The 46487-nt window shown below is 64.2% G+C and carries 44 protein-coding genes, 3 pseudogenes and 1 riboswitch (1 of these 48 cut by a window edge); of the genes and pseudogenes, 22 read left to right on the top strand and 25 right to left on the bottom strand.

Features of this window, described 5'->3' with window-relative positions; all coding sequences use genetic code 11:
- A partial coding sequence (locus D002_RS13910) for a helix-turn-helix domain-containing protein (RefSeq protein ID WP_155996081.1) occupies window positions 1–184 on the bottom strand: 184 nt, incomplete at its 3' end.
- Between the two features lie 84 nt (window positions 185–268).
- On the opposite strand from D002_RS13910, the pseudogene D002_RS12990 reads away from it, so the two are divergent.
- Together D002_RS12990 and D002_RS0100930 are read left to right on the top strand one after the other, a co-directional pair.
- Window positions 269–2155 (top strand): annotated as a pseudogene (locus tag D002_RS12990) (S9 family peptidase); the annotation flags it as partial.
- Window positions 2156–2279: 124 nt separating this feature from the next.
- Window positions 2280–2534 carry a DUF6868 family protein gene (locus D002_RS0100930; RefSeq protein ID WP_018140041.1) on the top strand — a complete coding sequence of 85 codons (255 nt, stop codon included), beginning with the start codon at window positions 2280–2282 and terminating at the stop codon, window positions 2532–2534.
- A 60-nt stretch (window positions 2535–2594) separates the two neighbouring features.
- Here the strand turns inward: D002_RS0100930 and D002_RS0100925 are convergent, their stop codons facing one another.
- Window positions 2595–4064 (bottom strand): amidohydrolase family protein, encoded by a 1470-nt coding sequence (locus D002_RS0100925; protein WP_018140040.1) that lies wholly within the window; start codon window positions 4062–4064, stop codon window positions 2595–2597.
- A 518-nt stretch (window positions 4065–4582) separates the two neighbouring features.
- Between D002_RS0100925 and D002_RS0100920 the strand changes: the two genes are divergently transcribed.
- A complete protein-coding gene (locus tag D002_RS0100920) occupies window positions 4583–5245 on the top strand; it encodes a hypothetical protein (protein WP_018140039.1) in 663 nt (220 codons plus the stop codon).
- A gap of 138 nt (window positions 5246–5383) precedes the next feature.
- Here the strand turns inward: D002_RS0100920 and D002_RS13675 are convergent, their stop codons facing one another.
- Window positions 5384–5617, bottom strand: a complete 234-nt coding sequence (locus D002_RS13675) for a hypothetical protein (RefSeq protein WP_155996078.1) — start codon at window positions 5615–5617, stop codon at window positions 5384–5386.
- 351 nt (window positions 5618–5968) lie between these two features.
- Between D002_RS13675 and D002_RS13230 the strand changes: the two are divergent.
- Window positions 5969–6088 (top strand): annotated as a pseudogene (locus tag D002_RS13230) (topoisomerase DNA-binding C4 zinc finger domain-containing protein); the annotation flags it as partial.
- Window positions 6089–6123: 35 nt separating this feature from the next.
- Here D002_RS13230 and D002_RS0100915 read toward each other — a convergent pair.
- Complete coding sequence (locus D002_RS0100915; RefSeq protein WP_018140038.1) at window positions 6124–7242, bottom strand: S9 family peptidase; 1119 nt, start codon at window positions 7240–7242, stop codon at window positions 6124–6126.
- 376 nt (window positions 7243–7618) lie between these two features.
- Here D002_RS0100915 and D002_RS0100905 point away from each other — a divergent pair, with 376 nt between their 5' ends.
- The gene (locus D002_RS0100905; protein WP_231362904.1) at window positions 7619–8917 is read left to right on the top strand and encodes a sialidase family protein; all 1299 of its coding nucleotides are present in this window, start codon (window positions 7619–7621) and stop codon (window positions 8915–8917) included.
- A 76-nt stretch (window positions 8918–8993) separates the two neighbouring features.
- A pseudogene (locus tag D002_RS0100900) lies at window positions 8994–9334 on the top strand (PAS domain S-box protein); the annotation flags it as partial.
- Between the two features lie 156 nt (window positions 9335–9490).
- On the opposite strand, the gene D002_RS0100895 reads toward D002_RS0100900, so the two are convergent.
- The 5 genes from D002_RS0100895 to D002_RS0100875 all read right to left on the bottom strand — a co-directional run bounded on the left by D002_RS0100895 (window position 9491) and on the right by D002_RS0100875 (window position 14398).
- Window positions 9491–10486: an HDOD domain-containing protein gene (locus D002_RS0100895; RefSeq protein WP_231362901.1), complete on the bottom strand. Its 996-nt coding sequence runs from the start codon at window positions 10484–10486 to the stop codon at window positions 9491–9493.
- Window positions 10487–10880: 394 nt separating this feature from the next.
- Complete coding sequence (locus D002_RS0100890) at window positions 10881–12011, bottom strand: GGDEF domain-containing protein (RefSeq protein WP_231362900.1); 1131 nt, start codon at window positions 12009–12011, stop codon at window positions 10881–10883.
- A 192-nt stretch (window positions 12012–12203) separates the two neighbouring features.
- Window positions 12204–12704 (bottom strand): HIT family protein, encoded by a 501-nt coding sequence (locus tag D002_RS0100885; RefSeq protein WP_018140034.1) that lies wholly within the window; start codon window positions 12702–12704, stop codon window positions 12204–12206.
- 304 nt (window positions 12705–13008) lie between these two features.
- Entirely contained in the window at window positions 13009–13401 is a 393-nt protein-coding gene (locus tag D002_RS0100880; RefSeq protein WP_018140033.1) for a sulfur globule family protein, read from the bottom strand.
- A gap of 301 nt (window positions 13402–13702) precedes the next feature.
- Window positions 13703–14398, bottom strand: a complete 696-nt coding sequence (locus D002_RS0100875; protein WP_018140032.1) for an MOSC domain-containing protein — start codon at window positions 14396–14398, stop codon at window positions 13703–13705.
- A gap of 294 nt (window positions 14399–14692) precedes the next feature.
- On the opposite strand from D002_RS0100875, the gene D002_RS0100870 reads away from it, so the two are divergent.
- From D002_RS0100870 to D002_RS0100860, 3 genes are all read left to right on the top strand, one after another.
- Complete coding sequence (locus D002_RS0100870; RefSeq protein ID WP_018140031.1) at window positions 14693–15418, top strand: DUF3012 domain-containing protein; 726 nt, start codon at window positions 14693–14695, stop codon at window positions 15416–15418.
- A gap of 87 nt (window positions 15419–15505) precedes the next feature.
- Entirely contained in the window at window positions 15506–15985 is a 480-nt protein-coding gene (locus D002_RS0100865) for a VOC family protein (protein WP_018140030.1), read from the top strand.
- Between the two features lie 23 nt (window positions 15986–16008).
- Window positions 16009–16407, top strand: a complete 399-nt coding sequence (locus D002_RS0100860; protein WP_018140029.1) for an SRPBCC family protein — start codon at window positions 16009–16011, stop codon at window positions 16405–16407.
- A 55-nt stretch (window positions 16408–16462) separates the two neighbouring features.
- Here D002_RS0100860 and D002_RS12985 read toward each other — a convergent pair whose 3' ends face one another.
- The 13 genes from D002_RS12985 to metG all read right to left on the bottom strand — a co-directional run bounded on the left by D002_RS12985 (window position 16463) and on the right by metG (window position 27606).
- Window positions 16463–16645 carry a hypothetical protein gene (locus D002_RS12985; protein ID WP_018140028.1) on the bottom strand — a complete coding sequence of 61 codons (183 nt, stop codon included), beginning with the start codon at window positions 16643–16645 and terminating at the stop codon, window positions 16463–16465.
- Window positions 16646–16725: 80 nt separating this feature from the next.
- Window positions 16726–17151, bottom strand: a complete 426-nt coding sequence (locus tag D002_RS0100850) for a DUF1841 family protein (RefSeq protein ID WP_018140027.1) — start codon at window positions 17149–17151, stop codon at window positions 16726–16728.
- A gap of 25 nt (window positions 17152–17176) precedes the next feature.
- The gene (nth, locus tag D002_RS0100845; RefSeq protein WP_018140026.1) at window positions 17177–17824 is read right to left on the bottom strand and encodes an endonuclease III; all 648 of its coding nucleotides are present in this window, start codon (window positions 17822–17824) and stop codon (window positions 17177–17179) included.
- Between the two features lie 66 nt (window positions 17825–17890).
- The gene (locus D002_RS0100840) at window positions 17891–18328 is read right to left on the bottom strand and encodes a hypothetical protein (protein ID WP_018140025.1); all 438 of its coding nucleotides are present in this window, start codon (window positions 18326–18328) and stop codon (window positions 17891–17893) included.
- Between the two features lie 123 nt (window positions 18329–18451).
- Entirely contained in the window at window positions 18452–19147 is a 696-nt protein-coding gene (locus D002_RS0100835; protein WP_018140024.1) for an electron transport complex subunit E, read from the bottom strand.
- Complete coding sequence (gene rsxG / locus D002_RS0100830; protein ID WP_018140023.1) at window positions 19144–19839, bottom strand: electron transport complex subunit RsxG; 696 nt, start codon at window positions 19837–19839, stop codon at window positions 19144–19146. The genes D002_RS0100835 and rsxG overlap by 4 nt, the downstream gene beginning before the upstream one ends.
- A complete protein-coding gene (gene rsxD / locus D002_RS0100825; protein ID WP_018140022.1) occupies window positions 19832–20893 on the bottom strand; it encodes an electron transport complex subunit RsxD in 1062 nt (353 codons plus the stop codon). The genes rsxG and rsxD overlap by 8 nt, the downstream gene beginning before the upstream one ends.
- Window positions 20893–22539, bottom strand: coding sequence for an electron transport complex subunit RsxC (gene rsxC / locus D002_RS0100820; RefSeq protein WP_018140021.1), 1647 nt, complete (start codon window positions 22537–22539; stop codon window positions 20893–20895). The genes rsxD and rsxC overlap by 1 nt, the downstream gene beginning before the upstream one ends.
- Window positions 22540–22571: 32 nt before the next feature.
- The gene (rsxB, locus tag D002_RS0100815) at window positions 22572–23156 is read right to left on the bottom strand and encodes an electron transport complex subunit RsxB (RefSeq protein ID WP_018140020.1); all 585 of its coding nucleotides are present in this window, start codon (window positions 23154–23156) and stop codon (window positions 22572–22574) included.
- Window positions 23153–23731: an electron transport complex subunit RsxA gene (gene rsxA, locus D002_RS0100810; protein WP_018140019.1), complete on the bottom strand. Its 579-nt coding sequence runs from the start codon at window positions 23729–23731 to the stop codon at window positions 23153–23155. Before rsxA ends, rsxB begins: the two co-directional genes overlap by 4 nt.
- A 418-nt stretch (window positions 23732–24149) precedes the next feature.
- Window positions 24150–24848, bottom strand: a complete 699-nt coding sequence (locus tag D002_RS0100805) for a hypothetical protein (RefSeq protein WP_018140018.1) — start codon at window positions 24846–24848, stop codon at window positions 24150–24152.
- The gene (gene mtnB / locus D002_RS0100800; RefSeq protein WP_018140017.1) at window positions 24845–25465 is read right to left on the bottom strand and encodes a methylthioribulose 1-phosphate dehydratase; all 621 of its coding nucleotides are present in this window, start codon (window positions 25463–25465) and stop codon (window positions 24845–24847) included. Before mtnB ends, D002_RS0100805 begins: the two co-directional genes overlap by 4 nt.
- A gap of 101 nt (window positions 25466–25566) precedes the next feature.
- Window positions 25567–27606 (bottom strand): methionine--tRNA ligase, encoded by a 2040-nt coding sequence (metG, locus tag D002_RS0100795; RefSeq protein WP_018140016.1) that lies wholly within the window; start codon window positions 27604–27606, stop codon window positions 25567–25569.
- A gap of 459 nt (window positions 27607–28065) precedes the next feature.
- Between metG and apbC the strand changes: the two genes are divergently transcribed.
- The 4 genes from apbC (at window position 28066) to D002_RS0100775 (ending at window position 30986) form a co-directional block, all read left to right on the top strand.
- The gene (gene apbC / locus D002_RS0100790) at window positions 28066–29157 is read left to right on the top strand and encodes an iron-sulfur cluster carrier protein ApbC (RefSeq protein WP_018140015.1); all 1092 of its coding nucleotides are present in this window, start codon (window positions 28066–28068) and stop codon (window positions 29155–29157) included.
- A 23-nt stretch (window positions 29158–29180) separates the two neighbouring features.
- Window positions 29181–29747, top strand: coding sequence for a dCTP deaminase (gene dcd, locus D002_RS0100785; protein ID WP_018140014.1), 567 nt, complete (start codon window positions 29181–29183; stop codon window positions 29745–29747).
- Between the two features lie 28 nt (window positions 29748–29775).
- Window positions 29776–30681 (top strand): carbamate kinase, encoded by a 906-nt coding sequence (locus D002_RS0100780; protein WP_018140013.1) that lies wholly within the window; start codon window positions 29776–29778, stop codon window positions 30679–30681.
- A gap of 83 nt (window positions 30682–30764) precedes the next feature.
- Window positions 30765–30986: a hypothetical protein gene (locus D002_RS0100775; RefSeq protein ID WP_018140012.1), complete on the top strand. Its 222-nt coding sequence runs from the start codon at window positions 30765–30767 to the stop codon at window positions 30984–30986.
- Between the two features lie 48 nt (window positions 30987–31034).
- Here the strand turns inward: D002_RS0100775 and D002_RS0100770 are convergent, their stop codons facing one another.
- From D002_RS0100770 to fnr, 3 genes are all read right to left on the bottom strand, one after another.
- Window positions 31035–31604: a DUF2058 domain-containing protein gene (locus tag D002_RS0100770; RefSeq protein ID WP_018140011.1), complete on the bottom strand. Its 570-nt coding sequence runs from the start codon at window positions 31602–31604 to the stop codon at window positions 31035–31037.
- A gap of 73 nt (window positions 31605–31677) precedes the next feature.
- Complete coding sequence (locus D002_RS0100765) at window positions 31678–32184, bottom strand: DUF2390 domain-containing protein (RefSeq protein WP_018140010.1); 507 nt, start codon at window positions 32182–32184, stop codon at window positions 31678–31680.
- Window positions 32177–32908 (bottom strand): fumarate/nitrate reduction transcriptional regulator Fnr, encoded by a 732-nt coding sequence (gene fnr / locus D002_RS0100760; protein ID WP_026181420.1) that lies wholly within the window; start codon window positions 32906–32908, stop codon window positions 32177–32179. The genes D002_RS0100765 and fnr overlap by 8 nt, the downstream gene beginning before the upstream one ends.
- Before the next feature lie 576 nt (window positions 32909–33484).
- On the opposite strand from fnr, the gene D002_RS0100755 reads away from it, so the two are divergent.
- The 9 genes from D002_RS0100755 to cobO form a co-directional block, all read left to right on the top strand.
- Window positions 33485–34723, top strand: a complete 1239-nt coding sequence (locus D002_RS0100755; protein ID WP_026181419.1) for a cyclopropane-fatty-acyl-phospholipid synthase family protein — start codon at window positions 33485–33487, stop codon at window positions 34721–34723.
- 110 nt (window positions 34724–34833) lie between these two features.
- A complete protein-coding gene (locus D002_RS0100750) occupies window positions 34834–36738 on the top strand; it encodes a hypothetical protein (RefSeq protein ID WP_018140007.1) in 1905 nt (634 codons plus the stop codon).
- A gap of 60 nt (window positions 36739–36798) precedes the next feature.
- Window positions 36799–37039, top strand: a riboswitch (cobalamin riboswitch).
- A 139-nt stretch (window positions 37040–37178) separates the two neighbouring features.
- Complete coding sequence (locus tag D002_RS0100745; RefSeq protein ID WP_018140006.1) at window positions 37179–38999, top strand: TonB-dependent receptor domain-containing protein; 1821 nt, start codon at window positions 37179–37181, stop codon at window positions 38997–38999.
- 4 nt (window positions 39000–39003) lie between these two features.
- Window positions 39004–39558 (top strand): cob(I)yrinic acid a,c-diamide adenosyltransferase, encoded by a 555-nt coding sequence (locus D002_RS0100740; RefSeq protein WP_026181418.1) that lies wholly within the window; start codon window positions 39004–39006, stop codon window positions 39556–39558.
- A gap of 123 nt (window positions 39559–39681) precedes the next feature.
- On the top strand, window positions 39682–44316 hold the full coding sequence (locus D002_RS0100735; protein WP_018140004.1) for a cobaltochelatase subunit CobN: 4635 nt from the start codon (window positions 39682–39684) through the stop codon (window positions 44314–44316).
- Between the two features lie 144 nt (window positions 44317–44460).
- Window positions 44461–44904 carry a MotA/TolQ/ExbB proton channel family protein gene (locus D002_RS0100730; protein WP_018140003.1) on the top strand — a complete coding sequence of 148 codons (444 nt, stop codon included), beginning with the start codon at window positions 44461–44463 and terminating at the stop codon, window positions 44902–44904.
- Complete coding sequence (locus D002_RS0100725; protein ID WP_018140002.1) at window positions 44901–45191, top strand: DUF2149 domain-containing protein; 291 nt, start codon at window positions 44901–44903, stop codon at window positions 45189–45191. Before D002_RS0100730 ends, D002_RS0100725 begins: the two co-directional genes overlap by 4 nt.
- Window positions 45192–45244: 53 nt before the next feature.
- Window positions 45245–46117 (top strand): ABC transporter substrate-binding protein, encoded by an 873-nt coding sequence (locus D002_RS0100720; protein WP_018140001.1) that lies wholly within the window; start codon window positions 45245–45247, stop codon window positions 46115–46117.
- A 57-nt stretch (window positions 46118–46174) separates the two neighbouring features.
- Window positions 46175–46487: the 5' portion of a cob(I)yrinic acid a,c-diamide adenosyltransferase gene (cobO, locus tag D002_RS0100715; RefSeq protein ID WP_018140000.1), read on the top strand. It continues 302 nt past the right edge of the window; 313 of the gene's 615 nt are visible here — the first part of the coding sequence; it begins with the start codon at window positions 46175–46177; the stop codon falls past the right edge of the window.

Genomic DNA, 46487 nt, shown 5'->3' with positions numbered 1-46487 from the left:
ACGAACGGTCCACAAGACCTGAACGGCCCGCCTCCTGGAACCGCTGGACCCAGCGCTGCACGGTCTTCGGATCCACGCCAACGGCGCGGGCCGTGGCCCGAAGGCTCTGGCCGTGATCCACGACCAGACGAGCCATCCGCTCTCGACCGCGGGGGCCCATTAAGGCATTTTGGTGAAGGTTCACGGGGCGTCCTCCTTGGGAATGGCTCAGTCCGCAAACTCAGCATCCTTCGGAGTCGTCCCGTGGACAACCTATTGAGAGATCACACCTAGGCTTTCGCCGGATGCGGGCCATGTCGCCTTCGTGCGCAGTCGCGTGGACGATGAACGCCGCAATCGGGAATCGAGCATCTGGATGGTGCCGGCCGATGGCTCGGGATCGGCGAGGCCGTTCACCCAGGGGGAGTCCGATCGTCATCCCCGTTTTTCTCCCGATGGGCGGCAAGTGGCCTTCTTGAGGACCGTCGATAAGGACGCCCAGATCCATCTGATGCCTGTTGACGGTGGTGAAGCCCATGCCATCACCGAGATTCAACAGGGCAGTATCGCGGACTTTGCATGGCTGCCTGATGGTCAACACCTGATCGTTACCCTGACCATCGACCCGGCCGTCGAGGATCCCGCGCAGGAGGAGCGGGGGGATGACGCACCGCAGGCGGATGTGAAGATCTATTCGCGGCCGCTCAGCCGTCGAGAGTCGCAGGGTTGGCTGGATGAGAGCCGGCGCACCTTGTGGTTGCTGGATTCGGCAAGCGGGGAACTCGAGCGTTTGGCAGGGGACGCCGAGTGGAACTACAACAACCCGACGGTTTCACCGGATGGTCGCTTCCTGGCGTTCAATGCCGATCGCAGCGGCGGCGAGTACGACGGCAGCTTCAATCAGGACGTCTACCTGCTCGACCTTGAAAGCCGTGAGGAACGCAAGCTGGCCGCGCCCGACGGGCGTGCCACCGACCCACTGTTCTCGCCCGACGGGCGTCAGGTCGCCTTCCACTATCAGTCCGACCGCTTTCGTCCCGTGGAGCTGCACCGCATCGGGATCGGCAACGACGACCACAAGGTACTGCACGATGGCATGGAGTTCTCCGTCACGCAGGCCTGGTGGCCCGAGGGGTTCGATCGTCCCCTGGTATGGGCGGACTTCCGCGGCAGCCGTCCACTGATGCGCTTGGATGCCGATGGAGACAGCGAGGTGGTCCTCGGTGACAAAGCCGCTCTCAGCGATATCGACTTTGCCGCCGACGGCGGGTTCCTGGCCTTGCTGGTCGAAGACGAAACCCGGATGCCGGAGGTGCACGTCGCCGACAGTGACGGGTTCGAGTCGCGACGCCTGACGGGCTTCAACGACGCCCTGCTGGAATCCCGGTACCGGACCGAGCTCGAACGCTTCAGCTACGAGGTCGAGGACGGCCGGACGGTCGATGCGTTCCTGCTGCGGCCCAAAGGATTTGACGCCGGCGATGACTGGCCACTGGTACTCAACATTCGTGGCGGCCCGGCGCATATGTGGGGCCATCGCTGGTTCCACGAGTTCCAGATGATCGCGGGCGCGGGCTACGCGATGCTGTTCACCAACTATCGGGGTTCGACCGGCTACGGCCACGAGTTCCAGGCCTCGGTGCACCAGGACTACGGTGGGGTCGACTATCGCGACAACATGCAGGCCCTGGACGCGGCGCTGGAGCGCTTCGACTGGATCGACGAGGAGCGCCTGTTTCTGACCGGCGGCAGCCATGGCGGCTTCCTGACCAACTGGATCACCACGCAGACCGACCGCTTCCGCGCGGCGGTGACCCAGCGCAGTGTCTCCAACTGGATCTCCGAGGCCGGCACCCAGGACTACGTGCCGGCACGGATGAATGCCGAGTTCGGCGGCACGATCTGGGCGAACTACGACTATTACTGGGGACGTTCACCGCTCAAGTACGCCGACCAGGTGAGTACGCCGACGCTGATCATCCATTCTACCGATGACCGGATCACGCCGATCGGACAGGGCCAGGAGTGGTTCTACGCGCTGCTCAACAACGACGTGGAGACCGAGCTGGCGGTATTTGATGGCGAAGGCCACAACCTGTCCCGGGACGGCACTCCGGTGAACCTGGTCAAACGCCTGGAGCTCATCCTCGAGTGGTTTGAACGCCATGAACCGTGAGCCGCAGTGCGAGGCATTGATTGCGAGGCGGGTGGCCAGTCGGGGAGAAGGGATAAGAGGACACCCATAATTCCTTCTACAAAGCCGCGCGTCTTGGAAGCGTTAACTGCCACAGGAGAGACCCATGCACGATGCATTCCTCTGGAATTTCCTGCTGTACTCACTGGCGATCAACTACGGGATTCTGGTTTTCTGGTTCATTGCCTTTCTGGTTGCGCGGGACTCAATTCATAGGCTTCATAGCAAGTGGTTTCGGCTGAAGCCGGAGCAGTTTGACGCGATTCACTATGGCCTCATGGGCGCTTACAAGCTCGGAATCATCCTGTTCAATGCCGTCCCGCTACTGGCTCTCTGGCTAGTGGGGCGCGGTGTCAGCTAAGAGAAGAACGAAGCAAATGACACCGATGATTCCTTGTCAGGAAGTCCAGAGGATATTGATCTACAGAGTACGTTCCAGTTCGTTCCGAACGATGCTGCCGCCCTTCATGATTAGGTGCAGGTGGTCTGCGGGTGCATCCAGCCAGTCCAGGCCGGCGACCGGGTCGGCATCGACCACGAGGAGGTCGGCCAGGGCCCCTTCGGCGATGACGCCGAGCCGGCCGGGGTAGGGGGCGCGGTCGCCGGATAGGGCGAGCAGTTGGCCGGCCGCTCCGGTGGCCATGTGCAGGGCCTCCAGCGGGGACATGAAGCGGGTCAGCTTGGCCAGTTGGCGTCCCTGGCTGGCGGCGCCCTCGGGGCTGAACAGGATGTCGGTGCCGAAGGCCATGGGCACGCCGTACTGGCGGCCCAGTTCGAAGGCGCGCTCGGTGCCCGCGCTCACCTGGAGCTGCTTGGCCCGGGAGACGGGGTCCGTCTTCGGGTTGGCGTCCTCGTCGTCCAGGAAGGGCTGGATGCTCCACCACACGTTGGCGTCCGCCATCATGCGCACCGTCTCCTCGTCGGCAAGCTGGCCGTGCTCGATGGAACGCACCCCGGCACGGATCGCGCGCTGGATGCCCTGCGGCGTGTAGACATGGGCGCATGCGTAGGTGCCCCAGTCGGCGGCGGCGCGTACGGCGGCTCGCATCTCCTCTTCCAGGTACTGGGCAGTGTCCAGCGGGTCGTACAGGCTGGAGACGCCGCCCCCAGCCATGATCTTGATCTGGCTGGCGCCTTGCATCAGCTGTTCCCGGGTGCGGCGCAGCACCTCGTCCACGCCATCGGCGATCGCAGCGACACCGCTGCTCTCAATGTAATTCGGCGGGGTGCTCGGCATGCGCGGCAACTCGTGGCGCTGGCGAAAATCGCCGTGCCCGGAGGTCTGGGAGATCATCGCGCCGCAGGGGAAGATGCGCGGGCCGGCCACCGCGCCGCGGTCGATGGCCATCTTCAGGCCGAAGGCCGGTCCGCCAAGATCGCGCACGGTGGTGAAGCCGCGCATCAGGGTCGCGCCTGCCTCGCGCCCGGCCATCAGGTGCAGGAAGCCGATGTCCGCGGTCATGGCGGTCATCTGGCTAACCCCGACCAGCGTGCTGTGCCAGTGGGCGTCGATCAGGCCGGGGATGACGGCGCGCCCGCCGCAGTCGATTGTGCGTGCGGCGGTCGGGCCCTCGCCGCGCCGGGGCAGCGCGGCGATGCGGCCGTCCTCGATCAGGATGTCCACGTCCTCGCGCAACGCGAGGGTCTCGCCGTCGAACAGTCGCAGGTGGGTGAGCAGCAGCGGTTGCCCGGGTTCACCGGCCTTGACCTCGCGCGGGGTGAGGCCGAAGCCCGCGAACATGCCCAGCACGGCGGCGGCACCGCCGAGGAACTGGCGCCGGTTCAGGTCGGCCTCGATGCGCCGGAGGGCCGCCTGGGTATGGGCCGCGCCACAGTGGCAGGGGTTGATGTCGGCGTTCGCGCCGTGCGGTGCACAACAGGCCATGCCCATGACGGTGAGGCTCCTGGTTAACGCGCGCGGCATCGGGCTGCGGCACCGAGCGGATCGCGGCGCGCCCCGACGCCCGCACGGATGCCGGAATCCCGGCCGCTGCCGATCGCGAGCGATAGCCGGGGCATACCTGCAGCATACCCAAGTTCGGGCGCGCGTCTACTGGCCGGACCGGGGCGGACCGGGTCGGGGCGCGGTGCCGCGTTCTCCGGCCGGACTGTCGGGCCAGGTCGAAGATGGGAAGAAGAGGACACCTATGATTTCTTCCCATGATTTCGCGTTGGCCATAGAAACTGAAAGGGGACGCAGGAAACGTTTTGCGCGATGATGCGGTGCAGTGACATGCGGGGAGCGATGCGTTGAAGTTGATTAGCCCAAAGGCTGTGGGTGGGTTGGTTGTAGGGGCTCTCTGTTGGCTGGCAGCGCCAGTCTCGTCGGCCGATCCGTGTGAGGATGTACTGGAGATTGCCTCAGGGGAAGCAGATGCTGATAGGGCTTCTTCGATTTTGGGAGCCTGCTTGGCGGCGCCCGCGCCATTCGGGACGCATTTACAGGTTGCCCATGCTTTACTTCAGCGGTCGTTCGACGAGGATATGGCTTGCCGATACACCGATGTATTGCTCCAGATGCTCGAGGGGGTTGCGCTAGAGGCTGAACGGTCGGTCGTCGGTATGATCGCGGCTGACGCCGAGGCGCAAGCCTGTCGTTGTGACAGGGCATGGAATCGCAGACTGCGTCTTGAAGGTAGAGACCCAGGAGATGTGACGCGTTCCTGGTTCGGTGTGGACACCCAGCAGGTGGAGGTGTTTTCGCTACGCGAGCCTGTCCATGACGGGGTGGTAGAGATATTCGCCCATTATCGACGGGGCATGGACCATGTATGCGCTTTCCGGGATGAGGCTTTGCGGTACGCGGAGTCGCGCGGCGCGATTACATCGGGCATCGATCGTGCCCGGGTTTTCGAGTATGGCGAGCATCGGGAACTACGGGCCGTTCTGGTTTGGCGGCGCGGCGTACATGGTGAGGCCTTGCAGCTTCTCGATATCGAAAAGGGCCTACCGATTTTCGAGAGGCAGAGCGCCTGGCCGGTGGGGTTTTCGATTGAGGACAATCTACTGCGCTACAGGGTCGTGAAAGAGAGCGATTCCGGGGATCCAGAGGTGGTTGAAGGGACGTACTAAAAAGGTAGCGACCACGGGGCCAAGCCATGTCTTTTGTCTTTCAGGCTGTTGTTGAAGGGCAAAACGTATGGTCTGGCCCCGAAGCTCTATGCGATGGCATCGATGATGGATGCGACCCAGAACAATCGGCAACTCCGTCTAGTCGTAGGCGCGGTTACGCTGCCATTGGCCATCACGACCTCGGGTGTAGGCTTCGCCGCGAGAGTTCCAGCGCATGATGCTCGAGTTGCCAGTGTTCGGGTCAAGGCCCGGTATGGTGTTGTAACGGTCACAGCCAGCGAGCTGGCGATCGTAGGCAGAGGCCGTATAGCTCGTGCAGCGCCAGTCCGCACTGGGCGCGCTGGTGGACCAAGAGCTTGATGGGTTTGGCATAGGAGCGGCCGGCGCATTGTAGCCACCCCACTGGGAAGACGGGTTATTCCACTGCGCGGATACGGGGGTAGCAAGAAGGCCGGCAGACAGAACTGCAATAAGAGCAACGGTTTTCATGTATGTATCCCTCTAGTTTTACGAAGAAGAACAGCGATAGAGATTTAACCTGCGCCATTATTGCCGGGGGTTCCGCCAAGATCGCCGCCATGGTCTCCGACAACAATGGCCAAAGTCCGGACATAACCGCAATCTTATAAAGCTTTACAAGCACAAAAGGCAAGGTTTAGGTCTGAACTAGAACGCGAAAGATAAGCAAAGATAAGGACACCCATGATCTTCCCAGGCCAAGCCTGCCCGAAGTGCGGCAGCGCCATGGTAAAGCGCAAGGCCCGTCGGGGCTCCAATATGGGGGAGGAGTTCTGGGGGTGCACGCAGTATCCCGGCTGCCGCGGGACGAAGGCAGTCCAGTAGGCGGTGACCGGGCGAGAAGGTGCCCCTGTCGCAGGTCAGTTGTCCCGCCAAGCCAACAGGTTGGTTACGGCACGGATGAGCTGCCACTGGCCCACCAGGCCCACGCCTCGCGCATCGATGTGGGAGAAACCATCGATCAGATGCAGGTCGGTCTCGCCGACTGCATTGGCGAGGCGCTCGCTTTCGGTGTGGGGAATCATATTGTCGTCGCGGCCGTGGATCAGGAGCGCCCCGCCAGAAAGGTGCGAGAGGTCCCGATGGGCCAGGGATAGCTTCTCGATGGCCTCCTGTGCGCTTGCAGGTAGGTCTTCGAGGAGCTCTGGCACGCGTTCCTGGTGATCGTTCCGAATTAACGCCAATAGACTTCGCCCCTCTTCGCCGAGACCGGCGGCCAGTTCGTCGATCGGGGCCTCGGGATCGTGCATGCGCCGCCAGGCAATTTCGTCGAGGATCTCGCGGTCTGCGGGGTCATTGAGAATGTGCAGATTGCCGCGCAGGAATAGCCACTTCGCCAGTGGATCGGGCGTCCTGGTCATCCAGCGGTCTGACCCAGGTTCCTGGAAGGCCCCGGTAGTGGCGAAGGTGATGACGTTCTTCGTGTCGTAGTAGCCGCCGATCCCGACCAGGAAGTCGATGCTCGCTTCTCCCTGTGGCGTTAGCGTCGCGAGCGCGGCCAGGCCCACGGCGTAAGAGATTGCCGCGACCCCGACGTCCTGGTCATCCGGGGCGCGCTCTGCCTCCAGGCGGGACAACAGGGCAGCGGCATCCGCGATGGCGGCGGCATCCTGGGTGCGGATCCTCAGGGCTTTCGTGCCCTCCAGATCGGGGACCAGCACCAGGAAGCGTGCCCGGGCCAGTGTATTGGCGAGTTGTACCAGGCGGGGGTCGTCCTTGCCCTCTGGCGTAAAGCCCGGCACAAGGACAATACGGGCGCCGACATCCTGCCGGGGATGGTAGAGGTCGGCTTCGATGCCCCCTTCGTTCGTCGTGACCGTAAGCGTTTCGCGCGCGGGTTCCGGGGTGCGGTCCTTCAGCGCGCTCGGTCCGTCACCGGCCTCGATGTCCTGGAGCACCCGCATGGCCTCCCAGTTTTGCACTCCGATGTAGCTGGCAAGCATCACAAGGCCCAGCAACACGGCAGCGATGCGAAGCACTAGTCCTGACCTTCTTGAGATTCGGGTTCACTCATTTGTAGTCGGACGCGCGGGCGCTGAGTCTCGCGAGGGAGACGACGAGCGCGACGAGTAGCAGGTGTATGCGTTGAGTCATGGGGTGGGGATCCTGTGTAGCGAGAGGAGAGTCTACAAGAAGGAGGCCGATATCCTTTCCAGTTTCGGACCGGTTGGATGTACTGACGGAGGTGCCCCGTGTTCGTCCTCTGAATGGCCGGTGAGGCGACCGGAACCCCTTATTCAGAAGATTTAACCCGGTTTGAATATGCGCAAAGGCCCATAATGGAAGGCTGGAGGTCGTATGCGTAGCGATAACCGAACGCTTGTCTTGCCCGCCCTGTTTGCCCTATGCCTTTGGATGGCACCGGTCCTGGCCGATACCGACACGCAGGCGCAGGTGGTGTGGGAAGCGCCAATCGAAGTGGCTCGCGGTGAGGCCTACCGTGGACCTTGGCGGATGAACGCATCGGATTTCCGCTACGTGGATGATGCCTCGGTGGCCATCAGCGAGCGCGGCGAGGTGGTGGTTGTATGGGCCGACCAGGTGGAGCAGGCGATCTTCCTGCAGCGGTATGACCGAGAGGGCCACGCGGTATTTGATGAGCCCACCCGGATCGGTGGTGAGGTGGATACCTTCTCCTGGCTGCCACGTGTGGTGATCGACGAGGCGTCCGAGGAGGGCAAGGCGTTCACCGTCCACCTGCTTTGGCAGGAGATTCTGTTTACAGGGGGCGACCACGGGGGCGAGATCTTGTACGCACGCTCCCAGGATGGTGGCGAGACGTTCGAGGCCCACCAAAACCTGTCCAATGTGCGCGACGGCGCGGGCAAGGGGCGTATCACTGCGCATCGCTGGGACAACGGTAGCCTGGACCTGCTCGGCACATCCGAGGGTCATGTCGTGGCGGCCTGGACCGAGTACCAGGGGCCTTTGCGCGTGGTCTACTCGAGGGATGGTGGCGATTCGTTTTCGGAGCCGGTCACGGTGAATGCCGGAGCCGAGGTGCCGGCTCGTGCCCCGACGCTGGCCCAGGCGCCCTCCGGGCGGGTCCTGTTGGCCTGGTCGGAGGGCGACAGTCCGTATGCCGATATCCGTATGGCCTGGTCGGATGACCTCGACCAGGGCTTTTCCGCACCCGAGACGGCACTGGAACACCCGGGGCATGCCGACGCGCCCTCGTGGGTGGTGGACGACAACGGCACGGTGCATCTCGCGTTTGGCGCGATCCCGGCGAACGATGTGGAAGACTATCGGCAGCCGTACCACCGCCGGTTGCACATTAGCCAGGCGAATGCCGAAGATCTGGATTTTGGGCCCGCGCGAAAGCTGGATACCGATGATTGGCCCGGCGGGTTCCCGACCCTTGCGCACGACCACCAGCGCCTGTACCTGGTATGGCAGCGCTATCCCCACCCGACCGACCGCCCGTTCGGCCTGGCATTTACGCACGCCCCTTTGGATTTCACCGCATTCAGCTCGATCGAGGCGGTTCCGGGTGCGACCGAGACCCCTTACAGCGGAGGTCTGCAGGGCCAGCTAAAACGTCGCATGGCGGTGAACGCCAGTGGCGAGATCGCGATTGCCCAGAGCCGCTTCGTGCCGGGCAGCCATAGCGACATCCTGTTGATTCGAGGTCAGGTGCAGTCGGGTGAGTGAGCGCCTTGACCGGCGGTTTTGGGCTGGGCGTATGGGCGTGCGCCGAAGGCGGTTCTCCGTATGGGTGGGCTGATCCATGCCAGTGGACCTGAAAGCAGCTTCCTCCAGGCTGATCAATCTGATCCACGACACCGTCTTCGTGAGCGTCGCCCGTGAGGACCTGCTCGGTTATTGGGCCAAGGGGCTGATCGACACCACGATCACCGACTACATGCATCCGGACGACCTGGCCGCCTCACTGGCCTCGATTGTGTCCGGGTCATGGGGGGCAAGCCACAAGTCGATTTCCGGAACCGTTAGATCCGCAAGAGCGGCGGCGTCGTGCATATCCTGTAGTCGGCACACTGGGTCGAGGAGGAAGGGGTTCGGATTGGCGTCGCGCGCGACGTGACAGCGCTCTGGCAGGCGGAGGAGGACTGCGTGCGGGAGGCGGGCGCAGTGGCGCGGATGGCGAAATCTACCGGGTGAAGCGAAAAAGGGGTAAAGGGTCGTGATGATCTTGTACGGCGACTCGCGGGTACCCGGTTCGCGCAGTTGCCTTTGATCGGGTGCCACTGCGTCCGGTGGGAGAATTTAGTCTGAGGGTGAAGGTGAGGATGAGGGCAGGTCGGTCCATTCCTGTGCATATCGGGGCAGTGTTTCGCGAAAGGCAAGCAAGGACGTGCTCTCCAGGTCGCCGCGTTGGCAGAGGCTGTTGAGTCGGGTGAACGCGATGGCATCGGCTAACAGCGCGGTCTCCAGGGTCGACCGGTCGGCGTCGGCCCAATCCTGCAGCAGCTGAACACTGGAATGGTCGAACTCCCAACTGCGGGCGATAGCGACCGACGCGGTGCGCGCAAGCGCTTCGAGTTGACCGACAAATCCCGAGGACACGGTGGTCGCCTTGAGCGTTTCCAGCCCACGCAACAAGACAATGAGCCCGCTGCTATGAGTGAGGGCCGCAAGATAGAGCGCAAATCCCTCGGTTCCACCTCCCAGGTGTCGCGCGCCAATCTTTACGTTCATCGCGGTTTGCAGGGTCTCGGGCCAGATCTGTTTCAGGCTTTCTTCGTTCACGCGGGCATCTTTGTCGAACGTGGCCAGGGGGCTGATCAGGGCGGCGAAGATGATCTCGCGTAGGCGTTGGTTCCCCATGAGTGTAACGGCGTACTCGAGGCTCACGATCTGGCGGCGGTGTAGGCGCATGGCGGGGCTGTTGACCACCTTGAGCACGTTTCCGGCCAGGACCGGGTCGGTCTCGATTAGGGAGACGATCTTCCGCGTGCTGGTACTGTCGGGCTCGCGAAGCGCGGACATGAGTCTTGGCACGACCCGTGGCAGCCGTGGCACCTCGGCGGAGAACGCATCCGGGTTGGTCGCGAGAAGCTCCCTGTAGTGGTGGATCCAGGCGCGTTCCGCCGTGCTTGAGCGACCCTTCTGGTAACGCCTGGCGTCAAAAAGGCCCGAGCAGTACGACAACGCGAGTTCAGGATCCTCAACGGGATGCACCTCGCCGCCAGGCACTTTCAGCGGGTGGGTGACGGCTGCGCGCCCGGATTGGGCAGGATCGCTGGCGGAGGCGGTGGGCAAACGATTTTGGTTGCGGGTAAACCACCGCAGAAGCGTTGATAACGACACTTGAGAGTGTCCCTGTTCGCGTTCTGTGCAAACGTCCGCCCGGAATCCGGTGGGCGTACGTAAGCCGTGCTGTAGCGGCCCCCTCCATGGTGGTCGCGGATTAGGGGCAGGGTACGTGCTCACGACAGGTCAGTGGGGCAGACCGCGTGACTTACGTGAAGGGGACGTTAAGGTCCACTTTGTCAGCATCAAACCAACGGGGCCCGCGGCCAACACATCAAGCGTTTCGGATGGGCGTAACGCCTGGCGAATCTTTGATAAACGACGAGCCAAGGGTCGACTGCATCGGTGTATTCATGAGGGGAGTGTGTGCCCGGACCGCTGCTCGTTCCTGTTTGAAGGGTGCTCAGATGTGCGCCGAGTCGTCTTTGGATGATACCTGGTCTCGGCCCTCGTGCTTGGCGTTATACATAGCCTTGTCGGCCCGGCTGATGGCCTGTTCCGGGGATTCGCCGGTCTGAACCTCGGCCACGCCAAAGCTGGACGTGAGCTGGATGTCGTAGCCCTCGATGGGGGTGGACTTGACGGTCTTGCGCAGACGTTCGGCCAGGTTCCGTGCGGCGTCCAGATCCGAGGCGGGTAGTAGAACGATGAACTCTTCTCCGCCGTAGCGAGCCAGGAAGTCCGAGGAGCGCAGACCTCCCTGGAGGGTCTTGGCAAAGGCCTTGAGCACTTCGTCCCCCACAGCATGGCCATAGCGGTCGTTGATCGTCTTGAAGAAGTCCACGTCGGTCATCAGCACCGAGAGGGGTTCGCCGTAGCGCTGTTTGCGGTCCAGTTCCTCGTTGAAACGTTGTTCCAGGTGGCGGCGGTTGGGCATACCGGTTAGGGGGTCGGTCATCATCATGTGATGAATATGTTCCTGGGTCTGTTCGAGCTCCCGGTAGGCCTTGTTGCGGTCCTTGACGAAGTAATAGAGCACTAGCGAGATCAGGATGAAGCCCATGCCCATGTTCATCAGGAAGTAGAGGGTGTTGAGTGTGGTGGGCATGGGCCGCGCAAGGCCCTGCAGCCAGCTATCCAGGATTGCGGAAACAATCAACAGCGCGATGAAGGCAATGAACCAGCGCCGGGCCGCTTCCAGGTCCAGGAAGAACAGGGCGGCCAGCGGGGCGAAGAAGGCCCAGATCATCACGGCGCTGCCATTGGCAAAGCCGCCCAGGCTCCACATCAGCGCGAAGGGCAGGATCAGAATCAGCAGTTGCTGGCTGAAGCAGAACAGGTCGAACTGCTTGCTGCGGAAGAAGTGCAGGATGCTGGCGAAGGAGACAACGGAGTAGCCGAGCGGGATGGCGCCGGAGAGCGGGTAGCCGGTTGCGATGTACAGGATGCCCCAGAAGATCGCGAGGGTGGCGATCCCCGTGGATACGAGGGTCATGACCACCTTCTTGAGACGCAGATCGGGCGGGTCCTGGGGTGAAACGCCCAGGTTCAACCACCAGTCCAGGGGGTTGCTGTGTCCTCCGGTCCATCTCATCGGACGGCTCGCATGGTGGTCCTTTGCACGCCCTTACCCCTGAGTCTGGACAGGAATTCCGGGTCCATCCTCGTCAGGGATTCTTCCGGAGTCAATGAAAAAACGCAGTTCCAGTCGCGGTTCTGCGGTGGCGCTCGCGGTGGAGACCTCTGGGGCGATGTTAGGTGTTGCTTCGTCGCTTCGCGGCCGAGGCTAGTGGTACTTGGCGCGATCCGGGATGACGTTTCGGATGCCGCCCCGGGGGTCCTGTACATCGCCTTGGTAGCGTGGGAGCAGGATCACGTGGAGGTGGTCGATGCTCCGGCCGGCGGCGCGGCCGTCGTTGTTGCCGACGGTGTAGGCATCCGGCTTCTGGTTCAGGAAGGGGAGTTTCAGGACGGCCTCGATATGATCCTTCGGGCGGTCGCGCAAGTAGTCGCGGTGCAGCATGTTCTGGTACAGGTCAGTCATGTCGGTGGACTCGATGGCCTCGCGGACACCGTGGATCGTGTCGAAGTAGTCCGCCTGCTCGGTTTCGTTGAGTTCGAACAGGGATACCACGTGCCTCCGGGGAATGATGAGGGCGTGCCCGGGATTGACCGGGTTGGTGTCGAACAGCCCGACGAATGAGCGGTTTTCGTAGATGAACGGATCCGCGAGGCCGGCGGACACGCGACAGAAGTAGCAGTCCTTTTTGGGGGCGGGGCTGGTCATCACGTGGCCTGGGTTTGATTGGCTTGGCTAACGATGTAAGTGGCCGATTCTACTGCATTCTGTGGCCTAGCGGGTGGCGCCCCGGAGGGGGTTCGGAATTCCGGTAGAAACGGGAAAGCCGGTGTTCTCGGAAGGCGAGGGTCGGGTCGGCGTTTCCCCCGATACAGGAGGACTGGGTGGATGCGTGGCCGCGCATCCTTCGGAGTCGTCCCGTGGACAACCTATTGAGAGATCACACCTAGAAGGTAACTGGCCCGACCTGCGTGGGCAGGCCGGGCCAGCGGGTCGAGGTTGGAGAAAAGGATCAATTGTCCTGTTCTTCTGCCTCCTGCTGAGGCGCCTGGGGCGCACCATGGTAAGGGCCGGGATGGTAGTAGGGGCCGTACCCATAATACGGACGGTACCCGTAATGGCGGCCGTAGTAGTCGCTGTATCCATGCCCGCTGCCATACCCATGCCCACGACCCCGCATGCTGAAGTCGAAGTCGCCGAACATATCGCCGAGGCCGAACCAGTCGCCCATGCCGCGACCCCAGCCGGGACCGTACCCGTAACGAGGCCCATAGTAGGGCGCGTGGTAGGGGCCGTGATACGGAGCCTGGTAGCCCGGGCCCCACCATTGGGCCGAGGCCTGCAGCGGGACGGCGAAGGCGCCGATCAGCGCCGCGGAAGAAAGTGCTATGGCCCATTTTTTCATGGCATTACCTCCTAAAAATCGAGACCATTTAACAAGATCAGACGCTTCGGGACATGGATGATGTCCCTTTGCCGGGGCGCGGGGCTTCCGGGCCCACCAGCACCTTGGGAGGTGCTGACGTTGGATCAGTGCCTCTCAAGTGATCTGCAGGTTAAAATAAGTACGTACCGATATGCTGATGTAGATCAAATTTTCGGCGGAAAGAAGTCGAGCGAGAACAGGGACCTAACTTGCATTCTCCTGAAACCGTCCCGTTTCGGCACTTTATGAACGACCCAGCTCCGACCAGGTTGGAAGCGGCTTAGGTCGGGGGCGGTTCGCCGCTGAGTCGCCGATCACTACTGGAGTCGGGCGCGCCGCGTAGCTTTCTACGGGCCTTTTCGCGCCAGTTCAGGGCCAGGGGTGCGCAGTCGGCGAGCTGTTGCAGGTGTTCTCGGTTCGCTTGCTGATACACCGCGGCCATGGCGGTGGCAATGCTGAGGCTTCCGGGGGGACGCTTGAGGAGTTCGATTGCATCGCCGCCGGCAAGCGTGCCCGGTTGCAGTACGCGGTAGAACCAGCCGCAACGGCTGGTTTCCTGGACCTGGCGTGCCAGGCCCGGGATGTCGAAGCGCACGTCCAGCTTCCAGCATGGGGTGCGGGGCTGGCTGACCTCCACGCAGGCGGTCCCGATACGGTAGATGTCGCCGATATGGACGCTGTGCTCGTCCATGCCGTGGCTGGCAAGGTTCTCACCGAAACCGGGGCCCGCGAACCGGACGGCACGCGCCGGGTACTCCGATTGCCACCCAGGGTAATGGTCGAGGCTGTAGTGAAGCAGTGCGCGCTCTGGACCGCCGTGGTTGTCCGGGTCGGCCTGCTCGTCACCGGTCAGTCCGAGGTGGCCCACCGTAATGTTGCCGGGAACCGGCTGCTTGTCGATGGCACTGGCGCGGCCCTTGGCGTAATTCGGGGCTATGCGGCCGGTGTAGATGCCGTGGATCGTGACGGTCGTCATTGGGGCCATCCGGGGTGTAATGCGCAGGGTTGAAGACGTCGACGATACAACAGTCGGGGTGGTTGGATGCGTCCCCGATATGGCGCCGAGTCACGCGTGGTTTTTGCGGATCTATACTCATTGAGTGCGGAGTGTTTTGGGCGGGTCAGGCGAGCACCTGGGATGACAGGGGCCGCCCTCGCAGGATTCTCATTTCCCCCGGTCCTCAGGCCAGGGTCCGAGGACGGCCCGCCGGACGGCGGATACGCACTCCCATCCGTCGTCCGACAGCCCCATAGACGGAGGGCTGCAGACATGAATATCCCAAAGTGGTGGGCCCTGTTGGGCCTGATGATTTTGTTGCCATTGGGCTGCGGAAGTGAACAGGCAGCAGACACGCAAACCGATCCGGCGCCGGTCGCCTCGGCGCCCGCCGCAGTGGAGGCAAACATGATCGCCGACCGCATTGTGCGGAACATCCACGACCAGGCGGCGCTATTCGAGGAGATTGGCGATCAGATTGACGCGATTGATGATCAGCGGGCGGCCGATGCACTCGGGAGTCGCCTGGCGGGTGAGTACACAGCCCGCACGATTGCGCAGATCGAAGACATGGTCATCTGGGCGGAGGCCCATCTGGTTCCGGTCGACGCCGCGGATCGGGTGTTGCTCGACCAGGAGCTTGACGGGCTCTTCGCGGAGTCTGCGAACCTCGAGGAAGCTGGAATGCGGTTCGATCGCGCTACAGATCGGGCGGGCCAGCAGCTTGAGCTCCTGATGATGCGCAACCCCCAGCAGGGGCAGGCGGTACTCGAAGGGATGCTCGCCCTAGGCGACAAGGTGGAGGCCTTCATGCAGGACGAGCGTGTGCTGGCACTGGATCATTTGCTTTCGCCAGAAACGGGCGCGAGGCCTGTCGAGGCCACGCCGGCGGAATCGGTAGGCTCGCCGGCCTGGTGCCAGCGAATGGCGAACACACCGCAAGCCCAATGGACCATGAACGATGCCTTCGCCTTTGCGAACCACTGCACGGGCGGTTGATAGCCGATGCACCGAAGCCGACTGGCACATCGGGTCACGCCCTGGGTCATGTGCACTCAATCAGCGTCTCCCTAAGGGAGTACAACGATGGCAACCATTGGACAGAAACTCGTTCCCCATCTGTGGTTCGACCAGGAGGCCCGGCAGGCGGCGGAGTTCTACACCTCCATATTCGACGACGCCTGGATCGAACACACGGTGACCCTGGAAGACACGCCTTCGGGCGCGGTGGAAGTCGTGACCTTCTTTCTCTTGGGGCAGCCGTTCCAGGCCATCAGTGCCGGTCCGCTATTTTCGTTCAACGAATCGATCTCCTTCATGGTGAAGTGCGATACGCAGGAGGAGATCGATCACTACTGGCACGGTCTGACGGCTGGAGGCGGGCAGGAAGTGGAGTGTGGTTGGTTGAAGGACCAATTCGGCCTGTCCTGGCAGGTGGTCCCCTCCGTTCTGGACTTGATGCTGCAATCCAGCGACCCACAGGCGGTGGCCCGTGTGACTCAGGCATTTCTAAGGATGGGCAAGTTCGATCTGGTCGCTCTGGAGCGCGCCTATGCCGGCCCTTGAGCAACGGGAGGCTTGGATACGTCGTGGCTGAGGTCGTGCATATCAGTGTCTACATTGCTCGTCCGCCGGAGGATGTCTACGCATTTGCCTCGAACCCGCGAAACCTGCCCTTGTGGGCCGAAGGTCTTGCCCAGGGCAAAGTGACGGAGGCGGGCCCGTGGTGGCGGATCGAGACCCCTTCGGGAGCGGCGCGGGTACGGTTTGTGGAACCCAATGCGTTTGGGGTGATGGATCACGATGTCGAGCTGGCCACGGGCACGGTGTTTCACAACCCCATGCGCGTGTTACCCAACGAGGCGGGTAGCGAGTTTGTGTTCAGCCTGATGCGCCCGCCGGGCATGACCGATGAGCAGTACGCGGTGGACCGGCGGGCCGTGGAGCACGACTTGCAACGGCTCAAGGAATACCTGGAAAGCGGCTAATCGCTCCTCGGTACGGATGGCGAGTCGTGGACATGGGCGTGGGCCGCCCCTGTGTTCACGTTTTTTGGGTGAGATAGAGGAGGCGGCCGATGAAGGCTACGCCGAGGATGATCCATCCGATCGGGTAGGGCAGGACGCCGGAGAAGAAGGCGGTCAGGCTGGCGACCAGCAGGGCGCCGAGGATGAGCAGGGGCATGTCCATGCCGGTTGGATCGCCCTGATAGGCCGGATGTTCCATGCGCCGGCCACACGAACGGGTTGGCTAGACGGTAGTGGTGCGTGGGCGGTCCCGCTGCGGGTCGTTGGAGCGACGTCGCGTTAGCGACTGGCCAGGCGTTTGAGGCACTCGAGGTAGGCGGTCTCGTCCGGGGCCTTGTTGCTGCGCTGGGCCTCCCACAGGGTCTGGCCCAGGCATTCCATCATCCGGTGTTCGGCGTCCATTACACCGAAGCGGGCGCACAGACTCTGGTGGATCTCGCGTGTGCCGGCCGGGCGGTCGGTGCGGGCCTGGTCGCGCAGACTCAGGTGCATCGCCATGTGCAGGAACGGGTTGGAGGTGCCGAGCTCGGGCGGGAATTCACCGGTCAGGGCCGTCTCGCGGTCCTTGAGGTATTCGTGGTACTCGGGGTGCTCCGAGATCACGTCCACCAGCTGTTGTTCCAGATCGGTCAGGGGCTCGCCGGCCTGGGCCTTCAGCCAGGCATCGACGAACTGGGTGCGGATCTGGTCGCGGTTGCCGTACATAGGGGTGTCCTCGGGGTTGGGAGCGTCAGGCGCCCGCGGGTGGCGGTATTTTGGCCTTGTACTCGCAAAGATCTTGGATGGGACAGCGCCAGCACTCGGGCTTGCGCGCCTTGCAGACGTAGCGACCGTGCAGGATCAGCCAGTGATGGGCGTCCTGCAAGTAGGCCTTGGGTGTCAGGCGCATCAGGCGCTTTTCGACCTCCAGCACGGTCTTGCCGGGGGCCAGGCCGGTGCGGTTGGCGACCCGGAAGATGTGTGTGTCGACTGCGATCGTCGGAACGCCAAAGGCGGTGTTGAGGATGACGTTCGCGGTCTTGCGGCCGACGCCCGGCAGGGCCTCCAGCGACTCGCGGTCGCAGGGGACTGCGCCCCCATGACGTTCGACCAGCATGCGGCAAGTCTTGATCACGTTTTCGGCCTTGGCGTTGTACAGGCCGATGGTCTTGATGTGTTCCTTGAGGCCGTCCAGGCCCAGCGCGAGGATCGCCTCGGGGGTGTTGGCGACCGGATAGAGGCGGCGCGTGGCCTTGTTGACGCCGACATCCGTGGCCTGGGCCGACAGGATGACCGCGATGAGCAGTTCAAACGGGGTGTCGTACTCGAGCTCGGTGGTCGGCTCGGGATTCGCCGCCTTGAGGCGCTCGAAGATGGCTTCTCGCTTTGCGGCGTTCATACCGTGGTTCCAACGCAAACCGGCCCCGCGAGGAGCGGGGCCGGAACGGTCTTCGTCAGGCCAAGATTAGACGTGGCGGAAGAGGCCGACATCCGGCGCGGCATCGCGCGGATTGGACTCGGCTTCCTTCTCCAGGTCCTTGATCAGCTTGGCGTGCTTCTTTTCCAGGTCTTCCATCGCCTTCTCGTCCATCTTCGGGAAGATCACGTCGCGGATGAACGAACCCAGCTCGTCCAGGCAGCTCGGCCAGTACTTGTCGTTCAGATGGAACGCGTGATGGGCATGGGTCCCCATCGGATAGCTCGTGAACTTGGTGCTCATGGTGAATGACAGGTCGCTATCCTTCTCGACGAAGTCCTTGGCGAAGTCGTACCACCACTTGTAGTACTTCTCCTGCAACTCGTCATTGAACCCGTGGTTCTCGAAAAAGGCGGCGATGGTGCCGCGCGGGGCGAGGCCGTAGCGCGTGCCGCGCTTGCCAGCAAACGGGAAATGTCCAGCCATGCCTATCTCCTGGAATGTTTGAGTGTCCGGGGCTTGCCCCGGTAGAACGGATTCGTGGCGCCGGAAGTTTACCGGCTGACGGCCAGGAATCAAGGCCGCCCGGAATGAACCGGGGTGTGAGAATCAGATATTGCCGGCCTCGGGCTCGGCTGCGGTGTCCTCGGCGCTGGGCGCGGGTTCGGCTTCGAACTGGCTGTCGATCCAGTTCTTGGCGGCGATCAGCAGGCCCATGGCCATGAAGGCGCCCGGGGGTAGCAGGGCCAGCAGGAAGCCATGTTCGGACGGATACAGCTGCAGGGTCATGCCATGGCCCCATTCGCCGAACAGCAGGTGGGCATTGTCCATCAGCGTGCCCTGACCGAGGACCTCGCGCAGGGCCCCCAGCGCGATCAGAACGCCGGTGAAGCCAAGCCCCATCATCAGGCCGTCCAGTGCCGCGCGGGGCACAGAGTTGCGTGAGGCGAAGGCCTCGGCACGCCCGATGATGGCGCAGTTGGTCACGATCAGCGGAATGAAGATCCCAAGGATCAGGAATAGCCCGTGGAACCAGGCGTTCATCGCCAGCTCGATCGCGGTGACGATGGAGGCGATGATCAGTACGTACACCGGGATGCGGATTTCCGGACGGGCATGGTTGCGGATCAGCGAGACCAGCACATTGGACAGCAGCAGGGTCAGGGTCGTGGCAATGCCCAGGCCGATCGCGTTGACCATGGTGCCGGAGATGGCCAGCAGCGGGCACAGGCCCAGCAGCTGCACCAGCCCCGGGTTGTTGTGCCAAAGTCCGTCGCGAATGATCTCGGTGAGGGTCGGGTTCATCGAGTGGCCTCGTCCTCTGCGTTGGCGTCTGCCTGCGGGACCGGCTCGGTGGGCGAGGTGCCTTCTTCCGGGCGGGTAGCCAGCAGGTCGTCGCGGTGTTCGTCGAAGTATTCCAGCGTGCGGCGCACGGCGCGAACCACCGCACGTGGGGTGATGGTGGCGCCGGTGAACTGGTCGAACACACCGCCATCCTTGCGGACGGTCCAGTCATCCGCCGGGGGATTGCCCAGGGAGCGGCCGTCGAAGTCGCGGATCCAATTGGAGCGTTCGGCCTCGATGGCGTCGCCCAGCCCAGGCGTCTCGCGGTGTGCGGACACCCGCACGCCCTGCAACTCACCGTCGCGGTCGACACCGATCAACAGGTGAATGTCTCCGCTGTAGCCATCCGGGGCTACAGCGGAAAACACGATGCCGACGACCTCGTCGTCCACGTCGCGGGCGAACCAGGCGGGAAGGTTATTACCCCCCAGTAGCTCGTGGCCGAGCGTAGTGGTGTCGTGCACCGGGTCGTTGCGATAGTCGAGTTCGCCGGTCAGTTCCGCGATGCGGTTGCGGTTGACCTCCATGCGGTTTTCCTCGATGCGCGCCTGGGTCGAGTCCTGTACCAGCGCGACAATCCCGGCGCCCGCGGCGGCGAAGCCGGCGAGCAGCACGGTCGCCAGTGCAATGTCACGGGCCTTCAGGTTACGCATGCCCGTCCCCCGGAGGCGGCCCCCGGCGCGAACGGCCGAAGATGCGCGGGCGCGTCAGGTGGTCCAGGGTCGGCGCCACCATGTTCATCAGCAGCACGGCGAAGGCCACTGCGTCCGGGTAGCCGCCCCAGGTGCGAATAACGAAGATCAACAGGCCGATGCCGGCGCCATACAGGATGCGTCCCAGCGGCGTGGTGGAGGCGGAGACCGGGTCGGTGGCGATGAAGAAGGCTCCGATGATGACCGCGCCGGAGAACACGTGGAAAGCGGGCGAGGCGAAGGAGTCCGGGTCCAGCATCCAGAAGAAGCCGGCGGGGATGGCCACACCCAGGATCACGGCCACCGGGATATGCCAGTGAATAATCCGCCGGAACAGCAGGTACAGCCCGCCCAGCAGGAAGAAGTTGCCGATCCATTCCCACTGGGTTTCGCTGAAGCTGCCGAACAGCGGGCTGGCGGTGACCTCGCCGACGGTGCGCCCCGAGCCTAGCCCTTCACGCATCGCATCGAGGGGTGTCGCCCGCGAGAGGGTGTCCCATTCCAGGGCGGCGGGGAGGCTGCCGGTGAGGACGGTCTGCAGCGTCTGGCCGAGACCGAGCGACAGATCCGATAGGGCTTCGGGGGCGGGCCATAGGGCCATCTCGCGCGGGAACGAGACCAGTACCACCACGTAACCAACCATCGCCGGGTTGAAGGGGTTGTAACCCAGCCCGCCGTACAGGTGCTTGGCCACGATGATCGCAAAGGCGATGCCGATCAGGGTGACCCAGACGGGCGTGAGCGGGGGTATCGCGAGGGCGAACAGCCAGCCAGTCACAATGGCCGAGTTGTCGCCCAGGGTGGCCATCACCGGGCGCTTGCGGGCGGCCACGATGGCGGCTTCGAAGGCCACGGCGAACAGTACCGCCAGGGCCACGTTGACCAGTACGCCCCAGCCGAAGAACCAGACCATGGCCAGAGTGCCGGGCACCAGGGCCATCAGTACCTGTTGCATCACGCCGCCCACCGAGTGGGCCGGGATCATGTGCGGGGAGGATTCCGTGCGAAAGCGCATCAGCGGCTGTCCCCGTCCGTGGGTGAGGTGTCGGAGGTGGTGTTAGATGTCTCGTCCGGCCGTTCACCAGAGGCCCCTTCGGACCCCGGCTCGCCCTTCTTCTCGGCGGCTCGTGCTGCCTTCTTCGCGCGGGCGCGTTCCAGTGCGGCCTGGATCGCCGCCTGTTTCTCGTCGTCGCCGCCTTCCCCCCCTTCCTTTTTCTTGACCGCGGCCCGCTTCTTGGCCATGCGCTCGGCCTTTTCCTTCTCCTCGCGCTCGATGCGTTCCTGACGGAACTCGTAGCGTTCACGCGCAAGATCGGATTTCTGCCGCTCTTTCTCGCGCGCCCAGATCTCGTTCTTGGCGTAGCGGTAGTACTGCACCAGTGGGATGTTGCTGGGGCAGACATGCGCGCAGCAGCCGCATTCGATGCAGTCGAACAGACCGTAGTCCTGAATTGCGTCGAAGTCCTTGGCCTTGGCCTGCCAGTACAGTTGCTGTGGCAGCAGTTGGGCCGGGCAGGCCGCCGCGCATTCACCGCAGCGGATGCAGGGCATCAACGGGCCGGGTGGGGGCGTGTCCTGGGGGCGGGTGGCCAACAGGCAGTTGGTGCCCTTGATGACGGGGATGGCGTCGTCGTGGACGGCGAAGCCCATCATCGGGCCGCCCATTATCAGGCGGTCGACGCCTTCGGCATAGCCGCCAGCGGCTTCGATGACATCGGCGAAGGGTGTACCCAGCAGGGCCTCGACATTACGCGGATGCTGTACCCCCGGACCGGTGACAGTCACGATGCGTGAAAGCAGCGGACGCCCCTGGATGACCGCATCGCAGACGGCCTTGAAGGTGCCCGGGTTATTGCAGACCATCCCGATGTCCGCGGGCAGGCCGCCGCTGGGGACCTCCTGGCCGGTGAGGACCTTGATCAGCTGGCGTTCGCCCCCGGTCGGGTAGATCGACGGGACCGACACCAGCCGGATGAGGGAGCGCAGCTCGTCCGGCAGGGTTTCGGTCAGTGCCCGCATGGCCTCGGGCATGTTGTCTTCTACCGCGAACAGTACGCGTTCCACATTCAGCAGATGCGCAACGATGCGGATGCCTTCGAAGACCGCATCGGGGGCGGTGCGCAGCAGCATATCGTCGGCGCTGATGTAGGGCTCGCACTCGGCGCCGTTCACGATCAGCGTGTGGATGCGCTGGCCGGCGCGCGGGTTCATCTTGACCGCAGTGGGGAAGGCGGCGCCTCCCAGCCCGACGATCCCGGCATCGCGTATGCGCTGGCGCAGGCGGCGGGGGTCGCGGGTGTCCCAGTCGAGCCAGGGCTCCATGCGGCTATCGCCCCAGTCGTCGTGGCCATCGCTATGCAGGATCACACAGGGCGCGCTGAGGCCCGATGGGTGGGGCACCGCGTGGTCGGTGATCTCCACCACCTCGCCCGAAGTGGGGGCGTGCACGTGGGCCGCGATGTAGCCCTTGGACTGCCCGATGCGCTGGCCCTTGGAGACGTGGTCCCCGACGACTACACAGGGTTCGGCCGCCTCGCCGATATGCTGGCCCATGGGGACCACCAGGCGTGACGGCACGCCCATCACCAGCACCGGATCGCGGGTGCTGGTGTCGGTTGCGTCGGCCAGTTTCAGGCCCCCGTGGAAACGATGCAGCTGCATAAGGACATTCTAACGGTTTGCGGCGATCCGGCTTAGCCAGACTGCCGCGAACCGTCCACGATCGTATGTATGGGCCGCTCGATCGGCGAGGGTTCCGGTTCCGACCAGCGCCATTCGGTGATGTCGGTGTGGACCGGGACCATGGTGATGCAGTCCACCGGGCAGGGTTCGATGCACAGCTCGCAGCCGGTGCACTCTTCCTCGATGACGGTGTGCATCTGCTTGGCGGCGCCGAGGATGGCATCGACCGGGCAGGCCTGGATGCACAGGGTGCAGCCGATACAGATGTTCTCGTCGATGACCGCGACGGCTTTCTCCTGCTCTTCCTCTTCAAGCGGTGTCGGTTCGCGGTCGAGCAGGTCGGCCAGGGCCTGGACGGTGGCCTGGCCGCCAGGTGGGCAGCGGTTGATGTCCGCCTCACCGGCGGCGATGGCCTCGGCATACGGGCGGCAGCCCGGGTAGGAACACTGGCCGCACTGGGTCTGCGGGAGCAGGGCGTCGATTTGGTCCACGACGGGATCGGATTCGACTCGGAAGCGCTGGGCGGCAAAGCCCAGGATGACCCCGAACAGGGCCGCCAGGCCGCCGATCGCGAGGATGGCGTAGAGCACGCTCACAGCCGCACCAGCCCGGAGAAGCCCATAAAGCCCAGCGACATCAGCCCGGCGGTGATCATGGCGATGGCACTGCCGCGGAACATCACCGGCACATCGGCTACCGCGATGCGTTCGCGGATCGCGGAGAACAGGATCAGGACCAACGAGAAGCCGACCGCCGCGCCGAAGCCGTAGAGCGCGGATTCGACGAAATTGTGCGCTTCCTGGACGTTCAGCAGCGCCACGCCCAGCACTGCACAGTTGGTGGTGATCAGCGGGAGGAAGATGCCCAGCACGTTGTACAGAAGCGGCGAGGTCTTGCGCACGACGAGCTCGGTGAACTGCACCACAGCGGCGATCACCAGGATGAAGGCGATGGTGCGCAGGTACTCGAGCCCGAGCGGGATCAGCAGGTATTCGTTGATCACGTAGGAGCTGACGGCGGACAACGTCAGTACGAAGGTCGTGGCCAGGCCCATGCCGGTGGCCGTCTCGACCTTGCGCGAGACCCCCATGAACGGGCACAGGCCCAGAAACTTCACCAGTACGAAGTTGTTCACGAGGATCGTACTGATGAGGATCAGGACGTATTCCAAGTTCGTTCCGCGGGTTCGGGTTAATTCCGAGGCGTCAGGTCAACAACACAGTATCGGGGACCGCCACCACCGACTCAACCCTTCGGGATGCGCGGGGATCCCGATGATCCCGCCGTCTCCTAGGGAGACGCTGATTTAATTGCACGTCCGCGCTCGAGTCGCTTTTGCGTGCGAACAAGGCGCGGTGACTGCCGTGCAGTCATTCTGCACAAGGGAGCCGCAACGCCGTTCCCACGCCCGTTTTTGATAACAACGGGCGGCCGAGCCCCTGCTTTCCATGGCTTGTGGGGTTGGTGCCCCCTGTTCCCCGATCCTGCGTTGCGCCGCTTGCGGGTAGAACCACTACCCGCTGCACGACGCGCCTTGTCTCGGAAAACAGGGGGCGCCAACGCGGACGTGCAATTAAATCAGCGTCTCCCTAGCCGTTTTTCGGGACGAGCGAGTCCAGGCTGCGCAGCGGGTGGTGGTCCGTGGCGTCCGGGTCGGGGGTGGGCCGGCCCGTCAGCAACCAGGCCTGGTGGGCCGCGTCCAGCTCGTCACGGCGGGTCGACAGCACCAGGACCGTTTCCGGCGTGAGGCCAATCTCGTCCGCCAGACGGCGGTAGCTGCCAGCGTCACGACGCCCGCCGATGCGGGTGTCGAACCAGCCGCTCAGGAGCTGTTCGGTCTCCGGGTGCGGGCCATGCCGCAGCCAGTCGCGCTGGACCGGTGCCGGGGTCGCGCCGAAGCTGTACAGGGCGACACCGGACTGATGCAGTCGTGCCAGCGCCTCGGCAGTGGCGTCGGAGAGGTCGGGCTGCAGCGCGCCGGCCTCCAGCGCGTCGGCCCAGACCAGGCCCTGTAGCTGACGAACGGGCGTGATGTCCTGCCCGCCCCGAATCCAGGCACGGATCTGGGACAGCATGCCGTCCACGTCCAGTTCACGTCCGGAGTAGGCAAGGATGTCCGACAGCGTGCGCTGGACGGCCGTGGATTCGGCATGGCGGTCGAGGAAGTCCGGTAACGCCTCCAGCGCGTGCGGTTCCAGGGTGTCACGCAGTACGCCGGACGGGGCCAGGATGCCCTCGAAGGCCAGGATCACGGCCTGAGGGGTCGGCAGGGGTGTGGTATCGGTCATTGGGGTAGCTGGCGCGCCAGCGTCTCGCATTCGAACATGAACTCGAAGGCCTCGGTGCGCTGCATGGCCAACTCCACCGTCTGGCCCCAGGTGTAGAGGCCGTGCCCGCTGATCAGGTAGCCGGCGAGCGCCGGGTCGCGGTCCATCGCGGCATCCACCTGGGCGGCCAACTGGCGCATCTCCGGGTGGTTGGCAAATACGGGGACCCGGATGCCCTGGGTCGGGTGCTTGCAGCCGGGCAGCTCGCGCAGGGCCTCGTAGTCGCGCAGCATCAGCGTTCCACTGACCTGACGCGACAGCACTGTGCCATGAATGCTGTGGGTATGCAGCACGGCCCCGAGCTTGGGGTCGCGGCGATACATAATGATGTGCAGGAAGGTCTCGGGGCTGGGCTCGCCGCTGCCGGCGATCAGGTGCCCTTCCAGGTCGACGACCATGAAGTCGTGCGCATCCAGCAGGTCCTTGCTGCGACCGGGTGCGGTAATCACGATGTGCTGATCATCAAGGCGCGCGGAGAAGTGCCCGGTGCGCGCGGGGAGCCAGCCACGGTCCGCGAGTTCGCGTCCGGCTTCGGCCAGCAGGCGGACCTGCGCTTTGAATTCTGGGCTTTGTTCCATGCGTCCGGGGGTCGAGAAAAGAGCGGCAGCTTACGCGAGCCGTGAGTGCAAATCCATGCCCGCGGTGGTCAGTGACCCAATCTCGCGGGATGCGCCGGGCACTACTTGACGCGCATGCCGGGGCGGGCGCCCTCGTCCGGGTTCAGGATGTAGAGCTCCGAGCCGCCCGGGCCGGCGGCCAGCACCATGCCCTCGGAGACGCCGAAACGCATCTTGCGCGGCGCAAGGTTGGCGACCATCACGGTGTGGCGACCGATCAGATCGTCCGGCGCGTAGGCCGACTTGATGCCGGCGAACACCTGGCGGGTCCCGGAGCCGATATCCAGCGTCAGTTTCAGCAGCTTGTCGGCGCCTTCCACGCGCTCGGCATTGGCGATACGCGCGATACGCAGATCCACTTGGGCGAAGGTGTCGAAGTCGATGGTCTCGGCGATCGGGTCCACGTGGGTCTCCGGCGCGGCGGGAGCGGGAGTGGCGGGGGCCTCGGTCGCGGCCAGGGTGGCCTTCGAGGCCTCCAGCAGCTTTTCGATGGTTTCCGGCTCGATGCGGGTCATCAACGGCTTGAACTTCTGGATGGAACGGCCGACCAGTGGCTGGCGACTGGCCCAGTGCATGTCATCCAGGTTCAGGAACGCGGCGGCGTCGGCGGCCAGCTTCGGCAGCACCGGGGCGAGGTAGACCATCAGGATACGGAACAGGTCCAGGCCCTGTGTGTTGATGGCCTGGACCTCGGCCTCGCGGCCCTCCTGCTTGGCCAGTACCCAGGGCTGGGCTTCGTCGATGTACTGGTTGGCCTGATCGGCCAGGGCCATGATGCGGCGCATCGCCTGGGCGAACTCGCGCTGCTCGAAGGCCTGGGCGATAGTCTCGCCCTCGGCTACGAACGCCTCGTGCAGGTCCAGGCGTGGCAGTTCGGCGGCCAGTTGGCCGTCGAAGCGCTTGTTGATGAAGCCGGCGCAGCGGCTAGCGATGTTGACCACCTTGCCCACCAGATCCGAGTTCACGCGCTGGGTGAAATCGTCCAGGTTGAGGTCGAGGTCGTCCACGCCGTCGCCCAGCTTGGCGGCCAGGTAGTAACGCAAGGACTCCGGGTTCAGGTGGTCCAGGTAGTCGCGGGCGCGGATGAAGGTGCCGCGCGACTTGGACATCTTCTGGCCGTTGACGGTCAAGAAGCCGTGGCAGAACACCGCCGACGGGGTGCGAAAGCCCGCACCGTGCAGCATGGCCGGCCAGAACAGGGTGTGGAAGTAGGCGATGTCTTTGCCGATGAAGTGGTACAGCTCGGCGTCGGAGTCCGCGCCCCACCAGGCGTTGAAGTCCAGCCCGCGCTGGTCGGCCAGGGCGCGGAAGCTCGCCATGTAGCCAATAGGGGCGTCCAGCCAGACGTAGAAGTACTTGCCGGGCGCGTCGGGGATCTCGAAACCGAAGTAGGGCTTGTCGCGAGAGATGTCCCAGTCGCTCAGGCCGGTATCGAACCACTCGTCCAGCTTGTTGCGGATCGCGTCCTGCAGGCGCCCGGAGCGGGTCCAGTCGCGCAGGAAGGCCTCGAAGTCGCCCAGCTTGAAGAAGTAGTGTTCCGAGGCTCGTGACTCCGGGCGCGCGCCGCTGATGGCCGAGACCGCGTCTTTCAGGTCCATCGGGCTGTAGGTCGCGCCGCAGGCCTCGCAGGAGTCGCCGTACTGCTCTTCGGCGCCGCACTTGGGGCAGGTGCCCTTGATGAAACGATCCGGCAGGAACATCCCGGCCTCGGGGTCATAGGCCTGGTCGATGGTGCGGGTCTCGATATGGCCGGCGTCGCGCAGGGCGGTGTAGATCTCGCTGGCCAGGGCGCGGTTCTCGTCCGAATGGGTCGAGTGGTAATGGTCGAAACCAATCAGGAACTCGCCGAAGTCGGCCTCGTGTTCCTCGCGCACCCGGGCGATCAATTCCTCCGGCTCGATGCCCTCGGCCCGAGCCTTCAGCATGATCGGGGTGCCGTGGGCGTCGTCCGCGCAGACGTAGATCACCTCGTGCCCGCGCGAACGCTGGAAGCGTACCCAGATGTCCGTCTGGATGTATTCGACCAGGTGGCCCAGGTGGATCGGGCCGTTGGCGTAGGGCAGGGCGCTGGTGACGAGGATCTTGCGCGGGGTGTCGGTCATCTGGGCTTGGGCCTTCGGTCGAGGATCCGGGTTCGCGGGAGCGGCTATTGTCCGGTGTGCCTGCCAGCTTGTCGAGGCGTGCCGCGGGCTTCCGTGTATTGTCCACAGAACCTGTGGATAAGTCTGTGGGAAACCCGGTGGAATTCCCCGCCAAGCCTTGTCGCGCAAGGCCGTGTGACAAATTGGTTAAAAATCGACCAACCCTTAAGAGTCGTTATTTAACAGAAAGATAAGAGCTCTTTGTGCGATGGAATATGGGGTTGTGCGCCTATCTTGGCGGTTGTCCATCCACTGCACAGAGATTGTGCATAAAAAAGCGCCGATGGGGGTTGACAGATGGCCCCGATAGCGCCGTTTGGTCGAATAGAAAGGACGGGCCGCGCGTGTTGCCATTGGCGTCCCATCCCGGGACCAGTAGAATCGCGCGATCACTCCCAAACACCGGATACGACGATACCCATGGCCGAACTCTCGCGAGAGCAGATCGAAACCGCCCTGAAGACCGTTCAGGACAAATACCTCGAACAGGACCTGGTCGCCGCTGGAGCGGTCAAGGATATCCGCGTGGACGGTGCGCGGGCGGCCATCGATATTCAGATGGGCTATTCCGCCAATGGCTATCACGACGAGTTGCGCGCCGCCATCCAGGGCGCACTCGCCGGGGTCGCGGGTCTCGAGTCGTCGGAAGTGACCATCAACACGAAGGTTACGAGCCACGCGGTGCAAAAGAGCCTCAAGCCGATGGCCGGGATCAAGAACATCATTGCCGTCGCCTCCGGCAAGGGCGGCGTAGGCAAGTCCACCACGGCGGTGAACCTGGCGCTGGCACTGGTCGCCGAAGGTGCCAAGGTGGGTATCCTGGACGCAGATATCTATGGTCCCAGCCAGCCCCGCATGCTGGGCATCAAGGGCAATCCGGAGTCCAAGGACGGCAAGTCCATGGAGCCTATGGAGGGTCACGGTATTCAGGCAATGTCGATCGGCTTTCTGATCGAAGAGGACACGCCGATGATCTGGCGCGGTCCGATGGTGACCCAGGCACTGGAACAGCTGCTGAACGAAACCAACTGGAAGGACCTGGACTACCTGATCATCGACCTGCCGCCAGGCACGGGCGACATTCAGCTGACCCTGTCGCAGAAGATTCCGGTGTCGGGGGCAATCATCGTGACCACCCCGCAGGACATCGCCTTGCTGGACGCCCGCAAGGGGCTTCTCATGTTCGAGAAGGTCGAGGTACCGGTGCTGGGCATCATCGAGAACATGAGCATCCATATCTGCTCCAAGTGCGGTAACGAGGAATACATCTTCGGCCAGGGTGGCGCGGAGAATATGGCCGAGGAATACGGTGTGGACATGCTGGGTGCGCTGCCGCTGGATATCCGCATCCGCGAGCAGGCGGACGGTGGTGAGCCGAGCGTCGTGGCGGACCCGGATAGCCGTATCGCGGAGATCTACCGCGAGATTGCGCGCCGCACCGGTGCCAAGCTGGCCGAACAGTCGAAGGACTACAGCAGCAAGTTCCCGAATATCGTCATTCAGAACAACTGATTCGGGACACCAGGGATAGGCCCATGAGTATCAAGTCGGACCGCTGGATCCGGGAGATGGCCGAGCGTGAGGGCATGATCGAGCCCTTCGAGCCCGGTCAGATCCGCTATCGGGACGAGCAGCGCATCGTTTCCTACGGCACGTCCAGCTACGGCTACGACGTGCGCTGCTCGGATCACTTCAAGATCTTCACCAACATCAATTCCAGCATTGTCGACCCGAAAGGCTTCGACGAAGGCAGCTTTGTGGATGTGCAGTCGGATGTCTGCATCATCCCGCCGAACTCTTTTGCCCTGGCGCACACGGTCGAGTATTTCCGTATCCCGCGCGACGTACTGACCATTTGCCTGGGTAAGTCGACCTATGCCCGCTGCGGCATCATCGTGAACGTCACTCCCCTGGAACCCGAGTGGGAGGGGCACGTGACGCTGGAGTTCTCGAACACCACGCCGCTGCCCGCCAAGATCTACGCCAACGAGGGAGTGGCGCAGATGCTGTTCCTGCAGTCCGACGAGGTCTGCGAGACCTCCTACAAGGATCGTGGCGGAAAATATCAGGGCCAACGCGGCGTTACGCTGCCGCGTACCTGACCCCTTTCCGAATGTACGGAGGCCCGCCATGCGCATTGTGATCGCGCTGGGCGGCAACGCCCTGCTACAACGTGGCGAGTCGCCCTCGGCCGAGGCGCAGCAGCGCAATGCCCGCATAGCCGCCGAATCCATTGCCGCCCTCGCGCAAGAGCACGAGGTCGTGGTGACCCATGGCAATGGCCCCCAGGTCGGGCTGCTGGCCAATCAGGCGGAGTGCGACCGCATAGCCTGGCCGCTGGACGTGGTTGGGGCGGAGAGCCACGGCATGATTGGCTACATCCTGGCGCGGGAGCTGCACAACGCCCTGGGCAGCGACCGGGTCGCGAGTCTGCTGACCCAGACCGAAGTCGACCCGAACGACTCCGCCTTTGATCACCCGGAAAAGTTTATTGGTCCCACCTGGGATGAATCCCGTGCGCGAGCGCTGGCGGACGAGCGGGGCTGGGACATTGCGCCCGATGGGGAAGGTTGGCGGCGTGTCGTGGCCGCGCCGGAGCCGCAACGCCTGCTGGGGATGGAGGTAGTTCGTGCGCTGGTTGAAGCCGGTGCGCTCACGATTTGTGCCGGGGGCGGTGGCGTACCCGTCGCGCGCGATCGCGCCGGACGCCTCTACGGGGTCGAGGCCGTGGTGGACAAGGACCTGACGGCCGCGCGACTGGCGGAGCATCTCGAGGCCGATTGGCTATTGATGCTCACCGATGTCGATGGGGTCTATCTGAACTGGGGCACGCCGGATGCGCATCGGCTGAAGGCCTTGCTGGTGACGGCGGTGGATCCACGTGAGTACTCGGCGGGTTCCATGGGGCCCAAGATGGAGGCGGCTCGGCGCGCGGCGCAGGCGGGCATTCGCACCGGCATTGGGTCACTGCAGGATGCTGCCGCGATTGTGGCCGGTCGGGCCGGTACCCGGATCTTGCCGGTGGGCGCCCACTGAAGCCGTGCCGGCTGGAGCGGTTCTTGCGCGCGGGGCGCTGAGGTTGCAGGCTTGTCCCACCGGAAGCGAAACGAGTGAAAGTGATGCGAGAAATTCAGCGAGCCGCACCCATGGTGATCGGGTTAACCGCCATCGGGCTTCTGGTCCTCGGCTGTGGTAGCGGCGAACCGGAGCAATCCGAAGCCGCTCCGGCGCAGAACCTGGGCGAGGGCGGTTTTACGCCGCAGGACATGTCCAACGACGAGGCCCGCCGTCCGCAGCAAAGTGGCATGCCCAACGCGGATGTGAAGCGCGCGACGGACTAAACGGCTTCTCAGAGAGTTGCAAGGGGAGTGGGCACTCCCCTTGGGCGTTCACCACATGAGGTCGTCGGGGACGACGTAGTCCTTGTAAGGATCATCCGGGTCCGGTTCCGAGCCACCCGTGTCGTCCTCTGCCGGGATCACTAAAGGCCATTCCGGGTCGCGTTCGCGGATCCGATCGGCAATATCACGCGGAATCACGCGGAATCCCTTCTCCGGGCGGATCTCGAGTCCTGCGATCGCGGCGCGGCCGTCGATCAGGCGTGTTTGCAAGTCGGCCGTCACGGGGATGTGGCGGATCTGCCCAGCCTGCTGAAAGTGATAGTCCAGGGCTGCATCGCCGGTCGGGATGGGCGCCAGATGCTTGCTGACCAGTTCACGGATCTGCGCATGACGCGCCCGGCGCTCGGCGCGTTCCTGCTGCTCGCGATTCTTCTGCCGCGAACGCTCGGCCTGCTCGGCCTTGCGCGTCTCGGCCACGCCGGGCTCCGGTGCCTGACGGTCCTTCTTTTTCTTCTGGTTCCCCTTCTGGGCCTTGTGCTTTTGCGTCTTGGCCTTGCGAACCTGTTTTTCGTCCACCAGCCCCGTCTTCAGGAGCTGGCTGCGCAGATCGTCGGACATGAATCCTGCCGTATTCGGTCAATGTGCCGGGGAGCATAGCTGGAATGCGGCCCTTCGTGCAGTCAGTGTTTCCCTAAGGGGTGCGATCCATGGTGCCGGGCCCGGCGTCATTCGCCGCGTCCTGCAGGGTCTCCAGCAGGGCCTTACGTTCGTCCTTGGGGACCTCGGGAAACAGCCGGTCCAGCCGTTGCCGGTGGTCGATAGGGAATGCCGTGATATGCGGGAGCCGCCGGGCGCGGGCGTGGAGCAGCTGGCCTTCCAGGTGTTCGCAGCGCAGCTCGAGATCGAGCACTGCGCGATAAAGGGAAGTGCGTTCCGGTGTTCGCAGGCGGCGGCGCAGGGCCCGAATGCGCTGGGTTCGCGAGTCCTGCCAGGCGCGGGCTTCGGCCTGGAGCTGATGCCAGTGGCCGGGTGCAAGGAGTGCCGGAAACCAGAGCGCATAGAGGAGCAGCATCACGTCGACCCCGAACGTGTCCTGCCAGTGCAGCAGCCGGTCGCGGGCGGTCGGATGGTTCCAGACGCGGTTGGCGTACTGCCAGAAGCGGGCGAAGTCGCCTGCCGGCGAGTCCGTGTCAGGCACTGCTCGCGGCGGAGGTGAGGGTGACGCCGGCGGTGTTGCGCAGAGTGTCGGGTTCCAGGATCTGGAGATCGCGGGTATGCAGGTTGATCACACCCTGGTTGCGTAACTGGGTGAACAGGCGGCTGATCGTCTCCTGGGTCAGCCCCAGGTGATTGGCGATGTCCGCCCGGGACATTGGCAGATAGAAGTGGTCCGGCGCCAAGCCCCTGGCGCGATGCCGCTCGGAGAGGGTGATCAGGAAGGTGGCCAGGCGCTGCTCGGCGCTGCGCTGGCCGAGCAGGGCATGCAGGCTTTCGTCCTGCGACAGTTCCTGACTCATCACGCCCATCATGTGTTGGCGAAAGGTCGGCAGGCGCCCGGCAAGATCGTCTACATGGGTATACGGAACGGCGCACACGCTGGTGGATTCCAGGGCCAGTGCGCTGACCGGGTGCTTGCCGGAATGGATCGCGTCCAGCCCCAGGAGATCGCCCGCCAGGGCAAAGCCGGTGATCTGTTCCGTCCCGTCGTTGGCGATCAGTACGGTCTTCAGGGCGCCGGTGCGAACCGCGAACAGGGTGTCGAACTTCGCGCCCATACTGAATAGCGCGGAACCCTTGGCGATGGGACGGCGTTGCTGGACGATCTCGTCGAGCTGCCAGAGTTCTTCCTGCGGCAGGCCCATGGGGAGGCACAGTTGGCGCAGGGTGCAGTGCTGGCAGGCGTGCGTAGGTCGAAGCGTCATACCTTCAGGGTAGCCGTTTTCCCGGCGTTTGGGGAAGCGATTTTCGAGGCGTGCCATCCGGGCCTGGAATGCGCTACTGTCCGTGTTAAGGAGACGCTGATTGAATCGCACGTCCGCGTTGGTGCCCCCTGTTTTCCGAGACCAGGCGCGTCGTGCAGCGGGTAGTGGTTCTACCCGCCCGTTTCTGATGGATTCGGGGCGCAACGCAGGATCGGGGAACAGGGGGCACCAACCCCACAAGCTATTGAAAGCAGGGGCTCGGCCGCCCGTTGTTATCAAAAACGGGCGTGGGAACGGCGTTGCGGCTCCTTTGTGCAGAATGACTGCACGGCAGTCACCGCGCCTTGTTCGCACGCAAAAGCGACTCGAGCGCGGACGCGCGATTCAATCAGCGTCTCCTTAAGGGTGTGAGTATTCCTGGGGCAAGTCGGCGCCTCGGCGCCTTGGAAGGCGGGCATGGACATCCCAGCGATCCTATACTTAGACTGAGTCCAAACAGAGATGATCCAGATGATCCAACGAGCAGCGCACGATCAGGAGGGTGTCGCAGCCAGCTGAACAAGGACAGGGGTGGAGATGATCGAGAGGTTGCTGGAACAGTACATTCGCTATGGCACCTTCGTGCTGCGGTACCCGGACGGTCGCGAGCAGCGGTTCGGTAGCGGGGCCCCCGAGGTTTCGATGGTGCTGCACGATGCCGTTGCCCTGCGCAAGATTGCACGCGACCCCGGCTTCCAGCTTGGTGAGACCTACATGAATGGTTTGTGGTCTCCGGGGCCGGAGGGTTTACAGGTCTTCCTGGACGCCACCATGCGCAATTTCGCGCCCATGTTCAGGCAACGCGTCAATCCTGCGGTGCGGATGCTGCGGGCCTTGATCGAGCAAGGCAACAAGGTGGCGCGCTGCTATCAGAACATCGCCCATCACTATGACGTCGATGAGTGGCTTTATCGCCAGTTTCTGGACGAGGGCATGTTCTACAGCTGTGCCTATTTCGAACGGCCCGATATGACCCTGGAGGAGGCCCAGCAGGCCAAGTCCGCCATGCTGCGCAGGAAGCTCATGTTGGAGCCGGGCATGCGCGTGCTGGATATTGGCTGTGGCTGGGGTGGTCTGGCTTTTCATCTGGCGGAGCACGCCGATGTCCAGGTGGATGGCGTGACGCTATCGAAAGAGCAGCTGCGCGTTGCCCGTGAGGAGGCCAAGCGGCGCGGGCTGGAGGATCGAGTGCGTTTCCTCTATCAGGACTACCGCGAACACGATGACCAGTACGATCGCATCGTGAGTGTTGGTATGTTCGAACACGTGGGGACACCCAACTACGGGACGTTCTTCCAGCGCGTGCACGACTTGCTGAAGCCCGAAGGCATTGCGGTACTGCACACGATTGGGCGCCAGGAGCCGCCGGCTACGTCCAATCCCTGGCTGAGCAAGTACATCTTCCCTGGTGGATATACGCCGGCCTTGTCCGAGGTGATGGCCGCGTTGGAACCCACACCGCTATACACCACGGATATTGAATACTGGCGCCTGCACTACGCCGAGACCCTGGGCGAATGGTATCGGCGCTTCCAGAAGGCCCGCTCCGAGGCGGTGGGGCGTTTCGACGAGCGCTTCTGCCGAATGTGGGAGTTTTACCTGGCGAGCTGTGAGGGTACCTTCCGCTGGTGGGGCCAGGTTGTCTTTCATCTACAGATGGCCAAGCAGCAGGACGCCGTTCCATTGACCCGGGATTACCTCTACCGCGACGACCCCGAACCGGTGACTTCGACCCCGCCCGGTGATGCTCAGCCCGGGCGTAGTGACGCCGCCTGATCGTAGCGGGCATTGGCCCCAATACCGGGCGAACGGCGCCAGCTTTCCCTACACTAGGGGCACGTAGGTGCCCATGCCGGGTACGGTGACACGTTCTGGAGCAGGGGCGGGTGTTCGGTCGGATTCGCAAACGCAGGGATACGCAAGCCCAATCCGCCCCGGAGGCGACCGGACCTTCGCAGGAGCACGTCCTGATCGAGGCGGCCGGCCGCAGCCGGATCACCGAAGTGGCGGCCAGTGCCCGGCGAGTGCCTTGGTCGCTGAATTTCCTCCAGCTGCTGTGGGCTGCAGGCCCGGTCACCTTCCTGGCGATGCAGGGGGGGTACTTCCTCGGCTTCGGACACGCCGCACCCGCGCAGAACTTCATTTTCTTCGCCGTTTATACCCTGTTGTTCGGGGTGATCGGCCTCGTCGCGAGGTTTGTGGCGGATGCCACCCGTGGCAAACGCCAGGAACAGTCGCGCGACCAGCTGCGCAACACCATCGATCTCTTGCCGGACCTGCTGTTTGTGACCCGCGATCTGGCGATGAGCGAGTTGGCCCCGGACATGCGCCGGCGCAAGTCGGCCGAGGTCCTGCTGCACGAGGTGGATATCTCGCCGGAGGGGGTGGCGGTCGCGGTGCGCGAGATGACCGGCGACGCCAGTCTGGCGGCCGCCGCGGAGCAGATCGAGATCTATCGCCGCCTGGGCCTGCGCTCGCGGGTAGGCGATCTTGTGGATGCCACCGAGGATTCCCGGCTCGCGGCCCTGGAGAAGCTGCATCACGAGGCACCCGAGGTGGCCGAGCTGCTGCGTGCCCGCCTGCGTGGCTTGGCACCGACCCAGGAAGACGGGGTGCGTCGAGTCGATCAATTTCTCGATCGGCTGTTTTCGGCGGCGGATTCGGACGACCTCGTGCGTTGCACCCTGGAGGACGTGCAGGCGATCTTCGTGCTGGCCTTCGAGCTGGTCAACGGCCGCCAGATCAAGCGCCTGAGTTTCGAGTGGTCCGGGGGCTGGCAGTTGGGGGCGGCGCTGGATCGCCTGGAGTCGCAGGGTAATCGCTTTCGGGTGGCACAGGCGGGAGTCGTTAGCCGCCTTCGTTCCCTGGGCATGCTGCTGGCACAGAGCGAGGCATCCGGCCTGGAACCTCAAGCCTTGCGAGAGCCGGTGGTGAGTCTGGGGCGGCAGGTGCTCGAAGCGCTGCAGCGGCTTGAGGACCTCGAACCAGGGGAACATTCGCCCGAGGGTCAGTTGCTGGGTCTTGCCCTGCGGCGGGTGGAGGATCTGCGCGAGGCGCGTGACCAGCTGATGCAGGCTCAAAGCCGTTATACGAATGCAGTGGGGCGCTGGGAGGCTCTGCGGCGCGCACAGGTCGAGAAGAAGGGCGCGAAGGGTTGGTTCAAGCGCAGCGTGCGCGGTATTCGGGTCAGCGAAGAGCTGATCGAATTGAGCGATGACCAGAAGCTCAAGCTGGCGAATGCCTTTTGCAACTATCTCAGCGAACTGAAGATCGAGCGTCAGGGGGAGCTTTTTTACCTGGGCGGGTCTGTGCTGGACGCGGAAACTGCCAAGCGTCTCGGCATCCAGCTGGCGCTGATTCTTGAGCCGCTGGTCGACCTGACCAATCCCAGCATCCAGCGCGCCATCTACGCCAATCCTGCCGCTTACCTCGGGGGGCTTTATGTCGGGATGAGCGCCGACGCGAAGGCCGGTCTGGGGTCTGCCATGGTCCGGAAGGTACGCCAGGATCTGGGCCGTATGGCCGAATGGCTGGCTATGCGGCTGACTCGCATCTATCACCTGCCACTGAGCGATTCTATGCGCGACTTCCTGGTATCCCGCTATGGGGCGAACCGTGAACGTATGGATATGCTGGCCACGCACTCGGACGACGAGTCGACGTCACAACCGATTGCGTTGCGAGCCGAGCGTTCCCCGGAGTTCGACGCCATGTTGCAGGACAAGGACTGGGGCCGACTGGTCAAGCGGGGTGCCCGCTATCTCAACGCCGAGGAACGTCGGCGGCGTTGATTGCGATATCGAGGACGGCCTGGCATTTCAGTAACTGGTAATTTTGCACCCAAGTGTGTAGTCTTCGCGGCGTTCCTTGGTGCCCGACCGACGTTGGCTCGGCGGGTTAAACGGGAAGTTCGGTGAACCCGCCTCGTCGCAGGTGAGGGGTGAATCCGACGCTGCCCCCGCAACGGTGATCGAGCGAGAGGCCCCTGGGCCTCTGATGGTCGCGGCAAATGCCACTGAGCCCTGTGCTCGGGAAGGCGCCGCACCGGAACGCTCGTCAGCCCGGAGACCGGCCAGGGAATGATCGCGCGGCATGCGGAGGGCATGCGAGGCGGATGATGATCCCGGTGGCCTTGCTCTCGGTGTCGTCCCCCTCGTGTCTCGTATTCCCGTGTCCCGCGATCCCGACGAATTAACGGCGTGCGGGCGGCTCGCCGGGAGACACGGACGACATGAAACGCACAGCACTTTCCACAGCCATCCTGCTGGCCATGACCCCCGCCCTGGCGCACGCCCAGGACGCCCCCGAAACCGACGCCCAGACCCTCGACACCGTCCAGGTGACGGCGACGCGTGTTACTCAGACCGTAGACCAAACTCTTTCCTCGGTGACAGTGATTGACCGCGAAGAGATCGAGCGTCTGCAACCTAAGCAGTTCACGGATCTGCTGGAGGGCCGCGCAGGGATCGAGACGTCCCAGAACAGCGCGTTCGGCAAGAACACCTCGGTGTTTACCCGTGGTACCAGTTCCGATCACACCCTGCTACTGATTGATGGGGTGCGCATGGGCTCGGCCACCAGTGGTGGCGCGAGTTGGCAATTCCTGCCGCCCGAAGAGATCGAGCGCGTGGAGGTCGTGCGTGGGCCGCGCACCAGCATCTACGGTTCCGATGCCATCGGCGGGGTTGTGCAGGTGTTTACCCGTGAAGGCCGCAAGGGTCCACCGAAGGTCAATGCATTCGTCGGTGGTGGCAGTTTCAACACCTGGGAAGCCGGTGTGGGTGTGGCCGGTGGTACAGAAAATACGAACTACAGTTTCTCGGTCAGTCACTTCGAAACTGACGGTATCAATGTCCAGGACGACGTGGGTGAAGACGACCGCGATGGCTATGACAATACCTCGCTGGCCACCAAGGTGTCGCACCGACTGGATAACGGGATCGAATTCTTCGGGAGTCTCTTGTATTCCGAAGGGACGACGGAGTTCGACAGTGGATCGGCGTTCTCGCCGGATTCCTCGGACTTTGTCCATGCGGCCCTGCGCGGAGGTCTGCGGATTCCGGTCACCCAACGGTGGGACACGGAGTTCGCGGTGGGTCACAGTCGCGACGAGTCGGAAAACTTCCTCGATGGCGAGTTTTTCTCTCAATTTGATACACGGCGCGACATGGTCGATTGGCGCAACGACATCGAAATTGGGGATCGCGTCTATCTGATCGCCGGGGTGGACGCACACGAAGACCGGGTCGAGAGTGATACCGCCTACGATGAGGACTCGCGTTACAACGTGGGCGCCTACACCGTCATGCAGCTGGATCTGGGTCGCTATGACCTGGAAGGGAGTCTGCGTCACGACGACAATGAGCAGTTCGGAAGTAAAACAACTGGACAGCTCGCCTTGGGAATGCAGGCCAGCGAAGCCATTCGTCTGCGGACTTCCTACGGTACGGCCTTCAAGGCCCCTACCTTCAATGACCTCTACTTCCCCGGATTCGGGAATCTGGAGCTCGAACCGGAAGACTCGCGCACCTTGGAAGTGGGGGGGCGGTACACCCGCGGGGCGTACTACGCCGATTTGGCCATTTTCCGCACGGAACTGGACCAAATGATCAGCTTTGACCCGGTGGCATCTAGGGCGGAGAACATCGACGAGGCCCGTATTCAGGGTGTCGAACTGGAAGGCGGGTACGAGACTTCCCGATGGGTGTCGCGCGCCTCGTTGACGTTCCTCGATGCGGAGGATCGCGAAACCGGTAATGAACTTCGTCGACGGTCCCCGTTGACCGCTCGTGTGGATCTTGATCGGTCGTTTCAGCGCTTTTCCGTGGGTGGATCCATCATTGCCAAGAGCCGCGCTTATGAAGATGCCGCCAATGAAGATCGGCTTCCGGGCTACGGCCTGGTCAACTTGCGCGCTAGCTATCAGCTCGCGCCGGAATGGCAGCTTCAAGCCACGGTCAATAACGTGTTCGACAAGGATTATGAGACCGCGCGTGGTTATAACAACCCAGGCCGGGCCGCTTTTGTGAAGCTCCGCTACCAGCAGAGGTAAGACCATGGGAAATCGATTGTCGAAGATTGCAACGCGTACCGGGGACGAAGGCCGTACGGGTCTCGGCGATGGCTCGCGGGTGGACAAGGACAGCCACCGGGTCGAGGCCTTTGGTGATGTGGACGAGTTGAACAGTGTCGTGGGCCGGGTCCTGGTCCACGATCTCCCGGAAGATGTGCGCCGCTCGCTGGCGCTGGTGCAGCACGAGCTGTTCGATCTCGGGGCGGAGCTGGCGGTGCCTGGACATCAGGCGCTTCCAGAGGCCTCGGTCGAACGCCTGGATGTCGAGCTCGAGAGCTTCAACGCCGATCTGCCAGCGTTGAAGGAGTTCATCCTGCCAGGTGGTGGCCCTGCCACGGCCGACTGTCATATCGCGCGAACGGTGTGCCGCCGTGCCGAGCGGCGGTTGGTGGCGCTTAACCACCATGAGGCGTTGCGGCCAAATTCGCTGGCCTACATTAACCGCCTGTCGGATCTGCTGTTCGTGCTCTGCCGTGTGCTCGCGCGTCACGAAAACGGCGCGGAAGTCCTCTGGCAGCCGGCTAATCAGCGCGGCTGAATCCGGCCCGTACCCCAAATCCAGTCTGTTCTTAACCGGCATGTCGGGAAGCGCTGAAGGTTTAGCGTTTCCCGGCCGCTTGCCTGTTGTGCAGCTGTCTGTAGTTTCTCCGGAGTCATCCGTATGTTCATCTGGAAACGCACCCTTTTGTTGTTCGCCACCTGCCTATGGGCAGGTTCGGCCTGGGCCGGTCCGCAGGTCACGGGCATCGTGTCGGATCGCTCGGCGGCCGAGGTTGCCGCCGGCGCCCATCGCTTTCTCGAGGCCCATCCCGACGCGGAAGTCGTCCTGCGCACGCCGGAGCAGCTGGCCGACAAAGACGACGCCGCCGTTGCGGCCCTGTGGGCCGAGTCCGATGCGGTGCTGGTGGCCGCCGTGTTCGGCGACCAGGCGGGGCGTCTGGAGCGCCTGTTGCGCGAGCAGCCTCCCGCCGGCGGCGCGGCGCTGCTGGCGATCAACAGCGAACGCCGCCTGACCGCCCTGTCGCGTCTCGATGGCGAGTTGGTGCTGGCCGGCCTGGACGACGATGCGCGCACCGAACTGGCGGAAAACCCCGAACCCGGGGCGGATCCGCGCGAGCACCTGGCGGAACAAAAGGAACGTTTTGCAGAGCAGGCGGAGTGGCTGACCGGCCGCGCCTTCTATCAGGGGCGCACCCCGGAGAGCATGGAAGGACTGATGCGCTGGCTGGCGGCAGCCGGCGGGCATGCAATCGAAGTACCCGATCCGGATCCGCGCGAGACCATCCGCTACTACCGGGATGGGGTTTCCAGCGCCGATCCCGGGGATCTCGGACTCGACGAAGGCCCGGCTATCGCACTGCTGGACCTGGATACCGGCGACCGCCCGGGCGATCGGGCCCTGCTGGATACGAGCTGCGAGGCGCTGGAACAGCGCGGCCTACAGTGCTTTGTCGTGCTGGCGCGCTGGGGTGGCGCCAGCCGCGAGGCGGTGGAGCAGCTGGCCGAGCGCGCGGCCCCGGCCGAGCTGGCCGGGATCGTGAGCCTGCAGGACTTTGTCGTCGGTGGCGGCGGCAACCGCGAGGCTGTGGCCGAGGCCTTCGGCGAGCTGGATGTGCCGGTGGTCAAGGGGATCCGCCTGGCGGATGTCAGCACGCTGCAGTGGCAGTTGTCCCACGAAGGGATCCCCTGGGACAAGGTGCATTACCACGTGGCCATGCCTGAGCTGCAGGGGATGAGCCAGCCGATGGTACTGGCCACCGCCGGTGAGCCGGAGATCGACGCCCGCACCGGGGTGCGCCTGCGGCTGTCGGAGCCCGAGGGCGAACGGGTCGAGGCCCTGGCCGAGCGCATGGCGGCCTGGCAGCGCCTGCGCGCAAAGGACAACGCTGACAAGCGCGTGGCGGTTGTGTACTACAACCATCCGCCGGGGCGGCAGAACATCGGCGCGGACAAGCTCGATGTACCCGAGTCGTTGTTGGAGATGCTGCAGCGGCTGGAAGCCGCGGGATACGACCTCGGGGATGACCTGCCCGAGGATACCGACACGCTGATGGACCTGATCCAGGATCGCGCGGTGAACCTGCCGGAGCAGGCGGATGCGCTGGATGCGATCGCCGGACGGGTGCCGTCGCTGGATCGCGAGCAGTATCAGGCCTACTTCGAGCGCCTGCCCGAGTCCGTGCAGGCGGAGCTGGTGGATGGCCCGATCGGCTATCTGCAGGCCCGTCTGGAGTCGGCCTGGAAGGCCGACAAGGCCGAGCTTGCCCAGGCCGCGCTGGACAGCGGGGTCGGCGACCTGCGCCACATGCTGGAGAGCTACCCGCACGCTGCGCAGGAACGCGCGCTGGACCTGCTCGCCCAGTTCGAGGCGGCATGGGAGGCCACGCTCTCCGGTGCGGACGAACACGCGACTACGGAGAGTTCGCGCAAGGCGCTGGTGCGTACCGGCATCCCGGGCCTTACGGGATGGGGCGAGGCCCCCGGCGAGGCGATGACCCGCGACGGCGAGATGCTGTTCCCGGGGATCGAGTTCGGCAACGTGTTCATCGGCCCGCAGCCGCCGCGCGGCTGGGAGGTCAGCGAGCGCCTGCTGCACGCCAACACGACCTTCCCGCCGACCCATCAGTATGTCGGCTTCTATCACTGGATCCGCAACCATTTTGAGGCCGATGCGCTGGTCTATGTCGGGCGCCATTCGACCCGCGAGTTCCTGCCGCGCCGGCGCGCCGGCATGACCCCGGACGACTACCCCGAGATCCTGGGTGCCGAGCTGCCGATCATCTATCCCTACATCGTCGACGGCGTGGGCGAGGGCATCCAGGCCAAGCGCCGGTCCATGGGCGTGATGATCAGCCACCTGACCCCGCCGCTGGCGGCCACCGAGCTGTACGACAGCCTGCTGGAGCTGCGTCAGCTGGTGGAGACCTACGAGGCCGCCGCGCAGCCGGATGCCGCGACGCGCTCGCGTGCCGCCCAGACCCTGCGCGAACGCATCGAGGACCTCGGCCTGACCGAGACCATCGAGCGTGAGCTGGCGCGGGGTCATCATCACGATCATGGGCATCACCATGATGATCACCACGGCGATCACCACGGCGATCACCACGGCGATCACCACGGCGATCACCACGAGGGTCATCACGAGGGGCACCACGACGAGTCCGACTCCGGACATGGCGAAGACCATGCGGACGAAAATCGCCACGCGGACCATCACCGCGAACACGGGGATGAAGCGCACGAACCTGCCAACGAACACGGTCATCAGGAGACTCATGCGGCTCATGGCGACGATGATCACGGGGATTCGGGCGATCATCACGACCACCATGGCCATGATCACGATCACGGGGATACCCCGCTGGCGGAGATGGACGAGGAGCTGCTGGTCCACGAGATCGGCCACTACCTGACCGACATGCAGGAGGACCAGATGCCGCTGGGCTTGCACGTGTTCGGTCGTGACTGGAGCGACGAGGCTGTGGACACCATGCTTGCGTCGATGGCTGGCGATGACGAGATCGGCGACGACTGGGATGCGAAGTTGCGCGGCTCGCCGGCCAGCGAGCGCGCACATCTGCTGGCGGCGCTGGAAGGGCGTTTTGTCCCGCCCGGGCAGGGCAATGACCCGATCCGGACTCCGGAAGTGCTGCCGACCGGACGCAACTTCCATGCTCTGGCCGCAGATCTGGTACCAACCCGGATCGCCTGGGCTATCGGTCAGGAGCTGGCGGCCGATGCCCGCGAGCACGGCGACCCGGAGGCGGATGGCAGCGAGGCCATCATCCTGTGGGCCTCGGACACAGTGCGCGACGAAGGCGTGATGGTTGGCTTCGGACTCGACATGCTGGGCATTCGCCCAGCCTGGAACAGTCGCGGCATCGTCGAGGGCCTGGAACGCATGGATCTCGACGAGATCGACCGCGATCGCCGCCGTGACGCCCTGTTCACCACGTCGGGCCTGTTCCGCGACCTCTATGAAGATCAACTGGTCTGGCTGGACCGCGCGGCGCGTCTCGCGCTGGACGGTGCCTCGGAGACCATCCTCGAACGGCACCCCGAGCTGGAAGAAGCCCTGCAAACGGCCCTGGCCCCGCTCGGCGAGGATCTCCGTGATCCGGGCGACGAGCCGCTTGCGCGCAATGACGTGGCGGCGCAGTGGGTGGAGGACACCCTGGCCTTGCGCGCAGCCGGGCTCGATGGCGCTACCGCCGGTGAACAGGCCGCCCTGCGGGTGTTCGGTACCGCGCCAGGCGCCTACGGTGCCGGGGTCAACAGGCTCGCTGATCGTTCCGGCGCCTGGGAGGACCGCGCCGAGCTGGGGGCGGCCTACCTGCGTCGCATGGGCCACGCCTATGGCGCCGAACTGTCGGGCGAGTCGGCGCACGAGGCTTTCGAGGCCCGCTTGGGCGCGGTCGGGCGTACCTACCTGGGGCGTGCCTCTCACCTCTATGGCTTGCTGGATAACGACGACGGCTTTGATTTCCAGGGCGGCCTGTCCACCGCTGTGGAGTCGATCCGCGGCGCGGTGCCGGATAACCGCGTGCTGCAGCACGCCGACCCGGACGACCCGCGGGTGGAGACCTTGGGTCGTGCGCTGATGCGCGAACTCCAGGGTCAGAACCTCAATCCACAATGGATCGAGCCGCTGATGGACCACGGCTATGCCGGGGCGCGGACCATGGCCCGCGACTTCGTCGATAACCTCTGGGGCTGGCAGGTGACCAACCCCGAGATCGTCCGCTCCTGGGTCTGGGACGAGGTGCACGACGTGTACCTGCGGGACCGCCACGACCTGGGCCTGGACGAATTCCTGGCCGATGGCCACAACGTGCACGTGAAGACGCACCTGCAGGCCGTGCACCTGGTCGCGGCCAGCTATGGGTTCTGGGATGCCGACGCGGATGTGCTGGAGGCGCTGTCCGAGCGCTTTGCCGAGCTGGTGGCCGAGCATGGCCTGCCGGGCAGCGGGCACACCCGACCCGACCATCCGATGCTCGACGAGGTCGCCGAGCGGTTGGACGATCCGGAACTGCGCGAGGCCTTCGAGGCGGTGCGCGGGGCGGCCCAGATCGACCGTACCGAACCGGAGTCGGACCCCAGCCGGGTAACCGAGATCCAGCCGCTGGAAGACCCGGCGGCGCAAGAGATGCAGGAGATCCCCGAATCGGCCGAGGCCGACGGCGGGCAGGAGGCTGGCGACGAGGCGGGGGGCATGCCCTGGCTCCCGTGGCTGGTCGCCGGTGTGCTGTTCCTGCTGCTGCTCGGCGGTATCGCCGCGGGCCGGAGGCGATAACGCTCGCCGGATCGGTTTGCTGTAGAAGCCTGCTCGCAGGCGAAGCCCCTGCCAAAGTCGGACACGGGCAGGAGCGTTCGCCTGCAAGCAGGCTTCTACGGGGCCGGGGTCATTAATGAACCAAGGGTAACGAGGTAAACGCGAATGCCGTTCTCGATCACGATGGAACTGATGGATACCGTAGTGCGCTGGCTGCTGGAGCCGGTGATCGTCGGTCTGCTGGTGCTGGTCGCGGTGGCCGTCTGGGAGCTGGGGCTGGCACTGGGTGAACGCTCCGGGGGGGTGCGTCGCCTGGAACTGAGCGGCGATGCTGAACGGCTGGCCTACCGTGCCCGGCGGCGGATCGACCGCGCGGATCTGCTGGCACGCATCGGCCCGATGCTCGGGCTGATGGGCACGCTGATCCCACTGGGCCCGGGCCTGGCCGCGATGGGGCGTGGGGAACTGGAAATCCTCGCCCAGGCGGTTACGGTGGCCTTCAATACCACGGTGTTGGGGCTACTGGTGGGCATCCTCGGCTTCCTGCTCGGACGCCTCCGGCGGCGTTGGTATGACGCTGCGATGGAGCGCCTGGAGGCAGCGGCATGAGGGTCCCGCACTACCGCGCCTCGCGCTTCGATGCGCCGGACGAGGAGCCGATGGGCCCGCTGGCCAATCTGGCCGACATCATGCTGGTGTTCGCCGTCGGCCTGATGGTGGTGATGGCCGCCTCGGGCAGCGGACTGGAACCGGCCAGCGGCGGTGCCGAGATCGAGTCGGGCCGGGAGATCCCCGACCCGCCGGAAGGCGCGGGCGAGACCGGCTCCGGTTACGAATCCATGGGGCAGGTGTACCGCGATCCGGAGACCGGTCGCATGATCCTGATCGGCGAGTGAACGCGGTTGCGTGCCGAGTTGGCCCGCGGGCAGCAAACAAGGGGGAGTTTCCGATGATCACTCAGGTCTGCCGATACACGCGCGCTTTCGGTTGCAGCTTGCCATGGACCCCGGGGACCGGGTTTCTGGCCCTTGTCCTAACCGCGGGGTTGGTGTTTCCGGTAACGGCGACAGCGGGCGAGTGCCCGCGGATTGTCAGCCAGTCACCGTACATTACGCACTCGCTGGAGTACCTGGGCCTGACCCCCTGCATCGTGGGGGCGAGCCGCTACGATGATCTCGACGTGGAGGATACCGGCGGCATTCTGGACCCGGACGCGCAGGCGATCGGCCGCGTCGAACCGGATCTGGCGTTCACCTCGAGCTGGGTCGAGCGCGATGACTGGGCCGATACCGTGCCGGCCGGGACCCGGGCCATCGCGCTGGGCGGCTTCGAAGGGATGGATGCCGTCCGCGAAAATCTCGAACGCATTGCGGATGCTGCGGGCCTGGACGACGGTGCGGTGCGCGCCGCCGAATTCGACGATGCGTGGAAGGAGGCGGCCGATGCCGTGGGGGCCTCCCGCGAGCGTGCGGTCCTGATGTCCTCGTGCAGCGCGCAAGCCTACGTGTACGGCCCGAAGACCTGGCTGCATGATGCCTTCACCCGCGCGGGATTCGACGTCGTTGCGAACCAGCCAGGTGCGCATCACCTGAGGCTGTCGGAGGACACCGACGAACTGGCTGATCTGATCAACCAGTATGACGCCGACGTGGTGTTCACCTTCTCTGGGTCCGACGCTCGCAGCTGCCGAGCGGTGGTCGCATCGAGCCCGGTGAGGGTGGTGAATCTGCCAAGCGGGTATTTCTCGCACCCGGCACCGGTGATCCTGGATGGACTGGCCGAGCTTCAAACGCGGCACACCGAGTGGGCGGCGGCCCAGTAGCTTGTCCGGCCGCACCCGCATCGCGTTTTTCCATTACGAACTGTAGGAGAGAGCGACATGACCAACGATACCGACGCGGCCAAGGCCGAACGCCACGCGCAGCGCATGGCGCGCAAGAAGGAAGTGATCGATCGCCGGATTGCCGAGGCGCAGGAAGAGCGCGGCGTTTTCCTGGTGCTGGGTGGCAACGGTAAGGGTAAGAGCTCGTCGGGCTTCGGCATGGTGGCCCGTGCGCTCGGGCACGGCATGCAGGTCGGCATCGTGCAGTTCATCAAGGGTCAGTTTGCCACCGGCGAGGAGGCCTTCTTCCGTGGTCAGGACCACGTGCAGTACCACGTGATGGGCGAGGGCTACACCTGGGAGACCCAGG

It is taken from the genome of Thioalkalivibrio sp. ALJ7, from assembly GCF_000376865.1.
Classification (GTDB): Bacteria; Pseudomonadota; Gammaproteobacteria; order Ectothiorhodospirales; family Ectothiorhodospiraceae; genus Thioalkalivibrio.
Note: the sequence above shows the minus strand (reverse complement) of the source record. Positions and strands in the feature narration are given on the sequence as shown.

Bases quoted from the DNA above. Each gene is read 5' to 3' on its own strand.
- D002_RS0100930 (WP_018140041.1), top strand. From the start codon at position 2,280: ATGCACGATGCATTCCTCTGGAATTTCCTGCTGTACTCACTGGCGATC.
- D002_RS0100925 (WP_018140040.1), bottom strand. From the start codon at position 4,064: ATGGGCATGGCCTGTTGTGCACCGCACGGCGCGAACGCCGACATCAAC.
- D002_RS13675 (WP_155996078.1), bottom strand. From the start codon at position 5,617: ATGCCAAACCCATCAAGCTCTTGGTCCACCAGCGCGCCCAGTGCGGAC.
- D002_RS0100905 (WP_231362904.1), top strand. From the start codon at position 7,619: ATGGCACCGGTCCTGGCCGATACCGACACGCAGGCGCAGGTGGTGTGG.
- D002_RS0100890 (WP_231362900.1), bottom strand. From the start codon at position 12,011: ATGAGATGGACCGGAGGACACAGCAACCCCCTGGACTGGTGGTTGAAC.
- D002_RS0100885 (WP_018140034.1), bottom strand. From the start codon at position 12,704: ATGACCAGCCCCGCCCCCAAAAAGGACTGCTACTTCTGTCGCGTGTCC.
- D002_RS0100880 (WP_018140033.1), bottom strand. From the start codon at position 13,401: ATGAAAAAATGGGCCATAGCACTTTCTTCCGCGGCGCTGATCGGCGCC.
- D002_RS0100875 (WP_018140032.1), bottom strand. From the start codon at position 14,398: ATGACGACCGTCACGATCCACGGCATCTACACCGGCCGCATAGCCCCG.
- D002_RS0100870 (WP_018140031.1), top strand. From the start codon at position 14,693: ATGAATATCCCAAAGTGGTGGGCCCTGTTGGGCCTGATGATTTTGTTG.
- D002_RS0100865 (WP_018140030.1), top strand. From the start codon at position 15,506: ATGGCAACCATTGGACAGAAACTCGTTCCCCATCTGTGGTTCGACCAG.
- D002_RS12985 (WP_018140028.1), bottom strand. From the start codon at position 16,645: ATGGAACATCCGGCCTATCAGGGCGATCCAACCGGCATGGACATGCCC.
- D002_RS0100850 (WP_018140027.1), bottom strand. From the start codon at position 17,151: ATGTACGGCAACCGCGACCAGATCCGCACCCAGTTCGTCGATGCCTGG.
- nth (WP_018140026.1), bottom strand. From the start codon at position 17,824: ATGAACGCCGCAAAGCGAGAAGCCATCTTCGAGCGCCTCAAGGCGGCG.
- D002_RS0100840 (WP_018140025.1), bottom strand. From the start codon at position 18,328: ATGGCTGGACATTTCCCGTTTGCTGGCAAGCGCGGCACGCGCTACGGC.
- D002_RS0100835 (WP_018140024.1), bottom strand. From the start codon at position 19,147: ATGAACCCGACCCTCACCGAGATCATTCGCGACGGACTTTGGCACAAC.
- rsxG (WP_018140023.1), bottom strand. From the start codon at position 19,839: ATGCGTAACCTGAAGGCCCGTGACATTGCACTGGCGACCGTGCTGCTC.
- rsxD (WP_018140022.1), bottom strand. From the start codon at position 20,893: ATGCGCTTTCGCACGGAATCCTCCCCGCACATGATCCCGGCCCACTCG.
- rsxC (WP_018140021.1), bottom strand. From the start codon at position 22,539: ATGCAGCTGCATCGTTTCCACGGGGGCCTGAAACTGGCCGACGCAACC.
- D002_RS0100805 (WP_018140018.1), bottom strand. From the start codon at position 24,848: ATGACCGATACCACACCCCTGCCGACCCCTCAGGCCGTGATCCTGGCC.
- mtnB (WP_018140017.1), bottom strand. From the start codon at position 25,465: ATGGAACAAAGCCCAGAATTCAAAGCGCAGGTCCGCCTGCTGGCCGAA.
- metG (WP_018140016.1), bottom strand. From the start codon at position 27,606: ATGACCGACACCCCGCGCAAGATCCTCGTCACCAGCGCCCTGCCCTAC.
- apbC (WP_018140015.1), top strand. From the start codon at position 28,066: ATGGCCGAACTCTCGCGAGAGCAGATCGAAACCGCCCTGAAGACCGTT.
- dcd (WP_018140014.1), top strand. From the start codon at position 29,181: ATGAGTATCAAGTCGGACCGCTGGATCCGGGAGATGGCCGAGCGTGAG.
- D002_RS0100780 (WP_018140013.1), top strand. From the start codon at position 29,776: ATGCGCATTGTGATCGCGCTGGGCGGCAACGCCCTGCTACAACGTGGC.
- D002_RS0100775 (WP_018140012.1), top strand. From the start codon at position 30,765: ATGCGAGAAATTCAGCGAGCCGCACCCATGGTGATCGGGTTAACCGCC.
- D002_RS0100770 (WP_018140011.1), bottom strand. From the start codon at position 31,604: ATGTCCGACGATCTGCGCAGCCAGCTCCTGAAGACGGGGCTGGTGGAC.
- fnr (WP_026181420.1), bottom strand. From the start codon at position 32,908: ATGACGCTTCGACCTACGCACGCCTGCCAGCACTGCACCCTGCGCCAA.
- D002_RS0100755 (WP_026181419.1), top strand. From the start codon at position 33,485: ATGATCGAGAGGTTGCTGGAACAGTACATTCGCTATGGCACCTTCGTG.
- D002_RS0100745 (WP_018140006.1), top strand. From the start codon at position 37,179: ATGAAACGCACAGCACTTTCCACAGCCATCCTGCTGGCCATGACCCCC.
- D002_RS0100740 (WP_026181418.1), top strand. From the start codon at position 39,004: ATGGGAAATCGATTGTCGAAGATTGCAACGCGTACCGGGGACGAAGGC.
- D002_RS0100735 (WP_018140004.1), top strand. From the start codon at position 39,682: ATGTTCATCTGGAAACGCACCCTTTTGTTGTTCGCCACCTGCCTATGG.
- D002_RS0100730 (WP_018140003.1), top strand. From the start codon at position 44,461: ATGCCGTTCTCGATCACGATGGAACTGATGGATACCGTAGTGCGCTGG.
- D002_RS0100725 (WP_018140002.1), top strand. From the start codon at position 44,901: ATGAGGGTCCCGCACTACCGCGCCTCGCGCTTCGATGCGCCGGACGAG.
- D002_RS0100720 (WP_018140001.1), top strand. From the start codon at position 45,245: ATGATCACTCAGGTCTGCCGATACACGCGCGCTTTCGGTTGCAGCTTG.